At 71.4% G+C, this 56,123-nt stretch carries 57 protein-coding genes and 2 pseudogenes (1 of these 59 cut by a window edge); 20 read left to right on the top strand and 39 right to left on the bottom strand.

Annotation, left to right across the window (positions count from 1 at the left end; all coding sequences use genetic code 11):
* From ACFHWS_RS05665 to ACFHWS_RS05640, 6 genes are all read right to left on the bottom strand, one after another.
* Positions 1-410 carry the 5' portion of an acetylornithine transaminase gene (locus ACFHWS_RS05665; protein WP_416567758.1) on the bottom strand. The gene continues 811 nt to the left of window position 1, outside the view, so 410 of the gene's 1,221 nt are visible here — the first part of the coding sequence; it begins with the start codon at positions 408-410; its stop codon lies beyond the left edge, outside the window.
* A complete protein-coding gene (argB, locus tag ACFHWS_RS05660; protein WP_416557054.1) occupies positions 411-1,349 on the bottom strand; it encodes an acetylglutamate kinase in 939 nt (312 codons plus the stop codon).
* Positions 1,346-2,557, bottom strand: a complete 1,212-nt coding sequence (argJ, locus tag ACFHWS_RS05655; RefSeq protein WP_416567757.1) for a bifunctional glutamate N-acetyltransferase/amino-acid acetyltransferase ArgJ — start codon at positions 2,555-2,557, stop codon at positions 1,346-1,348. Before argJ ends, argB begins: the two co-directional genes overlap by 4 nt.
* Positions 2,554-3,570, bottom strand: a complete 1,017-nt coding sequence (argC, locus tag ACFHWS_RS05650) for an N-acetyl-gamma-glutamyl-phosphate reductase (RefSeq protein WP_416557056.1) — start codon at positions 3,568-3,570, stop codon at positions 2,554-2,556. Before argC ends, argJ begins: the two co-directional genes overlap by 4 nt.
* Before the next feature lie 98 nt (positions 3,571-3,668).
* Complete coding sequence (locus ACFHWS_RS05645; protein ID WP_416557057.1) at positions 3,669-3,956, bottom strand: DUF427 domain-containing protein; 288 nt, start codon at positions 3,954-3,956, stop codon at positions 3,669-3,671.
* A 133-nt stretch (positions 3,957-4,089) separates the two neighbouring features.
* A complete protein-coding gene (locus ACFHWS_RS05640) occupies positions 4,090-4,518 on the bottom strand; it encodes a hypothetical protein (protein WP_416567756.1) in 429 nt (142 codons plus the stop codon).
* Positions 4,519-4,706: 188 nt separating this feature from the next.
* On the opposite strand from ACFHWS_RS05640, the gene ACFHWS_RS05635 reads away from it, so the two are divergent.
* A complete protein-coding gene (locus ACFHWS_RS05635) occupies positions 4,707-6,023 on the top strand; it encodes an SGNH/GDSL hydrolase family protein (RefSeq protein WP_416567755.1) in 1,317 nt (438 codons plus the stop codon).
* A gap of 78 nt (positions 6,024-6,101) precedes the next feature.
* On the opposite strand, the gene ACFHWS_RS05630 is transcribed toward ACFHWS_RS05635, so the two are convergent.
* The 22 genes from ACFHWS_RS05630 to rpe form a co-directional block, all read right to left on the bottom strand.
* Positions 6,102-8,699 carry a phenylalanine--tRNA ligase subunit beta gene (locus tag ACFHWS_RS05630; RefSeq protein WP_416567754.1) on the bottom strand — a complete coding sequence of 866 codons (2,598 nt, stop codon included), beginning with the start codon at positions 8,697-8,699 and terminating at the stop codon, positions 6,102-6,104.
* Positions 8,700-8,702: 3 nt separating this feature from the next.
* Complete coding sequence (locus ACFHWS_RS05625; RefSeq protein ID WP_416557060.1) at positions 8,703-9,764, bottom strand: phenylalanine--tRNA ligase subunit alpha; 1,062 nt, start codon at positions 9,762-9,764, stop codon at positions 8,703-8,705.
* Between the two features lie 241 nt (positions 9,765-10,005).
* Positions 10,006-10,896, bottom strand: coding sequence for a TrmH family RNA methyltransferase (locus ACFHWS_RS05620; RefSeq protein ID WP_416557061.1), 891 nt, complete (start codon positions 10,894-10,896; stop codon positions 10,006-10,008).
* A gap of 47 nt (positions 10,897-10,943) precedes the next feature.
* Positions 10,944-11,336 carry a 50S ribosomal protein L20 gene (gene rplT / locus ACFHWS_RS05615; protein ID WP_123601272.1) on the bottom strand — a complete coding sequence of 131 codons (393 nt, stop codon included), beginning with the start codon at positions 11,334-11,336 and terminating at the stop codon, positions 10,944-10,946.
* A 31-nt stretch (positions 11,337-11,367) separates the two neighbouring features.
* Entirely contained in the window at positions 11,368-11,562 is a 195-nt protein-coding gene (gene rpmI, locus ACFHWS_RS05610; protein WP_416557062.1) for a 50S ribosomal protein L35, read from the bottom strand.
* A gap of 19 nt (positions 11,563-11,581) precedes the next feature.
* On the bottom strand, positions 11,582-12,202 hold the full coding sequence (gene infC / locus ACFHWS_RS05605; protein WP_123601270.1) for a translation initiation factor IF-3: 621 nt from the start codon (positions 12,200-12,202) through the stop codon (positions 11,582-11,584).
* 360 nt (positions 12,203-12,562) lie between these two features.
* Positions 12,563-12,982, bottom strand: coding sequence for a PH domain-containing protein (locus tag ACFHWS_RS05600; RefSeq protein ID WP_416557087.1), 420 nt, complete (start codon positions 12,980-12,982; stop codon positions 12,563-12,565).
* A 38-nt stretch (positions 12,983-13,020) separates the two neighbouring features.
* Complete coding sequence (locus tag ACFHWS_RS05595) at positions 13,021-14,073, bottom strand: DMT family transporter (protein WP_416567753.1); 1,053 nt, start codon at positions 14,071-14,073, stop codon at positions 13,021-13,023.
* A 54-nt stretch (positions 14,074-14,127) separates the two neighbouring features.
* Positions 14,128-17,322, bottom strand: a complete 3,195-nt coding sequence (locus ACFHWS_RS05590) for an Ig-like domain-containing protein (RefSeq protein ID WP_416557064.1) — start codon at positions 17,320-17,322, stop codon at positions 14,128-14,130.
* A gap of 115 nt (positions 17,323-17,437) precedes the next feature.
* On the bottom strand, positions 17,438-18,898 hold the full coding sequence (locus ACFHWS_RS05585; RefSeq protein ID WP_416567752.1) for a benzaldehyde dehydrogenase: 1,461 nt from the start codon (positions 18,896-18,898) through the stop codon (positions 17,438-17,440).
* Positions 18,840-19,181: a hypothetical protein gene (locus tag ACFHWS_RS05580; RefSeq protein ID WP_416567751.1), complete on the bottom strand. Its 342-nt coding sequence runs from the start codon at positions 19,179-19,181 to the stop codon at positions 18,840-18,842. The genes ACFHWS_RS05585 and ACFHWS_RS05580 overlap by 59 nt, the downstream gene beginning before the upstream one ends.
* Positions 19,181-19,642 carry a DMT family transporter gene (locus tag ACFHWS_RS05575; RefSeq protein WP_416567750.1) on the bottom strand — a complete coding sequence of 154 codons (462 nt, stop codon included), beginning with the start codon at positions 19,640-19,642 and terminating at the stop codon, positions 19,181-19,183. Before ACFHWS_RS05575 ends, ACFHWS_RS05580 begins: the two co-directional genes overlap by 1 nt.
* Before the next feature lie 62 nt (positions 19,643-19,704).
* Positions 19,705-20,553, bottom strand: a complete 849-nt coding sequence (gene hisG, locus ACFHWS_RS05570; RefSeq protein ID WP_416557068.1) for an ATP phosphoribosyltransferase — start codon at positions 20,551-20,553, stop codon at positions 19,705-19,707.
* Between the two features lie 67 nt (positions 20,554-20,620).
* Positions 20,621-20,884 carry a phosphoribosyl-ATP diphosphatase gene (locus ACFHWS_RS05565; RefSeq protein ID WP_123604575.1) on the bottom strand — a complete coding sequence of 88 codons (264 nt, stop codon included), beginning with the start codon at positions 20,882-20,884 and terminating at the stop codon, positions 20,621-20,623.
* 117 nt (positions 20,885-21,001) lie between these two features.
* Complete coding sequence (locus ACFHWS_RS05560; RefSeq protein ID WP_416557069.1) at positions 21,002-22,126, bottom strand: Gmad2 immunoglobulin-like domain-containing protein; 1,125 nt, start codon at positions 22,124-22,126, stop codon at positions 21,002-21,004.
* Entirely contained in the window at positions 22,126-22,710 is a 585-nt protein-coding gene (locus ACFHWS_RS05555; RefSeq protein ID WP_416557070.1) for a SigE family RNA polymerase sigma factor, read from the bottom strand. Before ACFHWS_RS05555 ends, ACFHWS_RS05560 begins: the two co-directional genes overlap by 1 nt.
* Positions 22,711-22,783: 73 nt before the next feature.
* Entirely contained in the window at positions 22,784-23,269 is a 486-nt protein-coding gene (ribH, locus tag ACFHWS_RS05550; protein ID WP_416557071.1) for a 6,7-dimethyl-8-ribityllumazine synthase, read from the bottom strand.
* Positions 23,269-24,567 carry a bifunctional 3,4-dihydroxy-2-butanone-4-phosphate synthase/GTP cyclohydrolase II gene (locus ACFHWS_RS05545; protein WP_416567749.1) on the bottom strand — a complete coding sequence of 433 codons (1,299 nt, stop codon included), beginning with the start codon at positions 24,565-24,567 and terminating at the stop codon, positions 23,269-23,271. The genes ribH and ACFHWS_RS05545 overlap by 1 nt, the downstream gene beginning before the upstream one ends.
* Positions 24,564-25,235, bottom strand: coding sequence for a riboflavin synthase (locus ACFHWS_RS05540; protein WP_416567748.1), 672 nt, complete (start codon positions 25,233-25,235; stop codon positions 24,564-24,566). Before ACFHWS_RS05540 ends, ACFHWS_RS05545 begins: the two co-directional genes overlap by 4 nt.
* Before the next feature lie 4 nt (positions 25,236-25,239).
* A complete protein-coding gene (ribD, locus tag ACFHWS_RS05535; RefSeq protein ID WP_416567747.1) occupies positions 25,240-26,301 on the bottom strand; it encodes a bifunctional diaminohydroxyphosphoribosylaminopyrimidine deaminase/5-amino-6-(5-phosphoribosylamino)uracil reductase RibD in 1,062 nt (353 codons plus the stop codon).
* 494 nt (positions 26,302-26,795) lie between these two features.
* Positions 26,796-27,761: a response regulator gene (locus ACFHWS_RS05530; RefSeq protein ID WP_416567746.1), complete on the bottom strand. Its 966-nt coding sequence runs from the start codon at positions 27,759-27,761 to the stop codon at positions 26,796-26,798.
* Entirely contained in the window at positions 27,755-28,435 is a 681-nt protein-coding gene (gene rpe / locus ACFHWS_RS05525) for a ribulose-phosphate 3-epimerase (RefSeq protein ID WP_416557076.1), read from the bottom strand. Before rpe ends, ACFHWS_RS05530 begins: the two co-directional genes overlap by 7 nt.
* 325 nt (positions 28,436-28,760) lie before the next feature.
* Between rpe and ACFHWS_RS05520 the strand changes: the two genes are divergently transcribed.
* From ACFHWS_RS05520 to ACFHWS_RS05500, 5 genes are all read left to right on the top strand, one after another.
* A complete protein-coding gene (locus ACFHWS_RS05520; RefSeq protein ID WP_416567745.1) occupies positions 28,761-30,158 on the top strand; it encodes a cytochrome P450 in 1,398 nt (465 codons plus the stop codon).
* A 56-nt stretch (positions 30,159-30,214) separates the two neighbouring features.
* Positions 30,215-31,624, top strand: a complete 1,410-nt coding sequence (locus ACFHWS_RS05515; RefSeq protein WP_416557077.1) for a cytochrome P450 — start codon at positions 30,215-30,217, stop codon at positions 31,622-31,624.
* Positions 31,621-32,679 carry a terpene synthase family protein gene (locus ACFHWS_RS05510; protein WP_416567744.1) on the top strand — a complete coding sequence of 353 codons (1,059 nt, stop codon included), beginning with the start codon at positions 31,621-31,623 and terminating at the stop codon, positions 32,677-32,679. The genes ACFHWS_RS05515 and ACFHWS_RS05510 overlap by 4 nt, the downstream gene beginning before the upstream one ends.
* Positions 32,676-33,698, top strand: a complete 1,023-nt coding sequence (locus ACFHWS_RS05505) for a polyprenyl synthetase family protein (protein WP_416557079.1) — start codon at positions 32,676-32,678, stop codon at positions 33,696-33,698. The genes ACFHWS_RS05510 and ACFHWS_RS05505 overlap by 4 nt, the downstream gene beginning before the upstream one ends.
* Positions 33,699-33,819: 121 nt before the next feature.
* Positions 33,820-34,746: a septum formation family protein gene (locus ACFHWS_RS05500; protein WP_416567743.1), complete on the top strand. Its 927-nt coding sequence runs from the start codon at positions 33,820-33,822 to the stop codon at positions 34,744-34,746.
* Positions 34,747-35,713: 967 nt separating this feature from the next.
* Here ACFHWS_RS05500 and ACFHWS_RS05495 read toward each other — a convergent pair.
* Positions 35,714-36,400, bottom strand: coding sequence for a Crp/Fnr family transcriptional regulator (locus ACFHWS_RS05495; protein WP_416567742.1), 687 nt, complete (start codon positions 36,398-36,400; stop codon positions 35,714-35,716).
* 71 nt (positions 36,401-36,471) lie between these two features.
* Entirely contained in the window at positions 36,472-37,008 is a 537-nt protein-coding gene (locus ACFHWS_RS05490) for a hypothetical protein (RefSeq protein ID WP_416557081.1), read from the bottom strand.
* Between the two features lie 168 nt (positions 37,009-37,176).
* On the opposite strand from ACFHWS_RS05490, the pseudogene ACFHWS_RS05485 reads away from it, so the two are divergent.
* From ACFHWS_RS05485 to ACFHWS_RS05465, 5 genes and pseudogenes are all read left to right on the top strand, one after another.
* Positions 37,177-37,557 (top strand): annotated as a pseudogene (locus ACFHWS_RS05485) (hypothetical protein); the annotation flags it as partial.
* A gap of 22 nt (positions 37,558-37,579) precedes the next feature.
* Complete coding sequence (locus ACFHWS_RS05480; RefSeq protein ID WP_416567741.1) at positions 37,580-38,113, top strand: Scr1 family TA system antitoxin-like transcriptional regulator; 534 nt, start codon at positions 37,580-37,582, stop codon at positions 38,111-38,113.
* Positions 38,113-38,382, top strand: a complete 270-nt coding sequence (locus ACFHWS_RS05475; RefSeq protein ID WP_416567740.1) for a Scr1 family TA system antitoxin-like transcriptional regulator — start codon at positions 38,113-38,115, stop codon at positions 38,380-38,382. The genes ACFHWS_RS05480 and ACFHWS_RS05475 overlap by 1 nt, the downstream gene beginning before the upstream one ends.
* Entirely contained in the window at positions 38,379-38,573 is a 195-nt protein-coding gene (locus tag ACFHWS_RS05470) for a DUF397 domain-containing protein (RefSeq protein ID WP_416567739.1), read from the top strand. The genes ACFHWS_RS05475 and ACFHWS_RS05470 overlap by 4 nt, the downstream gene beginning before the upstream one ends.
* Positions 38,574-38,651: 78 nt before the next feature.
* Positions 38,652-39,203 carry a Uma2 family endonuclease gene (locus ACFHWS_RS05465; RefSeq protein ID WP_416567738.1) on the top strand — a complete coding sequence of 184 codons (552 nt, stop codon included), beginning with the start codon at positions 38,652-38,654 and terminating at the stop codon, positions 39,201-39,203.
* Between the two features lie 45 nt (positions 39,204-39,248).
* Here ACFHWS_RS05465 and ACFHWS_RS05460 read toward each other — a convergent pair whose 3' ends face one another.
* Positions 39,249-39,782, bottom strand: coding sequence for a DJ-1/PfpI family protein (locus ACFHWS_RS05460; RefSeq protein ID WP_416557036.1), 534 nt, complete (start codon positions 39,780-39,782; stop codon positions 39,249-39,251).
* Between the two features lie 323 nt (positions 39,783-40,105).
* Here ACFHWS_RS05460 and ACFHWS_RS05455 point away from each other — a divergent pair, with 323 nt between their 5' ends.
* Entirely contained in the window at positions 40,106-40,381 is a 276-nt protein-coding gene (locus ACFHWS_RS05455) for a hypothetical protein (protein WP_416567737.1), read from the top strand.
* A 118-nt stretch (positions 40,382-40,499) separates the two neighbouring features.
* Here ACFHWS_RS05455 and ACFHWS_RS05450 read toward each other — a convergent pair.
* A pseudogene (locus ACFHWS_RS05450) lies at positions 40,500-41,120 on the bottom strand (DUF6518 family protein).
* Positions 41,121-41,364: 244 nt separating this feature from the next.
* Between ACFHWS_RS05450 and uppS the strand changes: the two are divergent.
* A complete protein-coding gene (gene uppS / locus ACFHWS_RS05445; RefSeq protein ID WP_416567736.1) occupies positions 41,365-42,141 on the top strand; it encodes a polyprenyl diphosphate synthase in 777 nt (258 codons plus the stop codon).
* Positions 42,142-42,144: 3 nt separating this feature from the next.
* Here the strand turns inward: uppS and cas6 are convergent, their stop codons facing one another.
* The 3 genes from cas6 to ACFHWS_RS05430 all read right to left on the bottom strand — a co-directional run bounded on the left by cas6 (position 42,145) and on the right by ACFHWS_RS05430 (position 43,798).
* Entirely contained in the window at positions 42,145-42,354 is a 210-nt protein-coding gene (cas6, locus tag ACFHWS_RS05440; RefSeq protein WP_416567735.1) for a CRISPR system precrRNA processing endoribonuclease RAMP protein Cas6, read from the bottom strand.
* Positions 42,351-42,701 (bottom strand): hypothetical protein, encoded by a 351-nt coding sequence (locus tag ACFHWS_RS05435; protein ID WP_416567734.1) that lies wholly within the window; start codon positions 42,699-42,701, stop codon positions 42,351-42,353. The genes cas6 and ACFHWS_RS05435 overlap by 4 nt, the downstream gene beginning before the upstream one ends.
* 233 nt (positions 42,702-42,934) lie before the next feature.
* A complete protein-coding gene (locus ACFHWS_RS05430) occupies positions 42,935-43,798 on the bottom strand; it encodes an aldo/keto reductase (protein WP_416557031.1) in 864 nt (287 codons plus the stop codon).
* 133 nt (positions 43,799-43,931) lie between these two features.
* On the opposite strand from ACFHWS_RS05430, the gene ACFHWS_RS05425 reads away from it, so the two are divergent.
* The gene (locus ACFHWS_RS05425; RefSeq protein WP_416567733.1) at positions 43,932-44,810 is read left to right on the top strand and encodes a LysR family transcriptional regulator; all 879 of its coding nucleotides are present in this window, start codon (positions 43,932-43,934) and stop codon (positions 44,808-44,810) included.
* Positions 44,811-45,041: 231 nt separating this feature from the next.
* On the top strand, positions 45,042-46,307 hold the full coding sequence (locus ACFHWS_RS05420; protein ID WP_416567732.1) for a low temperature requirement protein A: 1,266 nt from the start codon (positions 45,042-45,044) through the stop codon (positions 46,305-46,307).
* Positions 46,308-46,344: 37 nt separating this feature from the next.
* On the opposite strand, the gene ACFHWS_RS05415 is transcribed toward ACFHWS_RS05420, so the two are convergent.
* Complete coding sequence (locus ACFHWS_RS05415; protein WP_416567731.1) at positions 46,345-48,183, bottom strand: GNAT family N-acetyltransferase; 1,839 nt, start codon at positions 48,181-48,183, stop codon at positions 46,345-46,347.
* 201 nt (positions 48,184-48,384) lie between these two features.
* Here ACFHWS_RS05415 and ACFHWS_RS05410 point away from each other — a divergent pair, with 201 nt between their 5' ends.
* The gene (locus tag ACFHWS_RS05410) at positions 48,385-48,522 is read left to right on the top strand and encodes a hypothetical protein (RefSeq protein ID WP_416557027.1); all 138 of its coding nucleotides are present in this window, start codon (positions 48,385-48,387) and stop codon (positions 48,520-48,522) included.
* 26 nt (positions 48,523-48,548) lie between these two features.
* The gene (locus ACFHWS_RS05405) at positions 48,549-48,773 is read left to right on the top strand and encodes a hypothetical protein (protein ID WP_416557026.1); all 225 of its coding nucleotides are present in this window, start codon (positions 48,549-48,551) and stop codon (positions 48,771-48,773) included.
* On the opposite strand, the gene ACFHWS_RS05400 is transcribed toward ACFHWS_RS05405, so the two are convergent.
* The gene (locus tag ACFHWS_RS05400; protein WP_416567730.1) at positions 48,736-50,010 is read right to left on the bottom strand and encodes a hypothetical protein; all 1,275 of its coding nucleotides are present in this window, start codon (positions 50,008-50,010) and stop codon (positions 48,736-48,738) included. The two genes, ACFHWS_RS05405 and ACFHWS_RS05400, sit on opposite strands and share 38 nt — an antisense overlap.
* Positions 50,011-50,264: 254 nt before the next feature.
* On the bottom strand, positions 50,265-50,630 hold the full coding sequence (locus ACFHWS_RS05395; protein ID WP_416557024.1) for a cellulose binding domain-containing protein: 366 nt from the start codon (positions 50,628-50,630) through the stop codon (positions 50,265-50,267).
* A gap of 339 nt (positions 50,631-50,969) precedes the next feature.
* Between ACFHWS_RS05395 and ACFHWS_RS05390 the strand changes: the two genes are divergently transcribed.
* The 3 genes from ACFHWS_RS05390 (at position 50,970) to ACFHWS_RS05380 (ending at position 53,993) form a co-directional block, all read left to right on the top strand.
* Complete coding sequence (locus tag ACFHWS_RS05390) at positions 50,970-51,227, top strand: hypothetical protein (protein WP_416567729.1); 258 nt, start codon at positions 50,970-50,972, stop codon at positions 51,225-51,227.
* A 260-nt stretch (positions 51,228-51,487) separates the two neighbouring features.
* The gene (locus ACFHWS_RS05385) at positions 51,488-53,311 is read left to right on the top strand and encodes a hypothetical protein (protein WP_416557022.1); all 1,824 of its coding nucleotides are present in this window, start codon (positions 51,488-51,490) and stop codon (positions 53,309-53,311) included.
* A 211-nt stretch (positions 53,312-53,522) separates the two neighbouring features.
* Positions 53,523-53,993, top strand: a complete 471-nt coding sequence (locus ACFHWS_RS05380) for a hypothetical protein (protein WP_416557021.1) — start codon at positions 53,523-53,525, stop codon at positions 53,991-53,993.
* Here ACFHWS_RS05380 and ACFHWS_RS05375 read toward each other — a convergent pair.
* Positions 53,990-55,861, bottom strand: coding sequence for a S8 family peptidase (locus ACFHWS_RS05375; protein WP_416567728.1), 1,872 nt, complete (start codon positions 55,859-55,861; stop codon positions 53,990-53,992). The genes ACFHWS_RS05380 and ACFHWS_RS05375 overlap by 4 nt on opposite strands.
* Positions 55,862-56,123: the final 262 nt, after the last annotated feature.

Below are 56,123 nucleotides of genomic sequence, written 5' to 3'. Positions count from 1 at the left end.
GCCCCCATGGTCCGCCCGTGGAAGCCTTCGTGGGTGGCGACGACGTGGGTCCGACCGGTACGCCGGGACAGTTTGAACGCGGCTTCGACCGCCTCGGCCCCGGAGTTGCAGAAGAAGACGGCGCCGGGGCGTCCGGTGAGGGCGAGCAGCAGTTCGGCCAGGGCCACCGGCGGTTCGGCGACGTAGAGGTTCGAGACGTGTCCGAGGGTCCCGATCTGCCGGCTGACGGCCTCGACGACCGCCGGGTGCGCGTGTCCGAGCGAGTTGACCGCGATGCCGCCCAACAGGTCGAGGTAGCGTCGGCCGTCCTCAGCGACGACAGTCGTGCCCTCGCCGCGCACCAGCGCCAGCGGCGGTGTGCCGTAGTTGTCCATCAACGATGCGGACCAGCGGTCCCGCAGCGACGCCATTCAGGACTCCCCGTCGTTCGTCGGATCGGTGACCATGGTGCCGAAGCCCTCCGAGGTGAAGACCTCCAGCAGGGTGGAGTGGGCTACCCGGCCGTCAACCACGTGCGCGGCGGGCACCCCGCCGCGTACCGCCCGCAGGCACGCCTCCATCTTCGGCACCATGCCGGCGGCCAGGGTGGGCAGCAGGCCGGCCAGGTCGTCGGCGGTGATCCGGCTGATCAGGCTGCCGGTGTCGGGCCAGTCGGCGTACAGGCCGGGCACGTCGGTGAGCACGACCAGCTTGCGGGCCCGCAGTGCGACGGCCAGCGCGGCGGCGGCCGTGTCGGCGTTGAGGTTGTGTAGTACGCCGTCGACGTCGGGTGCGACCGTGGAGATCACCGGAATCCGGCCGGCCGAGATGATGTCGGCGACCGCCGACGGGTTGACCGTGTCGACGTCGCCGACCTGGCCAACATCGACCGGTTCGCCGTCGACCCAGGCGGGGCGGCGGACGGCGGTGAACAGGTGGGCGTCCTCGCCGGACAGCCCGACGGCGTAGGGCCCGTGCTCGTTGATCAGGCCGACGAGTTCCCGGCCGACCTGGCCGACGAGCACCATCCGGACGACGTCCATCGCCTCCGGGGTGGTGACCCGCAGGCCGCCCTTGAACTCGCTGGCGATGCCGAGCCGGCGCAGCATGCTGGAGATCTGCGGGCCGCCGCCGTGCACCACGACCGGTCGGATGCCGGCGTACCGCAGGAACACCATGTCGGCGGCGAAGGCCCGCTGCAGCTGCGGGTCGATCATCGCGTTGCCACCGTACTTGACGATTACCGTGGCCCCGTGGAAGCGGGCCAGCCAGGGCAGCGCCTCGATCAGGGTGGCGGCCTTGGCCTGGGCGAGGCTGAGATCGCGGCTCAGCGTGCTGTGCGGCGCGGTCGGCCGGGTGGTGTCGGTCATGTCGAGTACGCCGAGTTCTCGTGCACGTACGCGTGCGACAGATCGTTGGTCCAGATGGTCGCGGTGGCGGCACCGGCGTGCAGGTCGATCCGGATGTGCACCTGCCGGCCGGTGAGGTCGACCTGGTCGCGGGGTGCGGCGGCGGCCCCGTCCCGGCAGATCCACACGTCGTTGATCGCCACGTCGAGCTGGTCGGGGTCGAACACCGCGCTGGTGGTGCCGACCGCCGCGAGGATCCGTCCCCAGTTGGGGTCGTTGCCGAACAGCGCCGTCTTGACCAGGTTGTTGCGGGCCACCGCCCGGCCGACCTGCACCGCGTCGGTCTCGCTGGCCGCGCCGACCACCTCGATGGCGACCTCCTTGCTGGCGCCTTCAGCGTCGGCGATCAGTTGCCGGGCCAGGTCGGCGCAGGCGGCGGTGACCGCGGCGGTCAGCTCCCCGGCCGACGGGGTGACCCCGGAGGCACCGCTGGCCAGCAGCAGCACCGTGTCGTTGGTGGACAGGCAGCCGTCGGAGTCGACCCGGTCAAAGGTGGTGCGGCAGGCTTCGCGCAGAGCGGCGTCGAGGTCGGCGGGGTCGGCGAGCGCGTCGGTGGTCAGTACGCAGAGCATCGTCGCCATGGACGGGGCGAGCATGCCCGCGCCCTTGGCCATCCCGCCGACCCGCCAGGCCGGTCCGGCGGCGCCAGCCGGTCCGCCGGCGACGACGGTGGTCTTCGGCCGGGTGTCGGTCGTCATGATCGCCTCGGCGGCGGCCGGTCCGGCGTCGTCGGCCAGCCCGGCGACCGCCGCCGTCACCCCGGCGAGCAGCTTGTCCATCGGCAGCCGTTCGCCGATCAGCCCGGTCGAGCAGACCGCGACCTCACCGGCGCCGACGTCGGTGCCAGTGCCAGTGCCAGTGCCAGTGCCAGTGCCGGACAGTGTCGCGGCGACGTGTTCGGCGGTGGCGTGGCTGTCCTGGAAGCCGCCCGGCCCGGTGCAGGCGTTGGCTCCGCCGGAGTTGAGCACCACCGCGCGCAGCTTGCCGGCGCGCAGGACCTGCCGGCTCCACCGCACCGGCGCGGCCTGCACCCGGTTGGCGGTGAACACCCCGGCGGCGGCCGTGGCCGGTCCGTCGTTGACGACCAGGGCGACGTCGGCGGCGCCGCCGCTCTTCAGCCCGGCGGCCACCCCGGCCGCCCGGAACCCGTTCGGCGCGGTCACCGTCATGGCGCGACCCCAAGAGCAGTCAGGCCGGTGGTCTCCGGCAGACCGAGCATCAGGTTGGCGCACTGTAGTGCCTGACCAGCGGCGCCCTTGCCGAGGTTGTCGATGGCGCTGGTCACGATCACCCGTCCCGAGTCGACGTCGGTGGTCACCTGCAGCTGGCAGGCGTTGGATCCGAGGGTCGCGGCGGTGACCGGCCAACTACCGGCGGGCAACAGGCGCACGAACGGCTCGTCGGCGTACGCGGCGGTCAGCGCCTCGCGCGCGGCGGCGGCCGGGTCGGCGGCGGTGTCGGCCGGGCGGGCCGTGACCGTGGCCAGGATGCCGCGCGGCATCGGAGCCAGCACCGGGGTGAAGGACAGGCTGGTCGCGCCGGTGGCCTGCTTGATCTCCGGGACGTGCTGGTGGGCGCCGACCTTGTACGGTGACAGGCTGCCCATCACCTCACTGGCCAGCAGGTGGGTCTTGGCGGACCGACCGGCACCGGAGGTACCACTGGCAGCGACCACCACGACGTCGTCCGGGGCGACCACTCCGGCGGCGATCAGCGGCGCGAGCGCCAGCGTGGTGGCGACCGCGTAGCAACCGGTTGCCGCGACCCGGTCGGCGGCGGCGACCCGGTCCCGCTGGCCGGACAGTTCCGGTAGGCCGTACGTCCATGCGCCGGTGTGCTGGCCGCCGTAGTAGCGGGACCAGGCTGCGGCGTCGGCGAGCCGGTGGTCGGCACCGAGATCGACGACCTTGACGTCGGCCGGCAGGGTGGCGGCGAGCGCGGCCGACTCGCCGTGCGGCAAGGCCAGGAAGACCAGGTCCGCGGCGGCCAGGTCGGCCGGATCGGTGGCGACGAACACCAGGTCGAGGCCGGCCAGATGCGGATGTACGGCGGCGACCGGCGCACCGGCCCGGCTGTGCGCCATGGCGGCGACCAGGTCCAGCTCGGGGTGCCCGGCGATCAGCCGCAGCAGCTCTCCCCCGGCGTACCCGCTCGCGCCGGCGACGGCGACCCGGATGCCCATACCCACCTCCGCATATCTATGCAGAGGACGGTATCAGGATGCATCCGAGCCGACAAGACCCTGTCCACCTGCCTGTCAGGTGCCCGCCGATCCGCCCGTCAGGTGTCGACGACCTCCACGTCGCGCCAGAAGGCGACCCGGTCGCGGACCATGTCGGCCGCCGGCAGCGGTTCCGGGTAGTACCAGACCGCGTCGGCGCTGCGCTGACCATCGCGCTCCAACGAGTAGTAGGACGCGTCGCCCTTCCATGGGCAGTGGGTGTGGGTGTCCGACTCACGCACCAGGTCGTCACGCAGCGACGACCGGGGAAAGTAGTGGTTTCCCTCGACGACGACCGTATCGTCGCTCTCGGCGATCACGAGTCCGTTCCAGATGGCCTTCGGCATACTGCCAGAGTAGCCACCACGCCTGTCGCGCATGGCTGTCGCGCAGCGGACAGTTCGACCACCGGCGCCCATCGTCCGCTATGGTCGGCGCACCCGCTACCGGCCGACCCGCCAGCGGGGAACCCGGGCCGCGCTATCCGGACGGTGTCACACCGAGCAGGATGAGCAAACCGGAGACGGCGCCCAGGAGCACGGCGACGAAGCCCAGCCCTTCCCGGACGTGACGGGTCACGATGGGAACCCGGCTCGGCGGCAATCCGGCGGCTGCGCCACCCTGCCGGGTGCCGGTCCGGGCCCGTGGCTGCGCGCCGAGCAGCCGCTCGATCTTGTCGAGGCGGTGCAGGTGACAGCCGATCAGCAGACTCGACCCCAGGTAGGGGCAGCCCCCGTCACGCCACAGCGACTCACCGCAGCGCGCCGGTACGGCCAGGACCGCGTACGGCAGCCCGACGGTGAGCGTGAGAAACCAGCCCCAGTGCGCCTGACCACTGACGAAGGCAGCGACGGCCGCCACGGCGATCGAGGCGCTGGCGGCAAGGCGTGTCCTGCGCCATCGAGGCATCGTCCGATCCTAGTCGGAGGGTCGACCGGGCCCACCCCTGGCCCGGCTTTGAACCCGGCTCTGGACCCGCCAGCCGGGCTCGGGGCGCGCTCGGCGACGGAACGCGCAGGCACCGCCCAGATAGATATGCCTCTATCATTATCGGTCGACCCGGTGACCCGCCGGCTCGACCGAGGAGGAGGTGGGGCGTGCGTCCCAAGGAGAATCACACCGGCCCGGCGGCCCTGGCCCGGCGTCGCACCCGATCAGCCGGCACGGCGGCCCTGGCCGGCGTCGCGGTCCTGGCAGTCACCGTGACGTCGGCGTTGGCCGCGACCACCGGGGACACCGCCTCCACCAGCCCTGCCGGCCCCGACCGACACCCGGCCACCTGGGTCGCCGCCTGGGCGCCCAGCCCGGTCGAGGGCAGCACCATCCCCTGGTCGGACTGCCCGGCCGGAGACGGGCTGACCAACCAGACGGTACGCAACGTCGCCTTCGTCAGCGCCGGTGGCCGGGCCGTCCGGGTACGGATCACCAACACGTTCGGCAGCCGGGAGCTGACCGTCGGCCGAGCCTCGGTCGCCGTGCAGCACGCCGGCGCGACCGCCGTGCCCGGCTCGATGCGGGAGCTGAGCTTCGGCGGTAGCCACGAGGTCACCGTCGCCGCTGGCGGTCGGGCGCTGAGCGACCCGGTCCCGCTGCGGGTCGCCGCGCTGAGCACCCTGCTGGTCAGTGTGTACGTACCGGAGCCGACCGGACCGGTGACCAACCATCCGTTCACCGCCCAGGGCAACCATCTTGCGGCCGGTGACCGGGCCGCCGCACCGACCGCCGAGGGGTACGCCGACACGCCATGCTGGATGCTGGTCGACGGAATCGACGTGCAGGCCGATCCCCGGGTCGTCGGCTCCGTGGTCGCGCTCGGCGACTCGATCACCGACACCGGCAACACCACCGGCAACGCCAACCGGCGCTGGCCCGATTACCTGGCCCGTCGCCTGCACGACCAGCGCGGGCCCACCCTGTCGGTGGTCAACGCCGGACTCGGCGGCAACCGGCTACTCGCCCCACGTGACGGGGAACCGTACTGGGGGGTGCCGGCGCTGGCTCGGCTGGAACGCGACGTCTACGCGCAGACCGGGGTCCGGGCGGTGATCCTACTGGAGGGCACCAACGACATCGGCTACAGCGCCCCGGTCGCCGACATCATCACCGGCTACCGGCAGGTGATCGCGCAGACCCGGGCCCAGGGGCTGCCGATCCTCGGCGGCACCGTGCCACCGTTCGGTGGCTCCTTCCTGGACACTCCCGAGCGGCAGGAAATCTGGCGCGACGTCAACCACTGGATCCGCACCAGCGGCGCCTTCGACGGGGTGATCGACTTCGCGGCGGCGCTGGCCGACCCGGCCGACCCGACCCGGCTGGCGACCGCCTACGACAGCGGTGACCACCTGCATCCCAACGATGACGGCTGCGCGGCGATGGCCGACGCCGTCGACCTCGCCGCGCTGCTGCGGCGCTGACACCGGTCACCGGTGGTCCCGGCGCCGGTCCGCCGTGTCGTCACGGCGGACCGGCGCGGGGACCCGGTGTCGGTCGGGTCAGGCGCCGCGCAGCGTGGCCCCGAGCCGTGACGCGGCCTCGGCGACCGCCGCGTCGCGGGCCGCCACCGCCTCCTCCACGGTCAGCGTGCGGTCCGGGGCGCGGAACACCAACTTGTACGCCAGTGACCTGCGCCCGGCGCCAACTTGCTCGCCGGCGTACACGTCGAAGAGCCGGACCGATTCGAGCAGCTCGCCGGCACCGGCCACCAGCGCGGCGCGGACCTGCGCTGCCGGGGTGGCCTCGTCGACGACCAGCGCCACGTCGATCAACGCCGGTGGGAAGCTGGAGAAGTCCGGTGCCGGCACGACCGGGGCCGGCGGCACCGCGTCCAGATCCAGCTCCATCGCACAGGTACGCCGGGGCAGTTCCAGCGCGGCGACCGCCGCCGGGTGCAGCTCCCCGGCGTGGCCGACCACCACCCCGTCGACGAGCAGTTCGGCGCAGCGGCCGGGATGCCAGGGCGCGTACTCGCCGGCGCGGACCTCGACCCGGTCGGCCGGGACACCGGCGGCGTCGAGCACGACCCGGCCGGCCTCGACGGCGTCGGCCCAGCTGGCCGGCCGGCCGGCGCCCCACCAGCCGCCCGGGGAGACGTCACCGGCGAGCACCACCGCCACGTGCCACGGCTGGTGCGGTACAGCGGCGTCGGCGGCCGCGAACACTTCGTCGGCGGGGCGGTCGTCGACCCCCATCGGCGGCGGTGCGGCGGCACCCGGCCGGGGTTTGAACACCACGCCGATCTCGTAGAGGGCGACGTCGCGCTGACCCCGGCCGATGTTGCGCCGCAGCGTCGCCAGCAACGGCGGCAGCAGGCTGGTCCGCAGCAGCGGGTCGGTGTCAGCCAGCGGGTTGGCCAGCCGGACCGCGTCGCGGCGCGGGTCGTCGGCGGGCAGCCCCAGGTCGTCGGCGACCTGCGGGGAGACGAACGGGTAGCAGAGCGCCTCGACGTGACCGGTCTCGGCCAGCGCCCGCGCCACCGACCGGCGGCGGCGTTGGCCGGCGGTGAGCCCCCGGCCGGCCGGGGCGGGCGGCAGGGCGCTCGGCACGTTGTCGTAGCCGTCGAGCCGGACCACCTCTTCGACCAGGTCGGCCGGGTCGGTCAGGTCGGGCCGCCAGCTCGGCGGGCCGACGACCAGCGGCGCCGTACCGTCGTCGGCTGCCGACGCCGCCGAGGTGGCGGTGGCCACGCCGGTGGCGGTGGCCACGCCGGTGGCGACGACGCTGGCGCTGGCCGCCCCGGCGGTCAACCCGGTGGCGACGGTGCAGCCGACCGCCTCCAGCAGGTCGACTACCCGCTGCGGCGGGTACGCCACCCCGACCCGGCGGCTGGGCAGCCCGGCGTCGAGGACGATCGGGGCCGGCGGGGCGACGTGGTCGATGTCAAGAATCTCCGCGCCGGCGGAGCCGCCGGCGTGTTCGGTGAGCAGTGCGACGGCGCGGTCGATGGCGACCAGCGGCAGCGCCGGGTCGACGCCGCGTTCCCACCGTTTGGCGGCCTCGCTGAACAGCTTGTGCCGACGGGCGGTACGCCCGACCATCACCGGATCCCAGTGCGCGGCCTCGAACAGCACGTCGCGGGTGCCGGGCACCACCTCGCTGGTCTCGCCGCCCATCACCGCGGCGAGCGAGATCGGTCCGGTGTCGTCGCAGATCACCATGTCCTCGGCGTCGAGAACCCGGGCCACCCCGTCCAGGGTGGTCAGCTTCTCCCCCGCGACGGCGCGACGGACCACCAGCGGCCCGGCGAGCCGGTCGGCGTCGAAGGCATGCATCGGCTGGCCGAGTTCGAGCATCAGGTAGTTGGTGATGTCGACGGCGAGGCCGATGCTGCGTACCCCGGCGGTGGTCAGCCGGCGGGCCATCCAGGCCGGCGTCGGCGCGGTCGGGTCGATGCCGCGGACCATCCGGGCGGCGAACCGGTCGCAGCCGACGGTGTCGCGGACCTCGACCGGGTAGGCCGGGGTGTCGGTGGCGCCGGGTGCGTCGATCGCGGCCGGGTCCCGCCACGGTACGCCGAGCGCCTGGGCGAGTTCCCGGGCGATGCCGCGCACCGACATGGCGTACCCCCGGTCGGGGGTGATCTCGACCTCGACCACGACGTCGTCGAGGCCGACGACGGGCCGGGCGTCGTCGCCCGGCGCGGCGGTGACGTCCGGGGTCAGCACGATGATGCCGGCGTGGTCGTCGCTGACGCCCAGCTCCCGGGCGGAGCAGATCATGCCGTTGGAGTTGCGCCCGTAGGTTTTGCGAGCACCGATGGCGAACCCGCCGGGCAGCACCCCGCCGGGCAGGATGACGACGACCTTGTCGCCGGGGGCGAAGTTGGTGGCGCCGCAGACGATCTCCTGCGGCTCACCGGTGCCGTTGGCGGTGCCCACGTCGACCCGGCAGAACCGGATCGGCTTCTTGAAGCCGGTGAGTTCCTCGATTTCGCGGACCTCGCCGACGACGAGGGAGCCGGTGACGGTGCCGGCCAGGTCGACGATGGACTCGACCTCCAGGCCGAGCCCGACCAGGGCGTCTTCGAGCTGCTGTGGTGTCAGGTCGGCCGGCAGGTCGACGTGTTCGCGCAGCCAGGAAAGTGCGATCCGCATGTCTCAGACCTCCATCCCGAACGCGCGGGTGAACCGCACGTCGCCTTCCACCATGTCGCGCATGTCGCTGATGCCGTGGCGGAACATCAGGGTGCGTTCGATGCCCATACCGAACGCGAATCCGGAGTAGACCTCCGGGTCGATGCCGCAGGCGCGCAGTACCCGGGGGTTGACCATGCCGCAGCCGCCCCATTCGACCCACCGTGGCCCGTCGCGGTGCTGCGGGAACCAGACGTCGAACTCGGCGGACGGCTCGGTGAACGGGAAGTAGTGCGGCCGCCAGCGGGTCCGGGCGGCGGCGCCGAACATCGCCCGGGCGAAGTGGTCCAGGGTGCCCTTGAGGTGCGCCATGGTGATACCCCGGTCGACGACGAGCCCCTCGACCTGGTGGAACACCGGGGTGTGGGTGGCGTCGAGTTCGTCGGTGCGGTAGACCCGCCCCGGGCAGACCACGTAGATCGGCGGGGTGCGGGTCAGCATGGTCCGGGCCTGCACCGGTGAGGTGTGGGTACGCAGCACCAGGCCGGGCAGGTCAAGGTGGAAGGTGTCCATCAGCCCGCGTGCCGGGTGGTCGGGGCTGATGTTGAGCGCGTCGAAGTTGGTCCACTCCAGCTCGGCCTCGGGGCCTTCGGCGATCTCGTAGCCCATCCCGACGAACAGTTCACCGATGCGTTCCATCAGGGTGGTCAGCGGGTGCCGGGCGCCGCGCGGGCGGCGGTCGTACGGCAGGGTGACGTCGACGCGTTCCTCGGCAAGCACCCGCCGGGCCCGCTCGGCTTCGAGTTCGCCGCGCCGGGCGTCGTACGCGGTCTGCACCGCGGTACGCGCCTCGTTGACCCGCTTGCCGGCGTCGGCCTTGGCGGCCGGCGGCAGCGCGCCGATTTCCCGGCGGGCCAGCGAGATCGGGGCGCGGTCGCCGAGGTGCTGGGGTCGCAGCGCGGTCAACGCGTCCAGGTCGGCGGCGGCGGCGAACGCCTCTTCGGCGTCAGCGACCGCACCGGTGAGCGCGGCCGGGTCGAGCAGCGCGACCTGCTTCGGATCGTATGGGTCGTTGCGGTAGGTCATGACGTGCGGGCACTCCCTCGCGGCGTGCGGTCACCGGGGCCGATGACCGGCAAGAGTCTACGGACGCGCGGCGCTGCCGCAGCCCGCCGGTAGGGTGCGCAGGCAGGAAGGGTCGGTCAGCCCTGCCGCCCGCCGGAACCGGCGGGCCGGGTAAACAGCCGATGAGGTGGCACACCGCAGCCGGGCCGCCGGTCGCGGCGCGTCGGCTGGTCGTCGACGCGCGCCGGGTAGCTGCGGACGCTCATCGCGTGGGCCTTCCTGCGCGCTGTGCTCTGGCCGAAGTGTACAGGCAGACGGCTGCGGCGGCAGCCAGGTTCAAGCTCTCGGCGCGGCCGTACAGCGGCACCCGGACCCGGGCGTCGGCCCGGTCGGCCAGCTCGGCCGGCAGGCCGTGCGCCTCGGTGCCGAACAGCCAGGCGGTCGGCGCGGCCAGCGCGCCCGAATCGGCGAGGTCGTCGAGGTCGGTGTCGCCGTGGCCGGTGGTGGCGAGCACCCGCAGGCCGGCGGCGCGCAGCTCGCTGACGACGTGTGCCGGGTCGCCGTGGCGGACCACGTCAACGTGGAACAGGCTGCCGGCGCTGGCCCGCACGCACTTGCCGTTGTACGGGTCGACGGCGGCGCCGGCGAAGACGACGGCGCCGGCGCCGGCGCCGGCGGCGGTGCGCAGCACGGTGCCGGCATTGCCCGGGTCGCGGATCTCGACCAGCACGGCGGCCAGCGCGGGCCGGCGGCGCAGCGCGCCGCCGAGGGTGACGTCGAGGTGGTCGCAGACGGCGACGACGCCCTGCGGGTTGACGGTCTCGGCCAGCGCGGTGAGCGCCGCGTCGTCGACGGTGGAGACGTCGATGCCGGCGCTGGCCGCCGCGACGGCCAGGTCGGTGTGCCGGGTACGACCGGCGGCGGTGGCGAACATCTCGCGGACCAGGCCGGGCACGGCGAGCGCCTCCCGGACGGCCTGCGGGCCTTCGGCGAGGAAACGCCGCGTCGCGTCGCGGTCGCGGCGCCGGTGCAGCCGCCGGGCGGCCACGATCCGGGGGGTACGAGTGGTGAACGTCGGCTGCCGGTCGTCGGCCCCGCCGGTGGTGGTGGCCGGGACACGGTCGAGGCGCCCGGCTGGCCGTGGTGCGGTCATGCCGGACGCCTCGATTCGTGCCATATGCGGGTCAGGGTCGCGCCGGTTCAGGCGGCCTGGGCCGCCGCGCCGCCGGTGCCTTCGGCGGCGACCGCCGTGCGGGCCACCTCCACCAGGGCGGCGAACGCGGTGGCGTCGTTGACCGCCAGGTCCGCGAGGACCTTGCGGTCGACCTCGACGCCGGCCAGCTTGAGGCCCTGGATGAGGCGGTTGTAGGTCATCCCGTTGGCGCGGGCCGCCGCGTTGATCCGGGTGATCCACAGCTGCCGGAAGTCGCCCTTGCGGTCGCGGCGGTCCCGGTAGGCGTACTGCATCGAGTGCAGCACCTGCTCCTTGGCCTTGCGGTACAGCCGGGACCGCTGGCCCCGGTAGCCGCTGGCATCCTCCAGCAGGGTACGGCGCTTCTTCTGGGCGTTGACGGACCGCTTGACGCGTGCCATTTCACCTACTCCTTCGGGTCAGTGGCGCGCGTCAGCGGCCGAGCAGCTTCTTGATGCGCTTGACGTCGGCCGGCGACACCTCGACGGTGCCGGTGAGCCGGCGGGTCCGAGTGGAGGACTTGCCCTCCAGCAGGTGGCGCTTCCCCGCCTGCTCGGCCAGGATCTTGCCACGGCCGGTCACCTTGACCCGCTTGCCCATACCGGTGTGGCTCTTCATCTTTGGCATGTGTCGCGTCTCTCCCCTGTCACTCGCCGGTGTTCCCGGCGGGTCCGGCCGTGGCGGCCGGTGGTGGTGCCTCAACGGCACCGGATTCCCGGTCCCGGGAGGCTCCGCCGCCCCGGGCCGCCGTCGCGGCGGCCGCAGCGGCCTTGGTGGCCCGGTGCGGGGCCAACACCATGATCATGTTCCGGCCGTCCTGCTTCGGTGCGGCCTCGACGTACCCCAGGTCGGAGATCTCCGATTCGAGCCGGCGCAGCAGCCGGTAGCCCAGCTCCGGCCGGCTCTGTTCCCGGCCCCGGAACATGATCGTGACCTTGACCTTGTCTCCGGCCTTGAGGAACCGCACCACGTGACCCTTTTTGGTCTCGTAGTCGTGCGGGTCGATCTTGGGCCGGAGCTTCATTTCCTTGATGACGGTCTGCTGCTGGTTACGCCGCGCTTCGCGCGCCTTGAGTGCGCTCTCGTACTTGAACTTGCCGAAGTCCATGAGTTTGCACACCGGCGGGCGCGCCATCGGCGCAACCTCAACCAGGTCCAGGTCGACGTCCGCGGCCAGCTGCAGGGCGCGCTCCAGCGGGACGATGCCCACCTGCTCACCCTCAGGGCCGACCAGTCGGACCTCACGTGCCCGGATCTGCTCGTTCACGCGTGGTTCGACGCTGATGGGGCCTCCTCGAGTCGGTAATCTCCGTGGTGCCGTCGCACCCCGGGCCGGCCCCCGGTTGGGGACGCCCCGGGAAAGCAGAAGGCCCTGGCACATGCCAGGGCCTGCTCGACCGGTCGGTGACGCCGTCGACGGCGTCGGCTCGGTGGCGGACGGACCGCCAACGGGAGACCGGACCCGCCCGCTGGATGATGGTCCGCGGTACAGGTGGGAGCAGGCGCTCCGCTTTCGCGACTACCTCCGCCCGGCTGCCGGCTCGCGCCGGCGCCGCCGGTCGAGGGCAGCGTGGTCGACGCGACAAGCCTATCAGGCTCCGGTCGTAGCCGTACGCCCGGTCCGGTGTCAACAACCGGTGCCGGCCAACGGCGGTCGGCCCGCAGCGTGCAGCCGGCGCAACGCCCGGACCGCCTCGACGGCGTGCTCCCGGTCGACGGACTGCAGCGCCAGCACCGGCACCAGCTCGTCATCGGCCAACTCCAGGCTGGCCCAGGCGGCGTCCCGGTCGAAGCGGACCGCCGTGACCAGCGACCACGGCAGCTGGTAGGTGCGCAGTACGTTGCGCACCCGTACCCCGTCGGCGTCGGCTTCGACCCGGGGCCGGGTGAACAGCAGGATCACGGCCGCCCCCACCAGGCCGAGACCGATCATGGCGGCCTGGTCGCCACGCTGGAAGCTGCCCATGTTCGCGCCGGTGGACCCCTGCAGGCCGAAACTGACCGCGGTGAAGACCAGCAGCAGCGCGGCGGCCAGCGACCAGCACATCACCCGCAACCGGCGGGCACGCACCACCAGCGGGCCGGTCAACTCGGCGGTCGGGTAGGTCGGCTCGTCTGCCACCCGGTCAAGTCTGCCACCGCACCGTCGCGGCCGACCGGCCGGGAGCGGCGGGCACCCCGGCCGGACACCAGCACCGCGACGATGATCAGCGCGGCACCCGCGATCAGACCCGGGCTGACGCCGGGACCGCCGGGGACCAGGACGTCGATCAGCAGCGCCCCGACGAGCTGACCGGCGACCACTCCGAGCCCGGTCCGCAGCACCCCGACCGACCGGACCCCGACCAACAGCGCCACCACGATGCAGACGCCGAACAGCCCACCGAGGTAGAGGTACCACTCGCCCGGCCACGCCCGGCCGGCCGCCGCCCGGTAGCCACCGAGCAGGCCGGCCGCGACCAGCACCAACGGCGTGCTGACCACGAAGTTCGCCACCGTGCCCATTGCGGTGGTGCTGGCCGCCGAGACCCGCCCGTTGAGCGCTGACTGGACCGACACCGCCAGCCCGCCGGCCACCGCCAGCGCGATCACCCCGACCGCGAGCTGCCCGACCGGCCGGCCGACCTGGGCCACCACCACCGCGCCGATGCCGAGCAGCGCCCCGACCAGCCGGGGCCCGGTGACGGCGAGCCGGCCGGCCGGGGCCAGCCCGACCCGATCCACCGCCAGGCCGCCGAGGCTGTTCCCGGCGACCTGGGCGATGGTCAGCACCGCCACCCCGAGCACCGGCACCGCGTAGGCGGCGGCGGTGACGAAGAATGCCCCGCCGACCCCGCCGAGGTAGGTCCACCAGGGCAGCCGGGCGGCCCGCAGGGTCCGCAACCCGGCGCGCATCGACGGCAGGAGCAGCAGCCCGACGGCGACCAGCAACGATCCACCGATGTTGTTGACCACCGCTCCGATGGCGGCGCTGCCCATCCGGGCACCGAGTTCAGCGTTGACCGCGCTCTGCGACGCGGACGCCACCCCGCCGAGCCCGGCGACGGCCAGCGCCAGCCAGGGCGGCAGCACCCCGGCGAGGCGGCGCGGGGTCCGCTGGGGCGGATTGCTGGCCGGCGTGGGGTCCGATGGTGTCACCCGGTCACTCTGACAGCCGGCCACGACGGTGCCTGCGACGGCCCGCTCGGGTTGTCACGTGAAGTCGATCCGGTAGGTCCGGGTCCGGGTGCCGTCCTCGCCGGTGACCTCCACGGTGGCGGCCCGGCCTTGCGCGTCCGCCTGGGTCACCGTGATCTCGGCGTACGGGTCGACGGCGGTCGCGGTGACGTGCGGCAGCTGCGGGCCGGCCGGTACGGCGTACCGCGTCGTCGCCGGATCGAAGCCGGCCAGCGGTACCCCGTCGAGCGCGATCGCGGCGGCGTCCGCCTGCGCGGACGTCCCCGGCACCGCCACGGCGACCTCGATCTCACTGAGGGTGATGTGCCGGTCCGGGTACGCGGTGAGGATGATCCGCACCGCGTCGGTGACGGCCGTGACCGGCACCTCGACCACCGGCGCGGTGGGGGTGCCGGTGGGTACGTCCACCGGTCCGCCGGCGTCGGCCCAGTCACCGTGGGCGTCGCGGACCTGGGCCCGCAGACTGCTGGCGTAGCTGTCCGAGCCGTCGCGGTAGAAGTGCACGGCCACCCGGGCGACGGAGTGTTCCCGGGGCAGGGTCACGGTGAGCGTGTCGGTGGGGTTCTTGGCCCCCGGCCGCCAGTTGGACCAGGCCTTGTCGGTGCGGTTGCCGTTGGTCAGACCCACGGTCGAGTAGCCCGGCTCGGTGAAGGTGGCGTCGATGCCGCTGACCGCGGTCGTCGCCTCGACCGGCGGGGTGACCTGGACCCGGACCGTAGCGGGCAGCTCCGCACCGTCGCCGGCGTCGGCCCGGCCGGTGACGGTGACCACCCCGGGCTGGTCGAACGCGCCGGGCGGCGCGGCGTCCCACCGCACCGGGCGGTCGACGGCGAGGCCCTGGCTGGACAGCGCGGTGACCGTCGCCGGCAGGTCCGGCCGGCCGCCGACAAACGCCTTCGCGCGGGCCGGTTCGGTGGCGGTGAGCGTGTCGACGACGACGCTGGCACGGGCGAGGTGGGTGCGGCCCTGCGCGTCGGTGACCCGACCGGTGACGGGGACGGTACCGGGCTGCTTCCACCGCGCCGGGGCGACGTCGCGCCAGGTCACCGGGAGCGGGCCGCCGGGGCCGTCGCGGTGCAGCGCGACGACGGTCGCCGGCAGCGTCGGCGCGGTGCCGGGCGTGGTGAACAGGTCGACCGGTTCCAGCCCGACGACCTTTTCGTCGAGGATCCGCCAGCGCTGGTTGGCGCCGGAGTTCGGCAGCCAGACGGAGACCGCAGCCCCGTCGTGGGTGGCCTGCCCGCTGACGTCGAGCAGCCGGCCGGTGGCGACGTTGACGAAGGTGTACGTCCCGTCGCCGGTGGTGGACAGCATCCACTGGGCGGCCGGGGCGGGCTCGCCGTCGGCCGGCACGATCGCGGCGGCGGCGTCGACGACGGCGAGGCGGCGCTGTCCGTCGACGGTGCCGACCGCGTACCGGGCCTGGCTGTCGAAGCCGTCGGTCAACCGGGTGAGCTGCCACAGTTGGGCGGGATCGTGCGGCGTGCCGGTGCGGATGACCGGCGCGTCGCCGGCCGGGGTGAGCGACCGGCCGCTGGGCACACCGGCGATCCGGTAGACATGGTTGTCCCGGATCAGGGTCTCGTCGAGCAGCACGCCGGAGACGCCGTCGATCAGGAAGGTGGTCACCGACCGGGCCGGCACGTCGAGGCGGGCGGTGCGGTCGGTGACGGCCACCGGGGTGCCGGGGCGCAGCGCCCCGGCGGCGCTGGTGACGACCGGAGTGACGGTGGCGTCGGGCGCGACGACGCGGAACGCCGACAGGTCCAGTGCCACGGTACGGGCGTCGGTGCTCGCGTTGACGTGCACCACGGTGGCCCGTTTGCCGGTGGCGATGGCGGCGACGCTGTTCGGGTCGTCGACGGCCATCAGCCGGTCACCGGGGCGGATGTGGTGGGTGAAGTTGCGCAGCGTGTCGAACTTGGTGTTGGTGTAGATCGGGCAGGTCTGCAGCGTGTCGGCGGCGGTGCAGTCGAACGGCACCTGGATGCTGCCCCAGTTGGAGCCGAGCGGAAACTCGCCGCCGGGCGCCATGTTGTCGTAGTCCTCGACCGGCTGCCACAGCACCCAGGCCGACGGCTCCAGCTCCCGCAGATCGTCGACGACGTGCTGGGCGATGCCCAGACCGGGCAGCATGCTGGTGAAGTCCTGCCCGCCGCTGCCGTACGAGCCCTCCACCTCGCTCATCCACAGTGGTTTACCTTCGGCCTTGGCGACGTCGCGCACGGCGGTGCGCTGCCCGGTGCCGTAGGTGTGCACGTTGAGCTGCGCGATCCGGTCGCGTGCGTCGGTGCCGTAGGCGTGCCAGTTGGTCAGGAAGGTGCCCGGGTTGGTCTCGTCCATCGCCGAGATCACGGTGTCGCTGCCGGCGGCCCGCAGTGCGGCGTCCACCGCCTCGATCACCTGCTGCTGGCTGGTCGGACCGGCGTGGGCGCCCTCCTGGCGACCACCGACCGGCTGGCCGTCCGGGCCGAGCCGGGTCGACCAGTACGGCGTGTTCGGTTCGTTGAGCGGGTCGATGGTGGCGACGTCGATGCCGTGGGACCGCTCCAGGTGTTCGGTGACCCGCACCAGATAGGTGGCGAAGTCGTTAACAGTGTCCGGGCGGATCTGGTCGGCCGTGGCGTCGAAGCCGCCGGAGACGTAGCCGCTGATCGTCTGGAACCACGGTGGCGAGTTGCTGAACGTCTCCCAGTGGGTGACGTCGGCTTTGATCCGGTCGACCCACCAGCGTTGCGCAGGGTCGGCGGCCCAGTTCCAGTGCGTCGGGTCGTCCGGGTCCCACCAGTCGCGGTCGTCGCGGGTGGTGCCGTCCGGGGCCTGCCACCAGCCGGGTACGGCACCGCCGGGTCGCAGGTAGTCGGGCACGTCCGGGGCGTTGCCGCCGCCGATGTTGTACCGGGCGATGTTGAGGTTCAGCCCGTCATCGCCGAAGAGCAGTTCGGCGAGCCGGTCACGGATCTCGTCGGGGTAGCCGCCGGTGGCGTTGGCGAACCAGACCAGGCTGGTGCCCCAGCCCTGGAACTGCTGCCCCCGGTAGGCCGGGTCGGGTCGGACGGTGACCACCGGGGCCGGGGCGTCGGCGACGGGACCGGGTGTGCCGGCGCGGGCGACTCCGGTGGCGGGATCCCCGACGGCCGCGACACTGGCGGCGAGGACGAGGGCGCACAGCGCGGCACCGGGTCGGCGGGCCGGCTTGAGTCCTGGCACGGTGGACGGCCTCCTTCGGCGTACGATCAGGGCCGATGTTTACGTAAACATCGGCCGGCCCTGATCGTGGCACCGCCCGCCCAGTAGCGTCAACCCGGGCCCGCGCGAGCCGGGATCAGAACGGGAAGCGGCTGATGCCGCCCTGCATGGTGAGCCACTGGGTCTCGGTGAACGCCTCGATGTTGGCGGCCGGTCCACCGAACCGGCTGCCGGTGCCGGAGGCGCCCACGCCGCCGAACGGCGCCACCGCCTCGTCGTCGACGGTCTGGTCGTTGATGTGCACGATGCCGCTGGGGATCCGGTCGGCCAGCGCCATCGCCTTCATCACGTCCCGGCTCAGGATGCCCAGCGAGAGGCCGTACTCGGTGTCGCCGGCCATCGCGACCGCCTGGTCCAGGTCGGCGAAGGTCGCCACCGGCGCGACCGGGCCGAACACCTCCTGAGCGAACGCCGGGGTGGTCGGGTTGGCGTCGGCCAGCACCGTCGGCCGGTAGAACAGCTCGTCGTAGGTACCGCCGGCCGCCAACCGGGCCCCGGCGTCGACGCTGGCCGTGACCAGCGAGTGGATCTTGTCCCGCTGATGCTCGTCGATGATCGGGCCGAGCGCCACCTGCGCCGCCGCCGGATCCCCGACCGGCAGGTGGTCGGCCTTGGCCGCCAACTGCTCGACGTACCGGTCGGCGATCCGCTCGTGCACCAGGTGCCGGCCGGTGGCCATGCAGATCTGCCCCTGGTGCAGGAACGACCCCCAGGCGCCGGCCGAGGCGGCGAGATCCAGGTCGGCGTCGTCGAGCACGATCAACGCCGAGTTGCCGCCCAGCTCCAGGTGGGCACGCTTGAGATGGCGGGCGGCGGCCTCGCCCACCTTGCGCCCGGCGGCAGTGGAGCCGGTGAAGCTGACCACCCGGACCCGGGGGTCGACGATCAACGCCTCGCCGACGGCCGCCCCACCGGGCAGCACGTGCAGCAGCCCGTCGGGCAGGCCCGCCTCCTGGAAGATCCGGGCGATCGACACCCCGCCGCAGACCGCCGTACGCGGATCGGGCTTGAACACCACCGCGTTGCCCAACGCCAGGGCCGGCGCGATGGACCGGATGGACAGGATCAGCGGGAAGTTGAACGGTGCGATGACGCCGACCACTCCGACCGGCAGCCGGCGCGCCAAACTCAGCCGGGGCTGGCCGCTGGCCAGGATCTCACCGGTCGGGTGCGACGGCAGGGTGGCCGCCTCGTAGCACTCCTGGGCGGCGGTGGTGGTCTCCACCTCGGCCTTCGGCGGCACCGACCCGGCCTCGCGGATCAACCAGCCACCGATGTCGTCGGCGTACTGCTCGAACAGCTGACCGGCCCGGCGCAGCACGGCGGCCCGCTCCAGGTAGCTGGTGGCGGCCCAGTCGCGCTGCGCCTGCGCGGCCCGGACGCAGGCCCGCGTCACGTCGTCGGCGTTGCCGACACCGACCCGGCCGATCTCCTGCCGGGTGGCCGGTGAGGTGACGACCCTGGTGCCGCCGGCCGCCTCAGTCCAGCCGTCGCTGAAGATCATGCCGTGCCACGTCGTCGTGTCGAGTAGTGCCATGAGGAACCTCCAGCCGGTCGGAATCCGAATCCTCCATACCTTCCCGCACCAGCACCGAATCCACCTCAGGAACCGGCGTCACCCGTACGAGGAGTTGAGCCGCGAGCGGACACGACGACGGCGAGCAGGATCGGTGCCGCGCCGACCAGCATGCCGGCACCGTCGAGGGCCCGCCCGGGACGAGCACGTCGATCAGCAGCGCGCAGACGAGCTGCCCGCCGAGTACGGCCAGCCCGGTCCGCAGCACGCCCACCGACCGGACCCCGACCAGCAGGCCGATCATCACCAGCACCCCGTAAAGGCCGCCCAGGTAGAGGAACCACTCCCCCGGCCAGCCGCCGCGCGTCGCGGCGCCGACCGCGCCGAGCAGCGCCGCCGTCCCAGCACGAACGGGGTGGCGACAGCGAAGTTGACCACCGTGGCGGCGGTGGTGGAGCTGGCCGCGGCGACCCGCCCGTTGAGCGCCGACTGCACCGCGACCGCGAGTCCGGCGACGACCGCGACGGCGACCAGCCCGACCGCCAGCTGTCCGACCGGGCGGCCGAGCTGGGCGACCGCGACCGCGACGACACCGAGCACCGCCCCGGCGACCCGGGGACCGCTGACCGCGAGCTGGCCCGCCGGAGCCAGCCCGGGGGCGATCAGCGACGAGCCGACGATGTTATTGATGATCGCGCCGACCGGTGCGCTGCCCATCCGGGTGCCGAGTTCGGCGTTGACCGCGCTCTGCGACGCGGACGCCACCCCACCGACCCCGGCGACGACCAGCGCCGGCCAGGGCGGCAGGACCTGTCGAGTGGTGGTGGTCAGAGGCGGCAGGCGTGGATCGAGGTGACCAGGATGGCGCGGGCACCGACCTCGTACAGCTCGTCCATGATCCGGTGCACCTCGGCGCGGCGGACCATGGCCTGCACCGCCACCCAGCCTTCGCGGTGCAGCGGCGAGATGGTCGGCGACTCGATGCCCGGGGTCAGCGCGGTCGCCTGCTCCAGCAGGTCGGCGCGCACGTCGTAGGCGAGCATCACGTACCGGTGGGCGACCAGGACTCCCTGCAGCCGACGGATCAGCTGGTCGGCCTGCCCGGTGGTGGCGGTGCCGGCCGGGTGCACCAGCACCGCCGAAGAGCGCAGGATCGGCTCGCCGACGGTGACCAGGCCGGCCTGGCGCAGCGTGGCACCGGTCTCCACCACGTCGGCGATGACGTCGGCGACGCCGAGCCGGATGGCGTTCTCCACCGCTCCGTCGAGCCGGACCACCTCGGCCTTCAGCCCGTGTTCGCCGAGGTAGCTCTCGACCACCCCGGGGTACGCGGTGGCGATGCGTCGCCCGGCGATCTGCTCCGGCACCCGGGTCAGGGTCTCCGGGCGGGCGGCGAACCGGAACGTCGCCCCGGCGAAATCGAGGTCGAGCAGCTCCTCGGCCGGGCTGCCGGAGTCGATCAGCAGGTCCCGGCCGGTGATGCCGAGCTCCAGCTCACCGCTGCCGACGTAGGTGGCGATGTCGCGGGGCCGCAGGTAGAAGAACTCGACGTCGTTGGCCTCGTCGCGGCAGACCAGGTCCTTGGGGTCGGTGCGTTGGCGGTAGCCGGCCTCGCGCAGCATGTCGGCGGCCGGTCCGGAGAGGGTGCCTTTGTTCGGTACGGCGATGCGCAGCATCTCGGTCTCGCTCCTGTCGAGGGTGTGAGGGTCACACGAGGGTGCGGTTCACGGTCGCAAGGGCGGGTCAGAGATGTCGGTAGACGTCCTTGAGCTCCAGGCCGGTGGCCAGCATCAGCACCTGCGCCTGGTAGAGCAGCTGGGAGATCTCCTCGGCGGCCCGGTCGGGGGTCTCGTGCTCGGCGGCCATCCACGCCTCGGCCGCCTCCTCGACGACCTTCTTGCCGATGGCGTGCACGCCGCGCTCCAGCGCGGCCACCGTCGACGAGCCCGGGGTCCCGGCCGCCGCCTTGGCCTGCAGCTCGGCGAACAGCTCCTCGAACGTCTTCACGGTGCCCGATTGTGGCAGCCCGGCACCGGGCGGGTCGGCACCGGGTCCGCACCGGTCCACCTGCTGATCACCGTACGGCGGTCGGTGCGGGTCGCCGTCCGTCCGCCGGGCGATCGGTCACCGTACGGTGATTGCGGCGTCGACGAGGTGCCGGGGGGCCTCGTCGGCGACCATCGACTCCTCGTACGCCTCGATGATGTAGTCACCGGGCGGCAGGCTCAGCTCGACGAACGCCTCACCCCGGCCGGGTGCGCCCGCGTCGAGCGTGACGTACTGCCGGTGCACGACCTGTCCGCCCTGGCGGATCCGCAGCTGGGCGGTGGCCTCGTGGACGCTGCCGGCGAGGTGCACCGTGAAGGTCGACCCGACGGTGTCGCCGTGCTGCGGGTCGATCAGCCAGAGCATGGCCAGGGTGTCCAGCGCGGCCCCCTTGGTGATCTCGTCACCGGTGTCGATGTGACCCCACAGCCGGTCCACCGGCTCGCCGTCGAGCAGCAGCCGGATCCTCGGGTCGCCGCCGGTGACGCCGGCGACAGTCCAGGCGAGCTGCTGCACCGCGGCGGCGGCCCCGGCGGCGTCGAGGTTGGCGACCCCGGCTCCGGTGATGTTGACTCCGACGATGTCGTACTGGGTCCACACGGTGGCCACGCTGGCCCCGGCCGGCCACAGGGTGCGGTAGTCGGGGTCGGCGAGCCGGGCCGCGGTGAGCATCTCGCCGAGCGCGGCCCGCAGTTCGGCGACGACGCCGGTGTCGGTCAGCTGAAAACGGTGGAACTCGCGGTAGAGCCGCGACCCGCCGCTGTCGGCCGCGTCGACGTAGTAGACCGGCAGGGTCGCCACCGGGGTACCGGCCTGCTGTCCGGCGGCACCGGCGGTCGGCGGACCACCGGTCGCCGGGCCGGCGACCGGGCCGTCGCGGTCGGCCGGCCGGTCCGTCGGCTGGCTGGTCGATGCCGCGCCGGGCGGGGCTGGGCCGGCGCTGGCCGCCCCGGACGGCGGGCCGGGCTGCGGGGCCGGCGGCAGGCAGCCGACCACGCCGACCAGGCTGGCGGCGACGGTCGCGGCGGCGGCACCGAGCAGCACGGCCGGCACCCGGCGCCGCCGACGGGCGTCGATCTCCCTGCGGATCGAGGTCAGCCCGTCGTGCCGTACGTCGGTCCGGTCGGCTTCGGTGTGCAGCGCCCGGCGCAGCAGGTCGGCGGTGCGGGCGTCGCCGGGCTGGTTGTCGTGGTCGGTGTCCATCACATGCCGTCCAGGCTGGTACGCAGCGCGGCGATGCCGCGTGCGGTGTGGCTCTTCACCGCGCCCCGGCTGACCCCCATCGCGTCGGCGATCTGCGCCTCGGACAGGTCGGCGTAGTAGCGCAGCACGATCGCCTCCCGCTGGCGGGGCGGTAGGGCGCGCAGCGCGCTGATCACGTCGGCGTGGCGGAGTTGGTCGAGGGCGCCGGCTTCGGCGCTGGGTGCGTCGGGGTCGGGCCGGGCGGCGGCCAGGTGGGCCTGCACGACCCGTCGGTGGCGGATCGCCGACCGGCACCGGTTGACCACGGTGACCCGCAGGTAGCCGAGCGCCTTGTCGGCGTCGCGGAGCCGCCACCAGCGGCTGTGCAGGGCCACGTAGGCGTCCTGCACGATCTCTTCGGCCATGCCCGGTTCCCGCAGCAGCAGGGTGGCGAGGCGCACCAGCGGGCGGTAGTGCGCGGCGAACAGGCGGGTGACCGCCTCGTCCGCCGCCCACGTCGTCGTCTGTGCCCGCTGTCGTGGCATCGTCCTCCCCGAGCCCAGGTCGGTGACCAGTTCGGGCGTCACGCCACTACGACGTGTCACCAGCGCATCTGGTTTACCGCGTGAGCGGCGGGAACGTGACGGGTCGGGGTACTGCTGTTGGCGAGGGTCAGGTTCAGCCCACCGGTACGGCGTGAACGGCCCGCAGGGCCAGGGCGGCGTCGAGTACGGCGACCATCGACGACCAGCCCTTGTCCTCGGCCGAGTCGGGCAGCCCGGCCCGGTCGCGGGCCTGGTCGATGGTCTCGACGGTGAGCACGCCGTGCCCGACCGGGGTGGACTCGTCGAGTGACACCCGGGTCAGGCCGTCGGTGACCGACCGGCACACGTAGTCGAAGTGGGCGGTGGCGCCGCGTACCACCACGCCGAGGGCGACCACCGCGTCACAGCGCCGGGCCAGGGCCTGGGCGACGACGGGCAGTTCGACGGAGCCGGCGACCCGGACCACCTGCACATCGGCGACACCACAGGCGTCGGCGGCGTCGAGCGCCCGGGTGAGCATCGCGTCGACCAGGTCGGTGTGCCAGCGGGCGGCGACGACGCCGACGGTGAGCCCGGCGGCGTCGACGCTGGAGACCCCGGGTTCGCCGAATCCGGCCATCAGGCCCGCCCTCCGGATAATTCGCCGACCGGGTCGAGGTCGGTCGCGCCGTCGAGGTCGGCCGGTGCTGCGCCGGCCGGCTGGTCGAGACCGTCGAGCAGGTGGCCCATCCGGTCCCGTTTGGTACGCAGGTAGCGCACGTTCTCCGGATGCGGGTGGACGGTCAACGGTTCCCGATCGACGACGTTCAGGCCGTACCCGGTCAGCCCGGACACCTTGTCCGGGTTGTTGGTGAGCAGCCGGATCGACCGGACCCCGAGGTCATGCAGGATCTGCGCGCCGGTGCCGTAGTCGCGGGCGTCGGCGGGCAGGCCGAGCTCCAGGTTGGCGTCGACGGTGTCTCGTCCCTGGTCCTGCAGCTGGTAGGCGCGCAGCTTGTGGGCCAGGCCGATGCCGCGGCCCTCGTGGCCGCGCAGGTAGAGCACCACGCCGCGGCCCTCGGCGGCGACCCGGGCCAGGGCGGCGTCCAGCTGCGGGCCGCAGTCGCAGCGCAGCGAGCCGAACACCTCCCCGGTGAGGCACTCGGAGTGCACCCGGACCAGCACGTCACGGCCGTCGTCGAGGTCACCGTGGACCAGGGCGATGTGTTCGGCCGGGTCATGGGCGACCCGGTACCCGACGGCGCGGAACACCCCGTACGGCATCGGCAGCCGGGCCTGCGCGACCCGCTCGACGTGGGACTCGGTCCGCCGCCGGTGGGCGATCAGGTCGGCGATGGTGATCAGGGTGAGCCCGTGGTCGGCGGAGAACTTCTCCAGGTCGGGCAGACGCATCATGGTGCCGTCGTCGTTGACCAGTTCGCAGAGCACCCCGGCGGGGTGCAACCCGGCGAGGCGGGCCAGGTCGACGGCGGCCTCGGTGTGTCCCGGCCGGTGCACGACGCCGCCGGCCCGGGCCCGCAGCGGCACGATGTGGCCGGGCCGGGACAGGTCGGCCGGGCCCGCGTCGGGGTCAGCGAGCAGCCGCAGGGTGTGTGCCCGGTCGGCGGCGGAGATGCCGGTGCTGACGCCTTCGCGGGCGTCGACGGTGACGGTGTACGCGGTGCCCCGCCGGTCCTGGTTCGTGTGGTACATCGGCGGCAGGTCGAGCCGGTCGCATTCGGCTTCGGGCAGCGGCGCGCAGATGTAGCCGGAGGTGTGGCGCACCATGAAGGCGACGAGCTCGGCGGTGGCGTGTTCGGCGGCGAAGATCAGGTCGCCTTCGTTCTCTCGGTCGGCGTCGTCGACGACCACCACGGCCCGGCCGGCGGCCAGGTCGTCGAGGGCCTGTTCGACGGTGCCGAACCCGGCGGCGGTCACGGGCGGACCCCCCCGCCGACGGACCGTGCCCCGTCCAGTTGCTTCGCCACGTACTTCGCGATCACGTCGACCTCCAGGTTGACCGGGGCCCCGACCGGTTTGCGGCCGAGGGTGGTGAGTTGCAGGGTGGTGGGGATCAGTCCGACGCCGAACCAGCCGGCCACGCCGGGCCCGCCCGACCCGCCGGTCGCGGTCGCGGCCGCGGCGTCGCCGTCGGACATCTCCATGACGGTCAACGAGACGCCGTCGACCGCGATCGAACCTTTTTCCACGACGTACCGGCGCAGGCCGGCGGGCAGGCTGAACCGGACCTGCTCCCAGCGGTCGCCGGGGGTGCGTCCGACGACGGTGGCGACCCCGTCGACATGGCCCTGCACCAGGTGCCCGCCGAGGCGGGTGGCGAGGGTGGCGGCGCGTTCCAGGTTGACCGGGTCGCCGGGCCGCAGCGTCCCCAGTGAGCTGCGGTCGAAGGTCTCCTTCATCACGTCGACGGCGAACCGTTGTCCGTCGACGGAGACGACGGTGAGGCAGACTCCGTTGACCGCGATGGAGTCGCCGTGCCGGGCGTCGGCGGCGACCAGTGGGCCGTGGACGGTGAGCACGCCGCTGGCGCCGTGCCAGTCGAGCGGGCCGGCCTCGCCCAGCTCCTCGATGATGCCGGTGAACATCGACTCAGCCCTCTTTCTGCCGGGGTACGGCGGTGATCCGCAGGTCGGGGCCGACCTGGGTGACGTCGACGATGGTCAGGTCGATGGCGTCGGTGATGGTGTGCACTCCGGCGTCGCCGAGCGCGGCGGGGCCGGCGCCGAGCAGTCTCGGGGCGAGGTAGCCGACCACCCGGTCGACCAGGCCGGCCCGTAGGAACGCCCCGGCGAGCACCGGGCCGCCTTCGAGCAGCGCGGAGCGGATGCCCCGGTCGTAGAGGGCGGTCAGCAGGGCGGTGAGGTCGACCCGGCCACGGTGGTCGGCGCCGACGTCCGCGGTGGTGGCGATCCAGGTGCCGGCGGCGGCGTCGCGGACCCGGGCGTCGGCCGGGGTACGCCCGGAGCTGTCCACGATCACCCGCAGCGGCTGCCGGACGGCGGGTCCGCCGGCGCTCGGGGTCCGGACGGTGAGCCGAGGGTCGTCGGCGAGAACGGTGCCGACGCCGGCGATGATCGCGTCGGCGGTGCCGCGCAGCGTGTGGACGTCGGCGCGCGCCGCCTCCGAGGTGATCCACATGCTGGTGCCGTCGTCGGCGGCGGAGCGGCCGTCGAGGGTGGCGGCGTACTTCCAAATGATGTAGGGGCGGCGCCGGCGGACGGCGGTCAACCAGGCGATGTTGGCGTTCTCGGCCTCCTCGGCGCGCAGCCCGACCTCGACGTCGATACCGGCGGCGCGCAGTGTCTCGGTGCCACCGGCGGCGATCGGGTTGGGGTCGGGAACGGCAAGCACGACGCGGGCGAGCCCGGCGTCGACCAGGGCGGTGGAGCAGGGTCCGGTGCGCCCGACGTGGTCGCACGGTTCGAGGGTGACGACGGCGGTGCCGCCGCGGGCCCGGTCACCGGCCTGGGCGAGGGCGGCGATCTCGGCGTGCGGTCCGCCGGCGTAGGCGTGGAAACCTTCGCCGACGACGTGGCCGGCGGTGTCGAGCAGGACGCAGCCGACGATGGGGTTGGGGCTGACCGAGCCGAGGCCACGGACCGCGAGGTTGATGGCGCGCCGCATCGCCTCGTCTTCGGAGAGGATCGCCATGGCCGTTTCTCTTCTCCTCGCCTGCCGGGGTGCGCGGCGGGCGGGAGGTGCCGGGCCCGGTGGGGGTGGCCGGCGACAGCGTGGCGGCGGCGGAACGCCTCGGCGCGCGGCCACGACGGACCGGCCCCGGGGCGCTGCACGGGTACGGCGGTGCCGGTCGGGGCACGCCACACCAGAGCGTCCGTTCCGCGCGCTGTCTCCCATCCGGACTGTCTGGGCCGGTCCGTGCCGGGTTGGCACGGTCTGACCCAACCGTCGGCTCCGGAGTCTCACCGGATCCACCGGGCGTCGTCTGCGACGACGACCGGGTCGCGGGCTGGCCACGGCTTGCGCCGTGGATCACCGCCGGTTCGGAATTTCACCGAGTCCCGCCAGCGCGTGGTGGGTGCTTCTCCGAGTGTTACACGGGACACCGGGATCATCGCCAGGGACGCGACCGACCTCGCAACTGTCGGATACCCGACAGTTGTCTATCGTCGGTTCGTTCGCGCAGGTCAGTTGGTGGACAGCCGGCGGTCGACCGCGATGTACGAGCCCGGTTGGCTCTTGGCGACCGACTTCATCTCGTTGGCCACCGTGATGATCTCGCGGGGGTCGCTGAACCGGCGGCTGCCCGCCGACACCGCCACCCCGACCGAGAGAGTGACCAGGGCCGCCTTCTGCAGGTTGCCGCGCCGGTCCTTGACCTCCACGTAGCCGCGCCGGGCGTCGGACGGGTCGTACAGCTCGTCGGCGGCCTTCTCGAAGTCGAGGATCGCCTGCTCGATGATCGGCCGCACCTGTTCGGGCGCGCAGACCACCACGAAGTCGTCGCCGCCGATGTGGCCGAGGAACGCCGGCGGCAACCCGATCGACACCACCGCCCGGTGCATGCAGCGGGCCAGCGCAGAGATGAACTCGTCGCCACGGGCGAAGCCGTACACATCGTTGACGCTCTTGAACCGGTCGATGTCGACGTAGCCGACGGCGTAGTCGGCACCGCTGCGGACCCGGTCGGTGATCTCCCGGCTGACCCGGGTGTTGCCGGGCAGCCCGGTCAGCGGGGACACCTCGCGGTACTCGCGGTTGCGCCGCAGAGTGGAGCTGACCCGGGCGATCAGCTCCGAGGTGTCGAACGGCTTGACCAGGTAGTCGTCGGCGCCGGCGGTCAGCCCGACGACCTTGTCGACGGTCATCCCCTTGGCGGTCAGCATGATGATCGGCAGCGCCGCGGTCATCGGGTCGGCCCGCAGCCGCCGGGTCAGGTCCAGCCCGCCGATGCGGGGCATCATCAGGTCGACCACGGCCAGGTCCGGGCGGTGCCGTTCGATGATCTCCAGAGCCTCCTGACCATCATGGGCGAGCATCACGTCGAAGCCGTGCAACCGCAGGTTGACCTCGACGAACCGGGCGATGTCGACGTCGTCGTCGGCGACCAGGATCAGGTCCGGCCGGGACTCGGCCCCTTCCGGGCTCACCACCGTGGCGCGGTCCGCTCGGCGATCTGCCGCAGTCTGCGGACCGCCTCGGCGGGGTCCTCGGCGCCGTACACGGCGGTGCCGGCGACGAACGCGTCCGCGCCGGCCGCAGCAGCCTGCTCGATGGTGTCCGCGGCGATCCCGCCGTCGACCTCGATCCGCAGCTCAAGATGGCCGCTGGCGGCGTGCCGGCGGGCGGCGCGGACCTTCTCCAGCATCTCGGGGATGAACCGCTGGCCGCCGAACCCCGCCTTGATCGTCATGACCAGCAGGGTGTCGAAGCTGGGTAGCAGCTCCAGGTAGTCCTCCACCGGGGTGTCCCGGTCGACCGCCAGGCCGGCCTTGGCCCCGGCCGACCGCAGCTCCTTGGCCAGCGCCACCGGGTCGTCGCACGCCTCGGCGTGGAAGGTGACGTTGTACGCGCCGGCGTCGGCGTAGCCCGGTGCCCAGCGGCGCGGGTCGGTGATCATCAGGTGCACGTCGAACGGCAGCGAGGTGGCCGGCAGCAGACTCTGCACCACCGGCAACCCGATGGTCAGGTTCGGCACGAAGTGGTTGTCCATCACGTCGACGTGCAGCCAGTCCGCCGCCCCCTCGACCGCGCGGGCCTCGTCGGCCAGACGGGAGAAGTCGGCGGCCAGGATGCTGGGCGCGATGAGCGGCGCTGGTGCGGTCACCGCGCCAGTCTACGAACGTGAGCAAGCGTTCCACACCCGCCACGACGATCGCCCGCCCGACGGGTGATCCGCCGGCCGGATCCGCCGGCGGACCCGCCGATGGACGGCCGACCGGGCAGTAGCCGGGGCGGTCGGCGCCGGGCCTGCGACCAGGCGTCGCAGGCGGGTACGCCGACCCAACAATCCGCGCGAATGCGTTATTGACTGCCTTTTGCCGACATCACGCGACGGGGCCGGTAGTGGCTCGAATAGCTCCAAGATCCACCAGCGGCAATGCAGGATTTCTGATTGTAGCTGCGCCAGCACCTTCGGTAAGGTGACCGCCATGACCGACCAGCGTCGCGTCGGCGCAGATCCGGCTGCCCGCAGCAGAGCGAGGCCAGTTCCACGGCTCAGCATCCGGGAAAACCTCGTCGGGATGCAGGCTATGCGCCGGGACCAGCTTGCTTTTCTTCAGGAGGCGGTCCGTAACCACGGCGACATCTTCAGGATACGTCTCGGTGGTATGCCGATGGTAGTACTCACCGACCCGGAGCACATCCACCATGTCCTGGTCGACAAACACGCCAACTACGACAAGGAAAGCTTCCTCTGGCGTACGGTCCGGGCGATCCTCCGGGAAGGACTGATCGGCAACCGGGGCGACGAGACCTGGCAACGCAACCGCCGGCTGATGCAGCCGACGTTCAACCACGCCAGCGTGGCCCGCTTCGCCCCGAACATGACCGGCCTGACCGCGGACATGATCCGCCGATGGGTGCCGGAGGCCGCCTCCGGTGCGCCGGTCGACGTCGTCGGACCGCTCACCGACCTGGCGCTGAAGATCGTCCTGCGGTCGCTGTTCGGCGTCGAGCCCGACGAGCGCAGCCACCAGTTCGAACGCGACTTCCTGGAGGTCAACCGCCGGCTCGGCGACTTCCTCCGGTTCCCCTTCCCGCCGCTGAGCTGGCGCACCCCGTCCCGCAACCGGATCCGGGCGCTGACCCGGAAGCTGGACGGCTTCGTCCGCTACCTGATCGAAACCCGCCAGCACGAGCGCGACAGCGACCACCGGGACCTGTTCAGCCTGCTACGGCACGCGGTGGACCCGGTCACCGGCACCGGGCTCACCCCGGACCAGCTCTCCACCGAGATCCTGGCGATGATCATTGCCGGGTACGAGACCACCAGCAACTCGATCTCCTGGGTGTACTACCAGTTGGCCCGCCACCCGCAGGTGCAGCAACGGGTGCACGACGAGGTCGACACCGCCCTCGACGGGCGGGTGCCGACCTTCGACGACCTGACCCGGCTGCCGTACACCCGGATGGTCATCGACGAGACGCTGCGGCTGTTCACCCCCGCCTGGCAGACGATGCGGAGGGCGGTGACCGACGACGTGGTCGGCGGCTACCGCATCCCGCAGGGCACCGAGGTGCTGATGAACCTGTTCCTGCTGCACCGGCACCCGGACTTCTGGCCCGACCCGGACCGCTTCGACCCCGACCGGTTCACCCCGGCGGCGGTCGCCGCCCGGCCCCGGCACGCCTACCAGCCGTTCGGCAGCGGCCCACGGCACTGCATCGGCAAGCACTTCGCCCGTACCGAACTGCATCTGATCACCGTGATGCTCGCCCAGACATTCGCGGTCAGCCTGCCCGAGGGCGCGCCGCCGGTCGGCTTCGCACCGCTGGTCACGCTGCACCCGGCGGGCGGCATGCGGCTCCGACTGCACCGCCGCTGACCTGCCCCCGCCGCCCTCGTACGGCACCGCCGCTGGCCTGTCCGTCGCGTCGACCCGTGGAAAGTGAGAAGAGCATGTCCCCGCAGGTACGCAGCCGCGCCCCGGGCGGCACCCGGGAGATTCCCACCGTCACGCCAGGCAGCGGCGTCGGCGGCACCCTGGCCTTCAAACGCGACCAGCTCGCCTTTCTCGGCCGGGGTGTCGACCGCTACGGCGACATTTTCCGGTTCCGGCCGCTGGGCATCCCAATGGTGCTGGTCAACCATCCCGACTACATCCGTCACGTGCTGGTCGACGAGGGCGAGAAGTACGACAAGAACGCCGTACTGTTCAAGGTCGTCCGGCCGGTGCTGCGGAAAGGGCTCATCGCCAACCCGGACATGGATCTGTGGCGACGGCAACGGCGGATGATGGCGCCGCACTTCACCCCCCGTACGGTGAGCTCTTTCACCCGGAACATGACCGACGAGGCCGAACAAATGCTCGTCCGGTGGGAGCGGAATTACGGCCGGGGCGGCACCCTGGACGTCACCGACGAGATCGGCCAACTCGCCCTGCGAATCGTCAACCGGTCGCTGTTCAGCGCACAGGTCGGCGACATCGCGCAGGCCTTCGAACGGGCATTCGGCGAGGCCAACGCGATCCTCGGCGCGTTCTTCCGGTTCCCGTTCCCGCCGTTGAGCGTGCCGACCCCCCGGCACCGCCGGCTGCGGGCCGCGATCGCCGACATGGATACCTTCGTGTCGACCTTCATCAACCGCCGGCTGCACGAGGAGGTGCCCACCGGCGAGGAGACCGATCTGCTCACCCTGCTGCTGCACACCGTTGACGAGGCCGACGGCCAGCGGATGGACCTGGAGCAGCTGCACCACGAGGTGCTCAACATCTGCATCGGCGCCTACGAGACCACCACCAACACCCTGTCCTGGGCGTTCTACCTGCTCGCCCGGCACCCGGAGGTGGAGGCGAAGCTGCACGCCGAGGTCGACTCGGTGCTCGCCGGGCGGACGCCGACCTTCGAGGACCTGCCCCGGCTGCCGTACACCCGGATGGTCGCCGACGAGACGCTACGCATCTACTCGCCGGCGTACCAGTTCATGCGCCGGGCCAGCTCGGCCGACGTGATCGACGGCTACCGGGTGCCGGCCGGCACCAACATGCTGATCAACAGCTACCTGCTGCACCGGCACCCCGACTTCTGGGACGACCCGGAACGCTTCTACCCGCAGCGGTTCACCCCGGAGCAGGTGGCCCGGCGCCCGAAGCACGTCTACGTGCCGTTCGGCAGCGGCCACCGGGTCTGCATCGGCAAACACTTCGCGCTGTCCGAGCTGGTCCTGGTGCTGGCCACGGTGGCCCGCCGGCACCGGCTCGTACTGCCACCGGGCGCGCCCGAGGTGCGACCGGAGGCGCTGATCACCCTGCACCCCAAGGGCGGGGTCCACCTCAACCTGGAGTACCGGTGACCTTCACGGACGACACGGCCAGCCACCTGACCCACGACCCGGTCCAGCAGGCCCTCGACTGCTTCCCCTACCAGCTCAACCCGCACGTCGAACAGGCCCGCGCGCACCTGACCAGTTGGGTACGCGATACCGGACTGGTGCTGCGTGAGCAGGCCCGCGCCCGATTCGACCACGCCGACTTCGGCTGGTTCGCGTCGATGGTCTACCCGACCGCCGACGCGGCGCACGCCGAGCTGATGGCCGACTGGTTCGCCTGGCTGTTCCTGGTCGACGACCAGCTGGACGACGGCGCCGACGGACGCAGCCCGCAGCACCTCGCCGAGGTGATGGCCGCGATGCGGCAGGTACTGTCCGCCGACGACTTCGGCGCCGCCGACGCGCGGCGCCGGGACCTGCCCCGGGCGGTGTCGTCGCTGGCCGACCTGTGGTGGCGTACCGCGCCGGACGCCACCGCGCGCTGGCGGCGACTGTTCGTCCGGCACCTGGAGCAGTGCCTGACCACCGCCGCCACCTGGGAAGCCGGCAACCGGCTGTCCGGCACCGTGCCGGACGAGGCCACCTACATCGAGAAACGCCGGCACACCGGGGCGATCTACGTCTGCATGGACTTCATCGACGTCATCGAACGGATCGACATGCCCGACGAGGTGTACGACAGCGCGCCGTTCCGTACCGCCCTCGACGCCGCCTGCAACGTGGTCTGCTGGACCAACGACATCTACTCACTGGACAAGGAACGCGCCCTCGGCGAGGTGCACAACCTGGCGTACATCGTCGGCTACCACCACGGGCTGGACCGCGACGCCGCCATGGACCGGGTGACCCGGGCAATCGGCGCCGAGACCGACCTGTACCTGACGGCGCAGGCGCAGCTACGGCGAACCTTCCCCGGACGGGCGGCGGTGCTGGAGCCGTACCTGGCCGGGATGCGCAGCTGGATGCGCGGCAACGTCGAATGGTCCAGCCGGACAAAGCGCTACCAGCCGACGCAGACGACCACTGAACCGGCACCACAGGAGTATCTGGAGGCCACGTTGCTCGGGAGCCAGGGTTGACCGCCGCGACCACCGCACAACGCGACGCCTGGGCGCGGCTGGCGGCGGCGCGGACGTTGATCGGGCCGCAGCTGCGCCGCGCCGTCGACCGGCTCGCCGAGCCGATCCACACCGTCGCCGGCTACCACTTCGGCTGGTACACCGCCGACGGCAGCCCGGCCGACGCCGGCTGGGGCAAGGGGCTGCGCGGCGGCCTGGCATTGGCCGGCGCCGAGGCGGTCGGCGCCCCGGCGGCCCGGGCGGTGCCGGCGGCGGTCGCGGTGGAGCTGGTGCACAACTTCACCCTGCTGCATGACGACGTGATGGACGGCGACCGGACCCGGCGGGGCCGGCCCACCGCCGGGGCCGCGTTCGGCGACGCGCAGGCCATCCTGGCCGGTGACGCGCTGCTCGCGCTGGCCTTCGACACGGTACGCGGGCAGGCCGCCCCGGCCGCCGCCGAGCTGTGCCAGGTGCTGCTGGAGCTGGTGGCCGGGCAGAGCGCCGACGTGGCGTTCGAGTCGCGTACCGCCGTGGGGTTGGATGCCTGCCTGGCGATGGCTGCCGGCAAGACGGCGTCGCTGATCGGCGCCGCCTGCGCGGTCGGCGCGATCAGCGGCGGCGCCGACCCGGACCGGGTCGACGGACTGAAAGGGTACGGCCACCACCTGGGGATGGCGTTCCAGCTGGTCGACGATCTGCTCGGCATCTGGGGCGACCCGGCGGTGACCCGCAAACCGGTCGGCGCCGACCTGCGGCAGCGCAAGAAGTCGCTGCCGGTGGTGTTCGCGATGGGCAGCGGCACACCGGCCGGCGCCGAGCTGGCCTCGCTGTACGCGATACCGGGTGCGTTCGCCGACGGGCAGGTGGCCCGGGCCGCGCTGCTCGTCGAGCAGGCCGGCGGCCGGGACTGGGCGAGGCGGGAGGCAGACCGGCACCGGGCGGCGGCGCTCGACCGGCTGGCGACGGCCCGGCCCGCAGCCGACGCGGGTACAGCGCTCACCCAGTTCGCCGACCTGGCCGCCCACCGGGACCGCTGAACGGCACCCGCCGTCGTTCCAGACCTTGATGGACGGCTGACGCACGGGCCCGGCCGGTCCGTAGCCGGCCCGGTGTCGTACCCTCGTCGGCTTGAGTGGACAACGGGGAGGCGGCAGGATCATGGCGCGACGGTGGGATGCCCGGGCGAGGCTGGTGGCGCTGCTGACCGCCGCGTCGCTGACCACGACGGCCGGCTGTGTGCCGCCGTCTCCGGGCGTGGACGGGGATCTGGTCGACAACTGGGCCGCGTTCGACGAACCCGTCCACCTCACCCCCGAGGCCGGCAGCTGCCACAACGATAGTCGGCGCTTTATCGCCTGGGAGAGCTACCGCCCGGTCGGCTGCGTCCGGTACCACCTGGTGGAGACCGTGCACGTCGGAACGCTCGGCGACGACCCGGCGGTGCCGTTCGACGAGGACGGCGCGGCGGACGGCCTGATCGCGGCCCGACGGGCCGCCCGGCCCGAGTGTGACCGACGGGTGAACGAGTTCCTCGGCGGTCCCTGGCAGACCGCCCGGCTACGGATGACGGTCGTGACGCCGTCCGACGCCGCCTGGACCGGCGGGGCCCGCTGGTTCGGGTGCGACGTCGGTGTCGTGGACAGTCCTGGCGGCCCACTGGTCGACTGGTACGGAACCGTCGAGGGTGCGCTGCAGGCTCCCGGCCATCCGCTGCTACTGACGTGCTATGACTCGGCGGCGGTCGGTGTCGACGACGAGCCGCTGACCGAGCCGCTGGACTGCGACACTCCACACCAGGCCGAGTTCGCCGGCACGTACGTGGAGGACAAACTGGGGTACGACGAGGTGGAGCTGAACGACGAGCGGGTCCACACCCAGTGCCGCAAGGTGGTGGCCGACTACGCGAAGGTGCCGAACAACGGCGACCTGCAGTACCGGGTGGGCACCATCTACACCTTCTCCGACGTCCTTGACTGGGCGGAGGGCGACAGGACGATCCGCTGCTTCGCCTGGCGGGCCGACCCGCTGTTGACCGGTTCGGTACGCGACGGCGGCACCAGCGCCCTGCCCATCCAGTACCAGTGAAGCGGCAGGTTCTCATGATCTTGCAGCCGCTACGGACCGGGATGGTCGCGCTACTGGCCGCCGCGTCGCTGGCCGTGCCGGCCGGCTGTGCGGCACCGCCGCCGGGGGACCGACGGCACCCTCACCGACGGTTGGCCGGGTTCGACGAGCCGACCACCTTCGTCCCGCAGGCCGGCACCTGCCACCGCGACGAGGCTGCCTCGGGCAGCGGCAGGTACTACCGGCTGGTTCCGCTGCGACCTGACCGAGATCAGCAGTGTGTTCCGGGGCAAGGTGCTGCCCCGGACCGGAAGCCTGCGCGGCACGCTGGCCGACGGGCGCGCTTCGGCTGGGCTGCCACGACGTGCGGTGGGGTGACGACCACCTCGAAGCGCTGGAGCCGGTCGACGAGGACCTGCCCTACCGGGTGGCCACGTTCTGGTTCCGGACGGGAACCCTTCGGTGTGGGAAGGCGACCTGCGAGTCCGCTGCTTCCTGTACGTGCCGGACTTCACCACCCCGCTGCTCCGCTCCGCCGAGGGCGGCGGTCCCGACCTGTTCCCGGTCTGGTAGCCGCTCACGATCCCTGGCCCTCCAGCTGACCCGACCCCGACCAGGCATAGTGCCGACCGCCCGGGAGGTCGTCGCCGCACTCGGCATCAACCAGAACACAGTGCACAAGGCGTACCGCGAACTGGAACACGACGGTGTGGTGCATCCCGGCCCGGCGTCGGCACCTTCGTACTGGCGTCGCTGTCGGCGCGCCGCGCGGCCCGGGGCCCGGCGATCCGCACCCAGCTGGCGGCCTGGGTCGCCACCGCCCGCGCCGCCGGCCTGGACGACGACGACCTGCGCGCCGTCCTGGCGGCCGAACTGGCCGAGAACGCGTCGCCCCGGACGACGGACAACCAGCCGGGGCGGACCGGGTGCTGACGGGGCCGGCCGAGCTGGCGCAGCGGCTGCGGGCGGCGGACCAGCCGCGGACGGTTCAGGCGAGGTCTGCTACCGAGCGTAGTGCTTCGCTGTCTCGTACGACGATCCCCCGGTAGTGGGTCGAGACGATGCCCTCCGACCGAAGTTCACTGAGTGCTTTCTGCAGGCTGACCTGGGCGGCACCGCAGAGGGTGGCCATCTCGTCCTGGGTCAACCGGATGTCGACGACCATGCCCTGTGGGCTCCGCCGTCCGTAGGCAGCGGCGATCTCCCACAGAACCCGGGCGAGGCGAACCCGTAGCGGGTAGTGAGTGAAGTCGATCCGACGCCGGTTGGCCCAGCGGAGACGGTCCGCGATGATCCCGGCCACGGTGAGGGCAGCGTCGGGGTTGTCACGGAGGAATGCCATGAACTCGTTTCGGTGGATGACGCGGATCACCGACGGGCGGCAGGCGGTAACCGTCGCCGTCCTCGGTGTCTCGTTCAATGCGGATATCTCGCCGATGATGTCGCCGGAGACACGGATCGACAGCAGGGCGTGCCGACCGTCGGTCAATGCAGCGGTGACCTTGACCAGTGCGTCCTCGAGCAGGATCACATAGGACTCTTCAGCACCCTCCCGGAGAATGACCTGCGCTTCCTTGACGGAGCGTCGTACCCCGACCGACAGGAGGCGTACGCGCGTCGACGGTTGCAGCCGGGCCAGGAGGGTCCCCGGCGGCGACGGGGCGTTCTTCTCCATCTGCACCTCCTCGGGGCCCGAGAGCCATCATTCACGTTCAGCTTCAGGTTCGCTACTGTCCGAAGCGCGACTCAAGACGAGGTTCCTGCCACACCGGTGACGACCAGCAAGCTGCCGGCAAAGCCGACCGCCACCAGAAACCAGGGCATACAGTTCTTGATCAAGAGGTACTTGGTCAGGGCGATACGGGCGAGGACGACTGCGAGGTCCCATGCCTCGTCTCGATGTTGTTGGACGCAGGCGGCCGACGGGCGCCCGCCAGCCGAAACGAGGTCCGGAAACCCGAACCGGTTGGCACCTCCCACACCGGTAATGCGCGGTTGGAACGCCATCGCAAGCCGGCAGGTGGCGACCACCATGGCGCCGAGCATGCCGGCCGCGAGGCAGACCGAGATCGCCACGACCGCAGGGGCGCCGTCGAGCATCGTCGGCAGGGCCTGGTCGGCGACCGTCGCCGCGATGGCACCTTCGATCGACAGCAGGGCCAGTGCCTTCGCGTCAGCGTGTCTGATCGATGTCTGCAGTGAGGCCACTGTGGTCAGACTAACTTGCAGATCGCGCCACGCGTCCGGGCCGGCGCCGCTGCTCGCCCTCGTCATCCGCTCCATACATCGAGTGAACGTGAGACCGGCGGGAGCCACCGTGTCGGAGCACCACTTGTCGCCCATTCGACTGTCGCGCTGATTCCATCCTTTTATGGGATCCCCATCGCCGCCGTTCTGTAGAGATGAGTATCGAACGGTTTGTCGCCCAGTAGGAGATGGAGAGCATGCCTTATCAAGGATCCAGACCGACGTGTCCTGGTCGCCGTGGACATGGAGTCCTACAGCCGTCGAGACAACGTCCTGCAGTACCGCGCGCAGCTGACCTTTCAGGAGGTCATGGCTGCTGCGTGCAGCGAGGTGGGCTTCGATCGCGCCAGTTGGCAGATCCAGCAGGGTGGAGACGGGGAACTCGCCGTCCTCCCGCAGGGGACAAGTGAACGGGCGGTCCTGGCCCGGCTGACCCCGGTTCTTGACCGACTGTTGCGCGAGACCAACCGTGGACTCAGCGACGAGGCTCGGATCCGCCTACGCGTCGCTGTCCACGAAGGTCCGGTCCATCTCGACGGGGCCAACGGATTTCCGAGCGACGCGGTCGTGACAGTCTGCCGGCTGGTCGGTCACCGGACCGACTGTGGTGCGCCGCCAGCTGGGGCGACGGCTGCGCCGACTGCGGGAGGAGGCGGCCCGCACCGAGCAGGAGGTGGAGCGGGCGAAGGTCTGTTCGCGTACGACGTTGTGGCGCATCGAGAACGGCAAGTTTCCGGTCAAGATGAACACCGTTCGCGGTCTGTGCTGGTTCTACGGTGCCGACCCGGAGACGACGGACGCGCTGACCCGGCTCGCCGCCGCCAGTGATGATCACGGGTGGTGGGAGTCGCACGGCGACGCCGTACCAGATTGGTTCCGCCTGTACGTCGGCCTCGAAGCCGCCGCCACCGAGATCCACAACTACAACCCGGAGCTGATCCACGGCCTGCTGCAGACGCCGGACTACATGCGTGCGGTCTTCCGCGCCGCCGACCCGCAGGCGACCGAGCAGAAGATCGAAGGTCAGGTGTCGCTGCGGCTGGACCGGCAGATCTCCTACTACGACCGCGAGCAGCCGGCCCGGATCGTCGCGGTCCTCGGTGCGGTGCGCTGGCCCGCGAGGTCGGCGGACCGGCGGTGATGGCCGAGCAGCGCGCCCACCTGGCCGGGCTGGGTCGACGGGTACGGGTGGAGATCCGCATCCTACCCTGGTCGGCGGGTGCGCATGCGGCGATGGTCAGCCCCTTCACGTTGCTGGACTTCGCCGACCCGGACGACCCGGACATCGCCTACGTCGAGTCTCATGTGGGTGCTCGTTACCTGGAGCGGCCGGAGGAGTTGGCGGAGTACCGTCGAATTTTCCGGCTGATCCGTGAGCAGTCGGTCCCGATCGAGGAGCACCTGCGATGAAGCCCGACACCCCCTGGTTCACCTCCAGCCGCAGCGGTGGCAACGGCGGCGAGTGCGTCGAGGCCCGCCGGCACGCCGGCCACGCCGAGGTACGCGACAGCAAGGACCGCACCGGCCCCACCCTCACCTTCACCACCCGCCACTGGGGCACCTTCACCACCGCCCTACAAACCGGCACCCTCCCCCACTGACCGCTACCGACCGCCCTGTCCCCCACCCCTTCCCGGGGTGGGGGACCGTCATCCTCCTGACGCTGGTGACGCGTAAACGTGCTTGACCCCGACCGCACCTGGGACGAAGCGAGCTACTCTGCACTGGGCAGGACGCCCGACCGGACAGAGCTGCTCGACGGCTGCTTGTGGACCAGCTCCGCACCGAGCAAGCGTCACCAGCAGCTTTCCTTCCTGCTGATGTCCGCGCTGTATCCGGCGGCCCGGTCTGCCGGCCTTGAGGCGTACGAGGCGATCAACGTCAGATTGCGTACCGATCGGATCGTGATTCCGGACCTCGTCGTCGCAGACACTGACAGCGAGGGATCCATTACCGACGCGGCTGAGGTCCTGCTCATCTGCGAGATCACATCTCCGAGCAACGCCGCCACCGATCGACTGCTCAAGCTGCAGTTGTACGCCGCCGCCCGAATCTCGTGGTATCTGCTGGTTGAGCCAGAGTTGCCGAATCCGTCGGCGGTGACACTCCGGCTCTTCCGGCTCGACAACGAGCACTACGTCGAGCACCTGACCGCGACCAAGGACGACGTGTTGACCACCGATCAACCGTTTCAGTTCACCCTCGACACGGCCGCACCGCTCGACGAGTAGACACCCGGCCGGCCGAGCTATGGCGGTGGCCAGGTTCGGATTGGTTCACTGGGTCCAGACGGTGCCCCGTGCCTGGAATTCGAGGGCTTCCTCTACCCGGATGGCGACGTCCGCACCCAGCAGGCGCTTCACCAGGTGCAGCCCCAGGTCCAGGCCGGAAGTGATTCCGGCGGCGGTGACGAGGTCGCCGTCGTCGACCACGCGGGCGTTCTTGACGATGCCGCCGCGCGAGGTCAGCTGCTGCTTCGCGACGGTGTGCGTGGTGCAGGGGCGGCCGTCAACCAGGCCGGCCACGGCGAGGAGCACCGCGCCGGTACACAACGACGACATGATGAGCCTCGACCGGGGAGCCGCCGCCAGCGCGCTGGGCAGCGCCCCGTTTTCGATCTCCGCCCAAATACCGGGCTCGCCGGGTCGCCCGCCACCGGGCACGATGATCACGTCGGCCGCCTCGGGCTGCCAACCGCGCTTGACCCGTACCTCGGTGCCGAACGCTGCGGTGACCAGGCGTGGCCGACCGTGCACCATGTAGTTGACGTCGATCTCTCGCTCGCTGTACCAGCCGGCCAGCGAGAACACTTCCTTTGGGACGATTCGGGTACTGCCTGGCCGGCGGGTACGCCGTACAAGCTCACGGCTTCGTCGACCGCATGTCCAAAGACGTAGACCTGTTCACCACGATGCCTGCGGCCTCAGACTTCCCAGCTGCGGTTGCCGCCGTAGCGGCGGCGCTGCGCGCTGATGACCTTGACGTGACCGCCGAGCGGGAGGGCCCGTCCTTTGCCCGGCTCGGTAGCCGACGTCGAGACCGCAAGTACCAGCACTGTCGAGCGGGGAATCGACTGGCGCACATATCCGCCAGTCCAGCTCGCGATCGGTCCGGTCCTTCACCCGCAGATGCGGTGGCGAACAAGCTGTGTGCGCTCTTCGGACGCGCCGAGGTACATGACTACATCGACGTATATGGCGTGTTACGGGACGGACGCTACTCTGGCAGCGAGATGCTGCGCGATCACGACCCAGGCTTCGATCGGCAGGTCTTCGCGGAAGCGCTCCGTGCAGTGCTCCGCTTCCCAGATTCGGCGTTCGACCCGTACCGGTTGAGCCCCGACGAGATCGTCACGCTGTGCAATCATTTGCTGGCCTGGGCCGACGAAATTGCCTGTCTCAACCAGTAACACCTATTCCTGCAGCTCGGATAGGGCCCTCCGACCAGCGCGGCGGAGCAGCCATCGCGGCTTGCCGCCAGCCAGCGCCACGACACTCACCTGCCGCACCACCCCAAGCACCGCGACTTCAGCGGAAGCCGGCCGCCAGGAACGCCCCGAGGCCGAGCAGCGCCAACGGCAACGCCGTGGCGAGGCTGAGGATCCGGCTGCGGGTGGTCCGACCAGCCAGGACGATCACCAGTACGCCCAGCACCGCCCGAACCACGACATGCGGGATCTGCTCGCTGCCGTAGCTGGGGTCACCGATCCGGGCCGCCTCCAACGCCGCCTCGGTACAGCACACCGCTCCCGGCAGGGCTGTACCGATGGTCTGCCGCCAGCCCGATCCGCGTGCCCAGACACCGCCGACACCGAAGACCACTCCGGCGAGGACCCCGAAGGCCATCCAGAGCAGAGATGTCGGCGCCCACAGCAGCCACCAGTCGTCGCCCTGGATCAGCGCCGCCGCAACGTAGTAGGCGGGTACGGCGATCACCAGTCAGGCGGCAGCACCGGCAGCAGCCCGCAGCCACCCGGTACGGACCCAGTAGCCGAAGAAGAACGCGGCGACCGCCCACACCGCAGACGAGTTCCCCAGGTCGGCAAGCGGCCACCAAGGCATGAACTTGATCCATACGAAGTCGACGAAGCCCAACAAGAAGCCGCCGAGCACCGCGACGAGCGCGACGCGCCGATTGTCCGGATACATGCTGCCGGACCATACCGTGCCGCAAGCACGGGCGCTCCTCCTGCAGCGGGCACCCGCCGCACCGCCACCTGCCCACTCCGACGTCGCCACGCAACGCCCAGCTGCGGACACCCGCCGACAGCCCCACCGGCCCGCACCCCGTCTCCTGCCGCTGTCACCACCCGCCGTTACCCGGTCGTTGGCCGAGTTAGCAGACCGACCTGCGCTGCTGTGTCCGGGCGAGCAAGCGTGGTGAGATCAGGCGATGATGCGACCTCTGCTCGACGCCGGACACCGGCTGTACGCCCGCCGGCTGCGCGCCCAGCTCACCGCCGGCGAGCTGCCCCGCCACCTCGCCATGGTGATGGACGGCAACCGGCGATGGGCCCGGCAGGTGGGCTTCGACGACCCCAAGGTCGGCCACCGGCACGGTGCCGAACACCTCGACGAGGTGCTGAGCTGGTGTGCCGAGATCGGCATCCGGCACGTCACGGTGTTCGTCGCCTCCGTCGACAACGTCCGCAAACGCGCCTCCGACGAGGTCGACAACCTGATGGGCATGATCGAAACCGTCGTCACGGATCGGCTGACCCGCGACGGCAACATCTGGCAGCTGCACCTGGCCGGTCGGCTTGAGGTGCTGCCCGACTCGACCCGGCACGCGCTGAAGCTCGCCGAGGAGGCGACCCGGCAGCGGGAGACCGGCCACCACTTGACCGTGGCCATCGGCTACGACGGCCGGGAGGAGATCGTCAACGCCGTACGGTCGCTGTTGGACGACCAGGCACGGTGCGGGGCGACGCTAAACGACATCGCGCAGCGACTGACCGCCGACCAGATCGCCGCCCACCTGTACACCAGTGGGCAACCGGACCCGGATCTCGTCATCCGCACCAGCGGGGAACGACGGGTGTCCGGCTTCCTGCTGTGGCAGGCCGCTCACTCCGAGCTGCACTTCTGCGACGTCTACTGGCCTGGCTTCCGCAAGATCGACCTGCTGCGGGCGCTGCGCTCGTACGCCGCCCGCAAGCGGAAACCCTGACCGCTACCGCCAGGTCGGCTCCAGGCGGACCAGGCCGAAGCCGCGGCCGCGCTGCACACCGACCCCGCTGTACGGTGCCAGCCGCATCAGCCGGTCCACCGCCCCGACCAGGGCGGTCGGCCCGTCGCAGACGTAGCGGATGCGACCCAGGAAGCCCGACACCGTACGCCCGTTGACCTTGACCACGTCGCTGGCACCGTCGATGTCGCTCACCCACAGCGTGTCCCGGTCCGGCCGCTCCCCGGCCCGCCGATGCCCGGCTCACCGACACCCGGGAGCGGAAGCACCAGCTCCGGCAGCCCGGCCGGGGCGTTCGCCCGCCACACCGCACGCAGCCCGGCCACCTGCCGCGCCCCGGTAACGAGCGCGCCGACCTGACCACCGAACCGGATCACCGCCCCCGTCGCCGCCCCGGCCCGCAGCTTGTCGACCAGGGCGTCGTCGAGCAGGCCGACCTCGACCAGGGTGCCAGCCGGGTGCGCCACCGGCGGGTTGAGGCTGTACGCCTTCGCGTGCGACCGGTGCGCCGCTTCGTCCACATCGAACCAGCGGGACACCACCGCGTGGACGTGTTCGAGCCGTACCCCGGCCGGGTCGACCCCCCGGCACCACGCACTCCCTCCGCTCGGCGAACACTCGAACGTAGGCCAGCCGATCCACCCTCGACAAGCCAGGACCGTCGTCAGAGGGCGGGGGTCGAGACAGGATCAAGTGAAGGCCAGATACCTCAACCGGCGGTTGATAGGTACCTGGCCTTCACTTGATCCTGCGCATGGTGTGGCGGGTTGGTCGGTCAGGCGGGTGGGTCGAGGCGGGCCAGGTGCTCGGCGGACAGTTCGAGGTCGGCGGCGGCCGCCGAGTCACGGATCGTCTCCGGACGCGACGCCCCAGGGATCGGGACCACGACCGGCGCCTTCGCCAGCAGCCAGGCCAGGCAGACCTGCTGCGGGCTGACCCCGTACTCCTTCGCGACCTGCGCGAACGCCGCGAACCGCGACCCCAGGTCGGCGGCGCTGGCGATGCCGCCGAGCGGGCTCCACGGCAGGAACGCGATGCCCAACTCGGCGCAGAGCGTCAGCTCCGGCTCGCTGGAGCGGAAGGCCGGGGAGAACTGATTCTGTACGCTGACCAGCCGGCCGCCGAGGATGTCGTTGGCGAGCCGGATCTGCTCCGGGTCGGCGTTGGAGATGCCGGCGAGCCGGATCTTCCCGGCATCGAGCAGGTCCCGGATGGCGCCGATCGAGTCCGCGTACGGCACGGTGGGGTCGGGCCGGTGGAACTGGTAGAGGCCGATCGCTTCGACGCCGAGCCGTTTCAGCGACGCCTCGCAGGCGCTCTTCAGGTACTCGGGCGAGCCGTTCTTGGTCCACGAGCCGTCGCCGGGCCGCAGGTGGCCGCCCTTCGTGGCGATCAGCACGTCGGATGTGTCACCGCCGAAGGTCGCCACGGCGCGGGCGATCAGCGACTCGTTGTGGCCGACGTCGTCGGCGTACAGGTGATAGGCGTCGGCGGTGTCGATCAGGGTGACACCGGCGTCCAGCGCGGCGTGGATCGTGGCGATCGACCGCTGCTCGTCAGGCCGGCCCTCGATGGACATCGGCATGCCGCCGAGGCCGATCGCCCCGACGGCGACGTCACCGATGTGACGGGTGTGCATGAGGTCTCCTCTGCGGGATGGTCCGTGGGCGCGGTTGTCGTACCCCACGCGCCCCGGGTTCCACCCTCTTACCCTGCGGTTAAGCTGTCCAACAGAAGGATCCGATCTCGGCGATCAGTTTAGGTGATGAATCGTGGAGCTGCGTCAGCTCGAGTACTTCGTGGCGGTCGCCGAGGAGCGGCACTTCACCCGGGCCGCCGAGCGGATGCACGTCGCGCAGTCCGGCCTGTCGGCCTCCATCCGCTCGCTGGAGCGTGAACTGAGGGCCAGCCTGTTCGTCCGCAACACCCGCAGCGTCGAGCTGACCAACGAGGGCCGGGCGCTGCTCACCCAGGCCCGGCACGCCCTGGCCAACGTCGCCGCTGCCAAGGACGCGGTGGCCGAGGTTCGGGGGCTGCTGCGCGGCAACCTGGCGGTCGGCACCCTGCAGTGTCTGGGCGCTGTCGACCTGCCGGCGGCACTGGCCCGGTTCCACGCCGCCCACCCCGGCGTCGAGATCCGACTCCGCCAGGGCGGGTCACCGGACCTGGTCGAACGGGTCCGCACCGGCGACCTCGACCTGGCGTTCGTGTCGACGCCGGCCAGCGCGCCGACCGGCGTCACGCTGGCCCCGATCCGGGCCGAGCCGATGGTGCTGGCCTGCGGGCCGGAGCATCCGCTGGGCGATTGCGCCGAGGTCGACCTGGGTGAGCTGTCCGGCGGGACCTTCGTCGACTTCTCCCCCGGCTGGATCAGCCGGGACGTCGTCGACCAGGCAATGGTCGCCGCCGGCGTCGACCGGCGGGTCGCCTTCGAGGTCAACGACGTGCACTGGCTGCTCGACCTGGTCAGTCACGGGCTGGGCGTCGCCGTCGTACCGCAGTTCTTCACCACCAAGCAGACCGCCGCGCGCTTCGTGCCGATCACCGACCCGCCGCACTGGAACGTCGCGGTGGCCACCGCGAGCGGCCGACACCCGAGCACCGCCGCGACCGCACTGCTGTCCATCGACGGCCTCCGCCCCCGATCCTGACCCGGGGTGGTCGTCCGCCACGCCACCCGATCGAGCACGCCACCCGATCGAGGGAACCCACATGGTTGTCTCGGAGCCGGTTTGACGACAACGGCGGTTCCCTCGACTTCACGCACCGACGTTCCGGGCTCGGAAGCCACAGCCACCGTCGGAAGCCACAGCCACCGTCGCATACTGTCCGTCGTGGAAGCCACAAAACCGACATCCCCGGCCATGCCCGCCGCACCAGGCATGAAGGTCTCTCGCCTCGAATTGTTCTACGACCTGGTCTTCGTGTTCGCCTTCATCCACGTGACCACTGCCTCGGTCGAGGATCTCGAACCGTTCGGACTGGTGGCGATCTTTCTGCTCCTGTCGGTGCTCTGGCTGGTCTGGTCCCGGTTCGCCCTGCTGGGAAACAATCTCCGGGCCGACTGGGGAATGATGCCGATCCACGGCTTCACCATCATGGCGATCGTCTTCATCGCGGTGGCGACGCTGCCCGGCATCGGCGACGAACCGCCGCAGGCACAGCCCGGCGTTCCACAAATCATTCCCGGCGAGTTCATCTTCCCCACCTGCTACCTGCTGATCTGGTTGCTGGAAGCCGCGGCGCTGCGCGGCGCCGCGAGGAGGCACCCCGAACTGCTGGGCACCTGGTGGAGGGACACACCGCTGCTGGCCGCCAGCACCGCGCTGCTGTTCGCCGCCGCGGTGGTACCGCTGTTGGGGTGGCCCGGCGAGGGCACCGTCACGCTCCTTCTGCTCTGGATGCTCGGCGTCGGTGTCGCGTACCTGACCACCGTCCGCCTCGAACCATTCGCCGTGGTCTCCGCCGGACACTGGACGGAACGGCATGCGCAGATCGTCCTCATCGGGTTCGGTGAGGCGCTGCTGTCGCTCGGGCTCGGCTCCGGCGCCTCGATCGGGGCGCCGGGCACCGTCCCGGTGATCACCGCGACGCTGCTCGGCATCGCCCTGATCTGCGCCCTGTGGTGGGCCTACTTCGACACCCGGTCGTACGCCGCCGAGCAGGTGCTGCACCACACCCATGGGGTACGCCGCGACCGGCTCGCCCGCGACGCGTACACCCTGCTGCACCTGCCCATGTTGTTCGGCATCATCCTGCTGTCCCTCGGGTTGAAGCAGACGCTGGCCTTCCTCGCCGGGGCGTCGTCGACCGACCACGACGCCCCGCTCGAGCCGATCCACCTGCGCGCGCTCTACGGCGGGGTCCTGCTCTACCTGGTGGCGTTGTCGGCCTTCCAGCTGCGGACCGTCCGCAGCGTCGCCGCCAGTCTGGCCGTCCCCGTCCTGCTGCTCGCCGCGCTGCTGCCGGTGGTCCACCGGGTCCCGGCGTTCGCGGCGCTGCTGCTGCTCACCGCGATCACCGTCGCCGGGATCACCGCCGACAGCCGGCGGTCCGGGGCCTGGCGGCGCCAGCTGCGCGAACACCGGCTCGCCGAGCAGCAGGCCCTGGAACGTGAGGAGAGCGGGTGGCGACGCCGCCACGGGTGACGGCCGTGGCGGCACCTGCGGTGTGCGCCACGGGTCGCTATTCCCCACCGGCCACGGAACTGACGGCGATCTGCCGTCCGGCGGCGATGGTCCGGATGACGCCGACCATGTCGATGGCTCCGTCGCCACGGCCGACCGCGTCGGCGTAGAGCGCCCGGCACAGCTCGCTGAGCGGGACGCCTGCCCCAGCCACGGCGGCCGCGTCGACGATGAGCTCGGCGTTCATCTGCACGTCGGCGATGGCCGCCTGCGCGGAGAGGTCGTCGGCGACCAGCTTCGCGGTCTTGACCCGGGAGATCGGCGAGGACATCTGACCGGCATCGAGGATGCCACGCAGCAACTCCCGATCGAGACCGTGCCGGTCGGCGAAGTGGAACGCCTCGGCGAGACCGGTCACGAGGGCGATCAGGAAGACGTTGGCGGCGAGCTTCATCGTGAGTCCGGACGGCACCGGTCCGCAGACGGTGACCTGCGCGCACATCGGGTCGAGCAGCGCGACGGTGCGCCGGACGACGTCGGGGCGGCCCGCCACCATCGCGACCAGTTTGCCGTCCTCCGCCGGGCGGCGGGAGCCGGAGACCGGGGCTTCGACGTAGTGTCCGCCAGCGCTTTCGACCTCGTCGGCCAGTGCCTTGGAGTACTCGGGGGAAAGGGTTCCCATGTTGACGATCGTGCGTCCGGCGACGAGGTGGGCGATGCCGCCGGGGACGTCACGGAGGACCTGATCCACGGCGGCCGCGTTGCGCAGCATCACGATCACCGTGTCGCACTGCGCGAACACCTCCGGGACGTTCGCAGCGGTGCGGGCGCCGGCGACCGCGAGTTCGTCGTCGGACTTCGGGGTACGGCTCCACACGGTCAGCCCGACACCGCTGCGGGCGAGCCGGCGGGCCATGGGCAGCCCCATGATGCCAAGGCCGAGAAACCCGACCCGGCCGAGCGGGGCACCGGCACCGCCCGAAGGCAGCAGCTCGCCGGTCGACGACTCACCGGTCAGCGATTTGGCGAACCAGTGGTGCGCGTACGGCTCATCGTTGAACGGGGCCACCTCGTCGTACCCGGCGGCCCGGTACAGGCCGATCGCCTCGGTGAGGGTCCGGTTGGTTTCCAGTCGGGCGACGCCCGCTCCGAGCGTCACGGCGGCGTCCTCGGCCGCGGCGAGGAGCCGTCGCCCGATCCCCAGACCGCGCAGTTCGGACGACACCCAGAGCCGGCGAATCTCCGCAGTCGCGTCGGCCACCCGGGTGACGCCGACGCATCCGACGGGTCGACTCCTGAACGTGGCGAGCAGGAACAGCCCGGAGGGTGGACGTAGGACATCATCGGTGGTCGGCCGGGTCCGCTCAGGCCGGAACCCGCCGTCGAAACGGTCGTCGAGCGTACGGCGGTACGCGTCGACCGCCCACCGCGCCGGTTCCGATGCCGGGTCGGCGGCGGCGATAGCGACCGTGGACGCGGCGAACAGGCGGCGTACGGTCTCGGTCGCGGTAGCGAGCTCGTCGCGTTGGTGTTCGGTCAGTGGCGCCAGGATCGTCCCGACGAGTTCGTCGGAGAGCTGATCCAGCACCGCCAGCTCCGCCATCCCCGACGGGGTGAGGGTGGCCCGGCGGACCCGGCTGTCGTGTTCCGAAGGGGAAACGACGACCAGTCCTTCCTGCTCGAGTGCGCGCAGCTGCCGGCTGGTGTAACCGGAGTCGAGTCCGAGGCGGCTGCGCAGCTCACGGACCTCGATGCCGTCGGTGCCGATCTCCCACAGCAGACGATCGAGGCTGAGCGGTCGGTCGCGTGCCAGGTAGCGGTCCTCCAGCACGCCGAGTCGTTCGGTGACGTCGCGGTTGAACGCGCGGATGGTCTGGATCCGAGATTCCAAGCTCACAATCTCTGACTATAGTCAGAGATATCTCCGCTGCCGTCTACCGGGGCGTGTCCAAGGGGATACCCCGGCCGACCGTTGACACAGATCGGTGGCCGCCATGGCTTGAAGGGCCACTACAGCCCGGCCGTCACGATCACCTGATCCATCCGGTCGGGGGATGCGATCGGCGTGCAGCCGGCCGCTGACCCGAGGAAACCAGCCATGGAATCCAAGCACCGCGCGACGGCGTACGCGCTCGGCCTGGCCGCCGCGCTGGCATCGGTGACGTACGGTGGCCTACCGGCCGCAGCCACAAGCGGCACACCCGGCCGACCGTCGGGCAGCGCAGTCTCGTCCTGATCAGGCTCGTCGGCGGTTGGCCGCAGTTGGCAACGGGCACCAACCACTTGCCCGCCGGGTCATCGGTGGCGACGTATCCCAACTACCCGGGGTCGAACGACAGTCCCACCCAGACCGTCGCGTTCCGCATCGTGGTGACCGAGGACTGCACCGGGTTCCGCCGCTGGCCCGACGAGCGACAACCGACCGGCAAGGACCGGTCGGTACCCGGTGTCAGGTGGGGCGGCCCAGATCGAGGTGCGGGATCGTGAACTGCGCACCGAGCTGGAAGTAGATCGGCCACACATGCCGCGGCCAGCGGTACTGCCGGGCCGACCAGATGCCGAGCCCGACCGAGATCTCCTGCGGCAGTTGCGCGCCGAGCAGGACGATCGCCTCCGGAGCGGCGGCGGCCTGATCCGCCACCCACTGGGCCGCCGCGGCGACGATCGCCGGATAGTCCGCCCACCGGTGCTGGGTCTCGCCGGGCGGCGGCAGGTAACGCCACTCCCGTAGCTCCGTCGACACCATCGCCGGCAGTCCCAGCCCGACCGCGTCGTGCAGCTCGAAGACGACCGGTTCGCGGCTGCCTGCCGCCGCGTCGTCGTGGGCGGCCCGGTCGGTGACGTCCACTGGCAGGCTCGGCAGCAGCCCGAACCGGTTGTGGTTGGTTCGCAGCACCAGCAGCAGCACCTCCGGCACCGACACCAGTGCGGTCCCCGGCGCGATATCGGGCACCGGCTCCTGCCCGGCCGCCGGGTCCGGCTGACCGTTGCGGCTGATCTGCAGCCGCACCTGGTGACGTCGCACGTTCAACTCGCCGAACAGCCCGTCGCCGGGGCGCTCGATCTGCTGCTGGAACGAATGTCCGTCGTCCTGCAGCGGTCGTGCCCGCACCGGCCCCTGCCGGCCGAAGCTGTCCCGCTGGCGGACCCGCACCGCCCGTCCCCGGCTGAACGCCGTCGTCCGCTGTCCGAAGGCGACCGCCACTGGCCACGGTGCCCACACGAACAGCGACCGGTCCAAGGCGGCGTCCCGGCCGTCCGGGTCGTGGTTGGCGACCTGGAAGTGCCGGACCACGGCGTCCATGTCACGGCCCCAGCGGGTCGCCTCCTCACCGTGCGGCCACACCGCCGTCCGGTCGAAGCTGCGCAGCGGCGGCACCGGCCGGAACACCGCGAACTGGTCCCGTACCTCGCTCAGGAAGCCTTCCTTCTGCTCCGGAGTCCACTCGGCGGCCGTCTCATTGACGACGTACGCGATGCCCCGGGTCTCCCGCAGCCGGTTGCGCCACCACCACAGCGCCGCGCCACCGGCGACCGCCGCCACCCCCAGACAGAGGAAGACGACCAGCCACCAGACCCGGTCCCGCCCCTGCGACCGGCCCTCGGCGGCCAGGTCAGGCGCGATCCCGCCGGCCGCGCTGAACGCGGCGGTGCCGACGGTGAAGAAGACGCCGATAAACCCGGTGCCGGCCGGACCCGCCAGCCACCTCGCGAAACGTGCCACAAACACGGTACGGCGGGCGCGTTGCGCCACTGTCGGCCGATTCCGCTCTACCTCAGACAAGGTCACCTCGCCGCTTTTCCACCGGTACGGTCAGCCGACCGTAACCACTGGATCGGCGTACGCAAGCCCCCGGCCGGATCTTCCGCCGCTGACGGGGCGGAAGATGGGCGAGATCACACCGGTCCGACCGGATGCCCGGTCGGACCGGCTGCGGCCAGAAACGCCGCAGGCGCTCCGACGCCGGAGTGCGGACGCTACAGCGGCCAGAGGATGGTCGGCAAGCCGGTGCCGGTCACCACGAACCCGATGGCGACGGACTGCCCCGGCGCAAGGGATCCGTTCCAGCTTGTGTTGATCAGCGTGTAATGCGGAGTGGTCGTCGCCACCTGGGTACTCCACGCACTGGAGATGGTCGACCCGGCCGGCAGCGTGAACGCCACCTCCCAACCGGTGATCGGCACGGTGAAGTCGTTCGTGACCACGATCTCGGCGACATAACCGGACGACCAGGAACTTGTCTGGGTAAATGTTGCCGTCGTCGCCTGCGCCGACGGCGCGAAGAACAATGTCGCGTAAACACCGATTGCCAGTGCCGCAACGAAGCCGAGCAGCTTCCGCATTGAGACCACCACCACCATCCACTAGTTCCGCCAAGTGACATGACCCTACGACCTTACATAGCCGCATTTCAATGCCGCTTCTTGCGGCATAAAGCGATGCGCGAATCGCATGACAGACCGGGTCACCGTAGGATATATGCGAGTTTCATCCACGTATTCCGTAGGGCACCGAAAGCCCGTCGGGAGTCGACTGCCCACCAAACAGCGCGTTTGAACGATGGGCGTCTATGGCTAGTGGGCGGCAGCGGCAGTGCTGAAAGTCCGAGCCGCGGGCAAAACCGGCGCGGCGGCAGCACTCGCCGCAGTGACCGCTGCGGGCGTCCTGACCGCCCACCGTCGATGGCCGCGACGCCCGACATCACCGTCAACACCGGCTCGTCGCACCAGACGATCGACGGGTTCGGTGCCGCCACCCCGATCTTCAGCAGCGGCGGCGACCAATGGACGACCAGCGACACCCAGACGCTCGTCGGCATGGGCCAGGGGCAGCTCGGTCTGTCGATCGTCCGGACCGTCGTGTCACCCGACGTCGAGAAATGCGCACTCCATCCGCGACCACGGTGCCGCCGTCCGGGACACCGAGCTGATGGTCGGTGAGTCGCTGAGGTTCAACCGCGCCTACAGCGACCCCACGCTGTACGACGCCGCCGCGCGCCCAGCGGTTCACCCTCAACGGCGCCGCCTGCGGCTGAGCCCGGCGTGACGCGCCTGAGCCGTGCGCCGGCCACCTGCGACAACGAATCCACTCGGAGGTCGGACATGGACCGGTAATCGATCTAGCTTACTGTCAGCGCAGCGTCCACCCCGGGCCTCGCCCTTCGGCACCGGACCTGGTCGCACTGACCGAAAGGGAATCAATGCGCTGGCTTCAGACATCACGACGGCGCCTGCTGTCCGCCGCCGTCCTCATAGCTCTGCCCGCCGCTCTGGCGGTCGCCCAGTCACCGGCCACCGCCAGGCCGCTACCCTCGCCCAGCGGATCGGCGTTCGACACGCAACTGCTCGCCAAGGCCACCCCGGACGAGTGCTTCGCCGGTATCGGCCTGCCCTACCCGGCCGGCCCGGCGTGCGAGTCCGGCCAGGCCAAGGTCAACCAGGCGTACGTGTGGTCACTCACCCAGGCGCACGACCGGCTGTGGTTCGGCACCGGGTCGAACGTCAACTGCATCGTTACCGGGGCGACGCTCTCCCTGCCGAATCCCCGGATGACCGACGACTACGTGTGCGAGTTCGCCGAGAGCCAGGTCGCCAAGGAAAATCCGATCATGCCGGTCAGCGTCGGTGACCACCGGCAGCCCCGGGCGTACGTCTACGACCTGGCCTCCGGCACGTTGACCGAGAAGACCAGTGACATCACCTCCGCGTCGCCCGACGATCTGTCCCGGCTGCGCCGCACACTGGGTCTTCGGGCCGGCGGTACCCATCAGGGCGTGGTGCTGCTGGCCGGGCCGGCGCTCGGGGCCACGGTGAGCATGTTCGCTTTTGACACGGTGACCGGCGACTATCTCGGCTCGGCCAACTTCACCCAGTACGGCAACATCCGCAACTTCCTGGTCGCCGACGGCGTGCTGTACGCCGGGGTCGGTGTCGGCCCCAACGGTCGCGACGGCGGGCACATCCTGCGCTGGGCTGGTGACCGTACCGACCCGTTCAACTTCGTCGAGGTCGGGCAGTTGCCGGCGCAGGTCGCCGACCTGGAGTTGCACGGCGGCCGGGTCTTCGTCAGCACCTGGTCGGCCGCTGGCAGCGGGTCGGCCGGCGCGCGTACGGCCGAGAGCGGACGGTCCGGCCGCATCGGTGTCACCGACGAGCCAGACCCGGGCATCGCCGGGGTGTGGATGAGTCCTCCGCTGGCCGCCGCCGAGCCCGGTCTGACCCCGGACGACACCGCCGGGTGGACGCAGGTGTGGAGTGCCGCGTCCTACGAGCCGGATCCGGTGATCGCCGGCTCGTACGGGCTCGGCGCGCTGGCCTCGTACCGTGGATATCTCTACTGGGGCACGATGCATGTGCCGATGAAGTCGACCGCGATGGTGGCCGAGGCGTACCCGCCGGTGGACGAGCTGGCGGCCCGCACGACGCTGGAGCGGTCGCAGCGGGCAGTGAGCATCTTCCGGGGCAAGCGGTTCGGCACCGCGACGCAGCGGGTCGATCTGTTGTACGGCGAGGCGGTGCTGCCGGCGTACGACGCCGACGCCAACGACGGCGCCGGTGCCTGGCGGTGGGCGCTGACCGGCTACCGGCCCCGGTACGGCCACATGGGCTTCGGCAACATCTACAACAACTACACCTGGACGATGGCGGTGTCCGGTGGCCGGCTGTTCGTCGGGACGATGGACTGGAGCTACCTCGCCAAGGACCTGCTGCCGCAGACCGCGGCCGGGATGGGCTATCCGGCGGCGGCCACCGCGTCGACCGCCGGGCCCGACCCGATCACCATCGACCCGCAGCGGTACGGCGGCGACCTGTGGATGTTCGGCTCGACTCTGCGGCCGGCAACGGCGGTCGACACGCAGGGACTGGCCGGCAACTACCTCAACTACGGCATCCGCACGATGGTGGCCGACGGATCGACGTTGTACCTGGGCATGGCGAACCCGATGAATCTACGGACCGATCCGACCGACGACGTGCCGGAGGGCGGCTGGGAGTTGATCAAACTGACCCCGGCTGCTTCCTGACCACGATCGACTCACTCCTCAGTGGGCACGCACCGCTCTACCTCGGGCGGTGCGTGCCCACTGTCGGTGGCCTAATTGACTGTTCGCTCATACCGCTCATGCGCTGGCAGTCGAGGTGCGCGGATCGCGGAACAACCGACGGCGAAAGTGGTGTGCGCCAATGCATCGCCCTAGGCTTTGGCGGTCCGGCCGCCGTACCGATGGAGGCAGAATGGTCAGCACCCGACGCACACTCGCCGGCACCACCGTGGCCGGCACCATGGTCGACAACGAGCTCTGGACGCCGTGGCGTTGCGAGCGGACCTGGCCCAGCAGCGATCCGGTCGACGTCAGCGGCGTCATCAGCTTCGGCGACTCACCGGCCGCCGAGCTGACCCAAATCGACCTCGAGGACGGCGAGATCACCGTGGTCGCCGTCGATGTGTGGGTTGACGAGCAGTACCAGCCACGTCGGGTGAAGCTCGTCATGGGCACGAAGAACGACATCACGATGAACTACCGACTACGGCAGGGCGGTCACCGTCGAGGCCCCGCCGGCCGACGAGACGGCGGACTTCGCCGAGACGATGCAGGACCTGCAAGACCTCGCCGACGAGCTCGGCGGCTGACCAGCGACGCGAGGCGCAACAGCGACGGCGACGGACCGACCGGGTCCCGGTCGGTCCGTCGCCGTTTCGGCTAGAGGTTCAGCGTCCAGCTGTCCAGGTAGCCGGTGTCCAGGCTGGCCGAGTCCTGCACCCGCAGCTTCCAGACTCCGTTGGCCACCTCACCGGACAGGTCCCGGGTGTAGGTCTGGAAGATGTTGTCGGTGCTGCCGCCCGACCGGCTGTGCAGCACGTTGATGCTGCCGTCCGGGGCGATCAGCGACACGGTCAGGTCACCGATCCAGGTGTGGAAGATGTTCACCTCGATGGTGCTGGTCGAGCTGGCGTTGCCAGGGCAGCCGGTGATGGTGATCGAACTCTCCACCGTACTGTTGTCGTTGATCGCGACGTCGGTCGAGTTGGTCTGCGAGCAGCCGGGCGGGCTGTTTACGGTGAGGGTGAACGGCGCCGACTGCGCCGTCTCCGGCCCGGTGCCCACCACGGTCAGCGGAAAGACGCCGGTGCCGACCCCGGTGGTGGTGGCGATGGTCAGCGTCGCCGACCCGCCGGAGGTGACCGACGGCGGGCTGAAGATGGCGGTCGCACCGCTCGGCAGCCCGGTGACACCGAGGGTGACGGTGTGCGGGGCTCCGATCACGGTGGTGGTGCTGACCGTCGCGGTCACCGAATCGCCCGGGTCGACCGCACCACTGGTCGGGGTGACCGCGAGGGTGAAGTCCTGGGTGGGCGGCTCGACGTCGCCGATGTACAGCAACTTGTTCGGTGATCCGCTGCCCGGGTTGCTGACTGCGTTGCTGGTGGCGTCGTCGACCAGCAGGTCACGGATCTGCTGCGGGGTATAGCCGGGGTTGGCCGCCAATGCCAGCGCTGCCGCCCCGGCGACGTGCGGGGCGGCCATCGAGGTGCCACTGATCGTGTTGGTGGCGCTGTTGGTGGTGTGCCAGGCCGAGGTGATGCTGCTGCCCGGGGCGAAAATGTCCAGGCAGGTGCCCCAGTTGGAGTAGCTGGCCCGGGCATCCGTGCTGGTGGTGGCGCCGACGGTGATGGCGTCGGGGGTGGCGGCCGGCGAGTAGTTGCAGGCGTTTGCGTTGCTGTTGCCGGCGGCGAGCGAGTAGACAACGCCGTCGGCGATGGAGCGGGTGACCGCGTCGTTGACTCCCTGGTCGAAGCCGCCGCCGAGGCTCATGTTGGCCACCGCCGGTTCGCCCGCGGCGTGGTCGGCGGTGACCCAGTCGATGCCGGCGATGACCCCGGCGTAGGTGCCGCCGCCGCTGTTGTTCAGCACCCGGACCCCCACCAGGGTGACATCCTTGGCCACCCCGTACGCGGTGCCGCCGACCGTGCCGGCGACGTGGGTGCCGTGCCCGTTGCCGTCGTCGGCGCTGCCGCCGTCGACCGCGTCGAAGCCGGTGACGGCCCGCCCGCCGAAGTCGTTGTGGGCGAACCGGATGCCGGTGTCGATGATGTACGCGGTGACACCGGATCCGGAGTTCGGGTAGGTGTAGCTGTCGTCGAGCGGCAACGCGGTCTGGTCGATGCGGTCCAGGCCCCAGGACGGGGTGGGGGTCTGGGTGGCGGCGAGGGTGACGGTGCGGTTCTGCTGGACGTAGTCGACCGCCGGGTGGGCGGCGAGGCGCTTGGCGGCCTTCTCGGTCAGCCGGGCCTCGAAGCCGCGCAGCGCGGTCGAGTAGGTGCGGGCCACCGCGCCGTCGTGCTTTGCGGCGAGAGTGCGTGCGGTACGTCCGACCCCGCCGCTGTCCACTTTGCTCTCGTCGAAGACTACGACGTACGAGCCTGCGACGGTGTTCTCACCGCCCGCGTAGAGGATCTGGCCTTCCGCTGGTTCGGCGTTGGCCGGCGCGGCGAACGCCAGCGCGGCGGTCGCTACTGCGATGGTGGTAAGCCCGAGGCGCCAGCGGCGCCGGGGTGGCCGGGAGAGTGTCATCTCCCGCCTCCTTTCGATGCACGGCCGACCTGTTTGTGACAGGCCGACCGGGTTACCGGGGTACCTGACTGACACAGATGTTAGGCGCAAAACAGATTGATGTAGAGGCATGTCATTCTGTCTTGTGCTCCCGTACGCTGGCACCTTTTGCCGATACCGCCAGAACTCCGCATCACTCGACATTGCATTGATGTCCATCGACATAGAGTTGACGCTGACCAGACTGGAATCAGTCGCCACCCGGTCGGTGGCCGGTCGGAAA

It is taken from the genome of Micromonospora sp. LOL_013 (genome assembly GCF_048060315.1).
In the GTDB taxonomy this organism is placed as follows: Bacteria; Actinomycetota; Actinomycetes; order Mycobacteriales; family Micromonosporaceae; genus Micromonospora_E.
Note: the sequence above shows the minus strand (reverse complement) of the source record. Positions and strands in the feature narration are given on the sequence as shown.

Excerpts from the sequence above, each read along its gene's own strand:
- ACFHWS_RS05560 (WP_416557069.1), bottom strand. The coding sequence starts at position 22,126 with ATGGACACCGACCACGACAACCAGCCCGGCGACGCCCGCACCGCCGAC.
- ACFHWS_RS05500 (WP_416567743.1), top strand. The coding sequence starts at position 33,820 with ATGGCGCGACGGTGGGATGCCCGGGCGAGGCTGGTGGCGCTGCTGACC.
- ACFHWS_RS05390 (WP_416567729.1), top strand. The coding sequence starts at position 50,970 with ATGGCCGCGACGCCCGACATCACCGTCAACACCGGCTCGTCGCACCAG.
- ACFHWS_RS05430 (WP_416557031.1), bottom strand. The coding sequence starts at position 43,798 with ATGCACACCCGTCACATCGGTGACGTCGCCGTCGGGGCGATCGGCCTC.
- ACFHWS_RS05640 (WP_416567756.1), bottom strand. The coding sequence starts at position 4,518 with ATGCCTCGATGGCGCAGGACACGCCTTGCCGCCAGCGCCTCGATCGCC.
- ACFHWS_RS05420 (WP_416567732.1), top strand. The coding sequence starts at position 45,042 with ATGAAGGTCTCTCGCCTCGAATTGTTCTACGACCTGGTCTTCGTGTTC.
- argJ (WP_416567757.1), bottom strand. The coding sequence starts at position 2,557 with ATGACGGTGACCGCGCCGAACGGGTTCCGGGCGGCCGGGGTGGCCGCC.
- ACFHWS_RS05630 (WP_416567754.1), bottom strand. The coding sequence starts at position 8,699 with ATGCGGATCGCACTTTCCTGGCTGCGCGAACACGTCGACCTGCCGGCC.
- ACFHWS_RS05385 (WP_416557022.1), top strand. The coding sequence starts at position 51,488 with ATGCGCTGGCTTCAGACATCACGACGGCGCCTGCTGTCCGCCGCCGTC.
- ACFHWS_RS05600 (WP_416557087.1), bottom strand. The coding sequence starts at position 12,982 with ATGTGCTGGTCGCTGGCCGCCGCGCTGCTGCTGGTCTTCACCGCGGTC.
- ACFHWS_RS05410 (WP_416557027.1), top strand. The coding sequence starts at position 48,385 with ATGGAATCCAAGCACCGCGCGACGGCGTACGCGCTCGGCCTGGCCGCC.
- argB (WP_416557054.1), bottom strand. The coding sequence starts at position 1,349 with ATGACCGACACCACCCGGCCGACCGCGCCGCACAGCACGCTGAGCCGC.
- uppS (WP_416567736.1), top strand. The coding sequence starts at position 41,365 with ATGATGCGACCTCTGCTCGACGCCGGACACCGGCTGTACGCCCGCCGG.
- ACFHWS_RS05585 (WP_416567752.1), bottom strand. The coding sequence starts at position 18,898 with ATGGCACTACTCGACACGACGACGTGGCACGGCATGATCTTCAGCGAC.
- ribD (WP_416567747.1), bottom strand. The coding sequence starts at position 26,301 with ATGGCGATCCTCTCCGAAGACGAGGCGATGCGGCGCGCCATCAACCTC.
- ACFHWS_RS05645 (WP_416557057.1), bottom strand. The coding sequence starts at position 3,956 with ATGCCGAAGGCCATCTGGAACGGACTCGTGATCGCCGAGAGCGACGAT.
- ACFHWS_RS05580 (WP_416567751.1), bottom strand. The coding sequence starts at position 19,181 with ATGATCGGCCTGCTGGTCGGGGTCCGGTCGGTGGGCGTGCTGCGGACC.
- ACFHWS_RS05540 (WP_416567748.1), bottom strand. The coding sequence starts at position 25,235 with ATGTTCACCGGCATCATCGAGGAGCTGGGCGAGGCCGGCCCGCTCGAC.
- hisG (WP_416557068.1), bottom strand. The coding sequence starts at position 20,553 with ATGCTGCGCATCGCCGTACCGAACAAAGGCACCCTCTCCGGACCGGCC.
- rplT (WP_123601272.1), bottom strand. The coding sequence starts at position 11,336 with ATGGCACGCGTCAAGCGGTCCGTCAACGCCCAGAAGAAGCGCCGTACC.
- ribH (WP_416557071.1), bottom strand. The coding sequence starts at position 23,269 with ATGGCCGGATTCGGCGAACCCGGGGTCTCCAGCGTCGACGCCGCCGGG.
- ACFHWS_RS05380 (WP_416557021.1), top strand. The coding sequence starts at position 53,523 with ATGGTCAGCACCCGACGCACACTCGCCGGCACCACCGTGGCCGGCACC.
- ACFHWS_RS05375 (WP_416567728.1), bottom strand. The coding sequence starts at position 55,861 with ATGACACTCTCCCGGCCACCCCGGCGCCGCTGGCGCCTCGGGCTTACC.
- ACFHWS_RS05495 (WP_416567742.1), bottom strand. The coding sequence starts at position 36,400 with ATGGAGAAGAACGCCCCGTCGCCGCCGGGGACCCTCCTGGCCCGGCTG.
- ACFHWS_RS05490 (WP_416557081.1), bottom strand. The coding sequence starts at position 37,008 with ATGGAGCGGATGACGAGGGCGAGCAGCGGCGCCGGCCCGGACGCGTGG.
- ACFHWS_RS05625 (WP_416557060.1), bottom strand. The coding sequence starts at position 9,764 with ATGACCTACCGCAACGACCCATACGATCCGAAGCAGGTCGCGCTGCTC.
- ACFHWS_RS05395 (WP_416557024.1), bottom strand. The coding sequence starts at position 50,630 with ATGCGGAAGCTGCTCGGCTTCGTTGCGGCACTGGCAATCGGTGTTTAC.
- rpmI (WP_416557062.1), bottom strand. The coding sequence starts at position 11,562 with ATGCCAAAGATGAAGAGCCACACCGGTATGGGCAAGCGGGTCAAGGTG.
- ACFHWS_RS05620 (WP_416557061.1), bottom strand. The coding sequence starts at position 10,896 with ATGACCGCACCACGGCCAGCCGGGCGCCTCGACCGTGTCCCGGCCACC.
- ACFHWS_RS05475 (WP_416567740.1), top strand. The coding sequence starts at position 38,113 with ATGGCCGAGCAGCGCGCCCACCTGGCCGGGCTGGGTCGACGGGTACGG.
- argC (WP_416557056.1), bottom strand. The coding sequence starts at position 3,570 with ATGGGCATCCGGGTCGCCGTCGCCGGCGCGAGCGGGTACGCCGGGGGA.
- ACFHWS_RS05520 (WP_416567745.1), top strand. The coding sequence starts at position 28,761 with ATGACCGACCAGCGTCGCGTCGGCGCAGATCCGGCTGCCCGCAGCAGA.
- ACFHWS_RS05470 (WP_416567739.1), top strand. The coding sequence starts at position 38,379 with ATGAAGCCCGACACCCCCTGGTTCACCTCCAGCCGCAGCGGTGGCAAC.